This is a genomic window from Pseudonocardia yunnanensis (assembly GCF_039534065.1).
GTDB lineage: Bacteria > Actinomycetota > Actinomycetes > Mycobacteriales > Pseudonocardiaceae > Pseudonocardia > Pseudonocardia yunnanensis.
The window spans coordinates 1-56,589 of record NZ_BAAAUS010000049.1; the positions used below are offsets into that span (position 1 = coordinate 1).

At 68.7% G+C, this 56,589-nt stretch carries 51 protein-coding genes, 1 pseudogene and 1 riboswitch; of the genes and pseudogenes, 24 read left to right on the plus strand and 28 right to left on the minus strand.

All coding sequences use genetic code 11. The annotated features are described in order from the left end of the window. Window positions 1-156: 156 nt before the first annotated feature. Together ABD743_RS37010 and ABD743_RS37015 are read right to left on the minus strand one after the other, a co-directional pair. Window positions 157-1,824, minus strand: coding sequence for a DUF6282 family protein (locus ABD743_RS37010; RefSeq protein WP_344728104.1), 1,668 nt, complete (start codon window positions 1,822-1,824; stop codon window positions 157-159). A 178-nt stretch (window positions 1,825-2,002) separates the two neighbouring features. Then, on the minus strand, window positions 2,003-2,260 hold the full coding sequence (locus ABD743_RS37015) for a ferredoxin (protein WP_344728105.1): 258 nt from the start codon (window positions 2,258-2,260) through the stop codon (window positions 2,003-2,005). A gap of 111 nt (window positions 2,261-2,371) precedes the next feature. Here ABD743_RS37015 and ABD743_RS37020 point away from each other — a divergent pair, with 111 nt between their 5' ends. The 8 genes from ABD743_RS37020 to ABD743_RS37055 all read left to right on the plus strand — a co-directional run bounded on the left by ABD743_RS37020 (window position 2,372) and on the right by ABD743_RS37055 (window position 11,367). Continuing rightward, window positions 2,372-2,521 carry a hypothetical protein gene (locus tag ABD743_RS37020; protein WP_344728107.1) on the plus strand — a complete coding sequence of 50 codons (150 nt, stop codon included), beginning with the start codon at window positions 2,372-2,374 and terminating at the stop codon, window positions 2,519-2,521. 1,363 nt (window positions 2,522-3,884) lie between these two features. Beyond that, on the plus strand, window positions 3,885-5,261 hold the full coding sequence (locus ABD743_RS37025) for an ABC transporter substrate-binding protein (RefSeq protein WP_344728108.1): 1,377 nt from the start codon (window positions 3,885-3,887) through the stop codon (window positions 5,259-5,261). After that, complete coding sequence (locus tag ABD743_RS37030) at window positions 5,258-6,352, plus strand: ABC transporter permease (RefSeq protein WP_344728109.1); 1,095 nt, start codon at window positions 5,258-5,260, stop codon at window positions 6,350-6,352. The genes ABD743_RS37025 and ABD743_RS37030 overlap by 4 nt, the downstream gene beginning before the upstream one ends. Then, window positions 6,333-7,229: an ABC transporter permease gene (locus ABD743_RS37035; RefSeq protein ID WP_344728111.1), complete on the plus strand. Its 897-nt coding sequence runs from the start codon at window positions 6,333-6,335 to the stop codon at window positions 7,227-7,229. Before ABD743_RS37030 ends, ABD743_RS37035 begins: the two co-directional genes overlap by 20 nt. Next, window positions 7,226-8,260 (plus strand): ABC transporter ATP-binding protein, encoded by a 1,035-nt coding sequence (locus ABD743_RS37040; RefSeq protein WP_344728113.1) that lies wholly within the window; start codon window positions 7,226-7,228, stop codon window positions 8,258-8,260. The genes ABD743_RS37035 and ABD743_RS37040 overlap by 4 nt, the downstream gene beginning before the upstream one ends. Window positions 8,261-8,356: 96 nt before the next feature. Further along, complete coding sequence (locus ABD743_RS37045; protein WP_344728114.1) at window positions 8,357-8,710, plus strand: hypothetical protein; 354 nt, start codon at window positions 8,357-8,359, stop codon at window positions 8,708-8,710. 49 nt (window positions 8,711-8,759) lie between these two features. After that, window positions 8,760-10,085, plus strand: a complete 1,326-nt coding sequence (locus ABD743_RS37050; RefSeq protein ID WP_344728116.1) for a Rieske 2Fe-2S domain-containing protein — start codon at window positions 8,760-8,762, stop codon at window positions 10,083-10,085. A 292-nt stretch (window positions 10,086-10,377) separates the two neighbouring features. Beyond that, window positions 10,378-11,367, plus strand: a complete 990-nt coding sequence (locus ABD743_RS37055; protein WP_344728118.1) for a DODA-type extradiol aromatic ring-opening family dioxygenase — start codon at window positions 10,378-10,380, stop codon at window positions 11,365-11,367. Between the two features lie 51 nt (window positions 11,368-11,418). On the opposite strand, the gene ABD743_RS37060 is transcribed toward ABD743_RS37055, so the two are convergent. The 5 genes and pseudogenes from ABD743_RS37060 to ABD743_RS37080 all read right to left on the minus strand — a co-directional run bounded on the left by ABD743_RS37060 (window position 11,419) and on the right by ABD743_RS37080 (window position 18,508). Continuing rightward, window positions 11,419-12,774 (minus strand): MFS transporter, encoded by a 1,356-nt coding sequence (locus tag ABD743_RS37060; protein WP_344728120.1) that lies wholly within the window; start codon window positions 12,772-12,774, stop codon window positions 11,419-11,421. A 328-nt stretch (window positions 12,775-13,102) separates the two neighbouring features. Further along, a pseudogene (asnB, locus tag ABD743_RS37065) lies at window positions 13,103-15,059 on the minus strand (asparagine synthase (glutamine-hydrolyzing)). A gap of 106 nt (window positions 15,060-15,165) precedes the next feature. Continuing rightward, the gene (locus tag ABD743_RS37070; protein WP_344728122.1) at window positions 15,166-15,825 is read right to left on the minus strand and encodes a helix-turn-helix transcriptional regulator; all 660 of its coding nucleotides are present in this window, start codon (window positions 15,823-15,825) and stop codon (window positions 15,166-15,168) included. After that, a complete protein-coding gene (locus tag ABD743_RS37075; protein ID WP_344728124.1) occupies window positions 15,822-18,002 on the minus strand; it encodes an ATP-binding protein in 2,181 nt (726 codons plus the stop codon). Before ABD743_RS37075 ends, ABD743_RS37070 begins: the two co-directional genes overlap by 4 nt. A 269-nt stretch (window positions 18,003-18,271) precedes the next feature. Further along, window positions 18,272-18,508 carry a hypothetical protein gene (locus tag ABD743_RS37080; RefSeq protein ID WP_344728125.1) on the minus strand — a complete coding sequence of 79 codons (237 nt, stop codon included), beginning with the start codon at window positions 18,506-18,508 and terminating at the stop codon, window positions 18,272-18,274. A gap of 75 nt (window positions 18,509-18,583) precedes the next feature. Between ABD743_RS37080 and ABD743_RS37085 the strand changes: the two genes are divergently transcribed. From ABD743_RS37085 to ABD743_RS37105, 5 genes are all read left to right on the plus strand, one after another. Beyond that, complete coding sequence (locus ABD743_RS37085; protein WP_344728126.1) at window positions 18,584-18,913, plus strand: hypothetical protein; 330 nt, start codon at window positions 18,584-18,586, stop codon at window positions 18,911-18,913. Beyond that, window positions 18,880-19,278, plus strand: coding sequence for a hypothetical protein (locus tag ABD743_RS37090; protein WP_344728128.1), 399 nt, complete (start codon window positions 18,880-18,882; stop codon window positions 19,276-19,278). Before ABD743_RS37085 ends, ABD743_RS37090 begins: the two co-directional genes overlap by 34 nt. Before the next feature lie 75 nt (window positions 19,279-19,353). Beyond that, complete coding sequence (locus ABD743_RS37095) at window positions 19,354-19,728, plus strand: LysE family translocator (protein WP_344728129.1); 375 nt, start codon at window positions 19,354-19,356, stop codon at window positions 19,726-19,728. A gap of 64 nt (window positions 19,729-19,792) precedes the next feature. Then, on the plus strand, window positions 19,793-20,668 hold the full coding sequence (locus ABD743_RS37100; protein WP_344728130.1) for an alpha/beta fold hydrolase: 876 nt from the start codon (window positions 19,793-19,795) through the stop codon (window positions 20,666-20,668). Between the two features lie 318 nt (window positions 20,669-20,986). Continuing rightward, window positions 20,987-22,111 (plus strand): baeRF11 domain-containing protein, encoded by a 1,125-nt coding sequence (locus ABD743_RS37105; protein ID WP_344728132.1) that lies wholly within the window; start codon window positions 20,987-20,989, stop codon window positions 22,109-22,111. Between the two features lie 321 nt (window positions 22,112-22,432). On the opposite strand, the gene ABD743_RS37110 is transcribed toward ABD743_RS37105, so the two are convergent. Next, window positions 22,433-22,645: a hypothetical protein gene (locus tag ABD743_RS37110; RefSeq protein WP_344728134.1), complete on the minus strand. Its 213-nt coding sequence runs from the start codon at window positions 22,643-22,645 to the stop codon at window positions 22,433-22,435. 679 nt (window positions 22,646-23,324) lie between these two features. Between ABD743_RS37110 and ABD743_RS37115 the strand changes: the two genes are divergently transcribed. Together ABD743_RS37115 and ABD743_RS37120 are read left to right on the plus strand one after the other, a co-directional pair. After that, complete coding sequence (locus ABD743_RS37115) at window positions 23,325-23,726, plus strand: hypothetical protein (RefSeq protein WP_344728136.1); 402 nt, start codon at window positions 23,325-23,327, stop codon at window positions 23,724-23,726. 252 nt (window positions 23,727-23,978) lie between these two features. Next, window positions 23,979-24,239, plus strand: coding sequence for a PqqD family protein (locus ABD743_RS37120; RefSeq protein WP_344728138.1), 261 nt, complete (start codon window positions 23,979-23,981; stop codon window positions 24,237-24,239). 231 nt (window positions 24,240-24,470) lie between these two features. Here ABD743_RS37120 and ABD743_RS37125 read toward each other — a convergent pair whose 3' ends face one another. Then, window positions 24,471-25,442: a glycosyltransferase gene (locus ABD743_RS37125; RefSeq protein WP_344728140.1), complete on the minus strand. Its 972-nt coding sequence runs from the start codon at window positions 25,440-25,442 to the stop codon at window positions 24,471-24,473. A 604-nt stretch (window positions 25,443-26,046) separates the two neighbouring features. Here ABD743_RS37125 and ABD743_RS37130 point away from each other — a divergent pair. Both ABD743_RS37130 and ABD743_RS37135 read left to right on the plus strand, forming a co-directional pair. Next, entirely contained in the window at window positions 26,047-26,499 is a 453-nt protein-coding gene (locus ABD743_RS37130) for a hypothetical protein (protein ID WP_344728141.1), read from the plus strand. Window positions 26,500-26,547: 48 nt separating this feature from the next. Then, window positions 26,548-27,672, plus strand: a complete 1,125-nt coding sequence (locus tag ABD743_RS37135) for a glycosyltransferase (protein ID WP_344728143.1) — start codon at window positions 26,548-26,550, stop codon at window positions 27,670-27,672. A gap of 220 nt (window positions 27,673-27,892) precedes the next feature. On the opposite strand, the gene ABD743_RS37140 is transcribed toward ABD743_RS37135, so the two are convergent. After that, a complete protein-coding gene (locus ABD743_RS37140; RefSeq protein ID WP_344728145.1) occupies window positions 27,893-29,059 on the minus strand; it encodes an MFS transporter in 1,167 nt (388 codons plus the stop codon). Between the two features lie 26 nt (window positions 29,060-29,085). Here ABD743_RS37140 and ABD743_RS37145 point away from each other — a divergent pair, with 26 nt between their 5' ends. Continuing rightward, window positions 29,086-29,562: an RrF2 family transcriptional regulator gene (locus ABD743_RS37145; protein WP_344728222.1), complete on the plus strand. Its 477-nt coding sequence runs from the start codon at window positions 29,086-29,088 to the stop codon at window positions 29,560-29,562. A 219-nt stretch (window positions 29,563-29,781) separates the two neighbouring features. Here ABD743_RS37145 and ABD743_RS37150 read toward each other — a convergent pair whose 3' ends face one another. The 6 genes from ABD743_RS37150 to ABD743_RS37175 all read right to left on the minus strand — a co-directional run bounded on the left by ABD743_RS37150 (window position 29,782) and on the right by ABD743_RS37175 (window position 37,099). Continuing rightward, window positions 29,782-30,426: a DNA alkylation repair protein gene (locus ABD743_RS37150; protein WP_344728224.1), complete on the minus strand. Its 645-nt coding sequence runs from the start codon at window positions 30,424-30,426 to the stop codon at window positions 29,782-29,784. A 120-nt stretch (window positions 30,427-30,546) separates the two neighbouring features. Further along, window positions 30,547-31,932 (minus strand): LLM class flavin-dependent oxidoreductase, encoded by a 1,386-nt coding sequence (locus ABD743_RS37155; protein WP_344728146.1) that lies wholly within the window; start codon window positions 31,930-31,932, stop codon window positions 30,547-30,549. After that, window positions 31,925-33,580: a dipeptide ABC transporter ATP-binding protein gene (locus ABD743_RS37160; protein ID WP_344728148.1), complete on the minus strand. Its 1,656-nt coding sequence runs from the start codon at window positions 33,578-33,580 to the stop codon at window positions 31,925-31,927. Before ABD743_RS37160 ends, ABD743_RS37155 begins: the two co-directional genes overlap by 8 nt. Then, entirely contained in the window at window positions 33,577-34,443 is an 867-nt protein-coding gene (locus ABD743_RS37165) for an ABC transporter permease (protein ID WP_344728150.1), read from the minus strand. Before ABD743_RS37165 ends, ABD743_RS37160 begins: the two co-directional genes overlap by 4 nt. Further along, complete coding sequence (locus ABD743_RS37170; protein ID WP_344728151.1) at window positions 34,440-35,381, minus strand: ABC transporter permease; 942 nt, start codon at window positions 35,379-35,381, stop codon at window positions 34,440-34,442. The genes ABD743_RS37165 and ABD743_RS37170 overlap by 4 nt, the downstream gene beginning before the upstream one ends. Further along, window positions 35,381-37,099 carry an ABC transporter substrate-binding protein gene (locus ABD743_RS37175; protein WP_344728153.1) on the minus strand — a complete coding sequence of 573 codons (1,719 nt, stop codon included), beginning with the start codon at window positions 37,097-37,099 and terminating at the stop codon, window positions 35,381-35,383. Before ABD743_RS37175 ends, ABD743_RS37170 begins: the two co-directional genes overlap by 1 nt. 619 nt (window positions 37,100-37,718) lie before the next feature. Here ABD743_RS37175 and ABD743_RS37180 point away from each other — a divergent pair. Further along, on the plus strand, window positions 37,719-37,952 hold the full coding sequence (locus ABD743_RS37180; RefSeq protein WP_344728154.1) for a hypothetical protein: 234 nt from the start codon (window positions 37,719-37,721) through the stop codon (window positions 37,950-37,952). Between the two features lie 64 nt (window positions 37,953-38,016). Here ABD743_RS37180 and ABD743_RS37185 read toward each other — a convergent pair whose 3' ends face one another. From ABD743_RS37185 to ABD743_RS37220, 8 genes are all read right to left on the minus strand, one after another. Next, complete coding sequence (locus ABD743_RS37185; RefSeq protein ID WP_344728156.1) at window positions 38,017-39,336, minus strand: LLM class flavin-dependent oxidoreductase; 1,320 nt, start codon at window positions 39,334-39,336, stop codon at window positions 38,017-38,019. 13 nt (window positions 39,337-39,349) lie between these two features. Further along, the gene (locus tag ABD743_RS37190; protein ID WP_344728158.1) at window positions 39,350-39,676 is read right to left on the minus strand and encodes a hypothetical protein; all 327 of its coding nucleotides are present in this window, start codon (window positions 39,674-39,676) and stop codon (window positions 39,350-39,352) included. Window positions 39,677-39,695: 19 nt separating this feature from the next. Continuing rightward, window positions 39,696-41,204: a sodium:solute symporter family protein gene (locus ABD743_RS37195; protein ID WP_344728159.1), complete on the minus strand. Its 1,509-nt coding sequence runs from the start codon at window positions 41,202-41,204 to the stop codon at window positions 39,696-39,698. 453 nt (window positions 41,205-41,657) lie between these two features. Beyond that, window positions 41,658-41,891 carry a hypothetical protein gene (locus ABD743_RS37200; protein WP_344728161.1) on the minus strand — a complete coding sequence of 78 codons (234 nt, stop codon included), beginning with the start codon at window positions 41,889-41,891 and terminating at the stop codon, window positions 41,658-41,660. Continuing rightward, window positions 41,888-42,187, minus strand: a complete 300-nt coding sequence (locus tag ABD743_RS37205) for a hypothetical protein (protein WP_344728162.1) — start codon at window positions 42,185-42,187, stop codon at window positions 41,888-41,890. The genes ABD743_RS37200 and ABD743_RS37205 overlap by 4 nt, the downstream gene beginning before the upstream one ends. A gap of 63 nt (window positions 42,188-42,250) precedes the next feature. Continuing rightward, the gene (locus ABD743_RS37210; RefSeq protein ID WP_344728164.1) at window positions 42,251-42,403 is read right to left on the minus strand and encodes a hypothetical protein; all 153 of its coding nucleotides are present in this window, start codon (window positions 42,401-42,403) and stop codon (window positions 42,251-42,253) included. Continuing rightward, a complete protein-coding gene (locus ABD743_RS37215; RefSeq protein WP_344728166.1) occupies window positions 42,400-43,452 on the minus strand; it encodes an aldo/keto reductase in 1,053 nt (350 codons plus the stop codon). The genes ABD743_RS37210 and ABD743_RS37215 overlap by 4 nt, the downstream gene beginning before the upstream one ends. 218 nt (window positions 43,453-43,670) lie before the next feature. Further along, window positions 43,671-44,471: a TauD/TfdA dioxygenase family protein gene (locus ABD743_RS37220; protein WP_344728168.1), complete on the minus strand. Its 801-nt coding sequence runs from the start codon at window positions 44,469-44,471 to the stop codon at window positions 43,671-43,673. A 566-nt stretch (window positions 44,472-45,037) separates the two neighbouring features. Between ABD743_RS37220 and ABD743_RS37225 the strand changes: the two genes are divergently transcribed. The 5 genes from ABD743_RS37225 (at window position 45,038) to ABD743_RS37245 (ending at window position 52,004) form a co-directional block, all read left to right on the plus strand. Next, window positions 45,038-46,162 carry an LLM class flavin-dependent oxidoreductase gene (locus tag ABD743_RS37225; protein WP_344728170.1) on the plus strand — a complete coding sequence of 375 codons (1,125 nt, stop codon included), beginning with the start codon at window positions 45,038-45,040 and terminating at the stop codon, window positions 46,160-46,162. A gap of 7 nt (window positions 46,163-46,169) precedes the next feature. Then, on the plus strand, window positions 46,170-47,672 hold the full coding sequence (locus tag ABD743_RS37230; protein ID WP_344728172.1) for an MFS transporter: 1,503 nt from the start codon (window positions 46,170-46,172) through the stop codon (window positions 47,670-47,672). Between the two features lie 488 nt (window positions 47,673-48,160). After that, the gene (locus tag ABD743_RS37235; RefSeq protein ID WP_344728174.1) at window positions 48,161-49,474 is read left to right on the plus strand and encodes an NtaA/DmoA family FMN-dependent monooxygenase; all 1,314 of its coding nucleotides are present in this window, start codon (window positions 48,161-48,163) and stop codon (window positions 49,472-49,474) included. A gap of 30 nt (window positions 49,475-49,504) precedes the next feature. Further along, window positions 49,505-50,605: an LLM class flavin-dependent oxidoreductase gene (locus ABD743_RS37240; RefSeq protein WP_344728176.1), complete on the plus strand. Its 1,101-nt coding sequence runs from the start codon at window positions 49,505-49,507 to the stop codon at window positions 50,603-50,605. Between the two features lie 10 nt (window positions 50,606-50,615). After that, window positions 50,616-52,004, plus strand: coding sequence for an NtaA/DmoA family FMN-dependent monooxygenase (locus ABD743_RS37245; RefSeq protein WP_344728178.1), 1,389 nt, complete (start codon window positions 50,616-50,618; stop codon window positions 52,002-52,004). Window positions 52,005-52,020: 16 nt separating this feature from the next. On the opposite strand, the gene ABD743_RS37250 is transcribed toward ABD743_RS37245, so the two are convergent. The 4 genes from ABD743_RS37250 to ABD743_RS44640 form a co-directional block, all read right to left on the minus strand. Continuing rightward, window positions 52,021-52,965, minus strand: a complete 945-nt coding sequence (locus ABD743_RS37250; protein ID WP_344728180.1) for an NADP-dependent oxidoreductase — start codon at window positions 52,963-52,965, stop codon at window positions 52,021-52,023. 104 nt (window positions 52,966-53,069) lie between these two features. Next, window positions 53,070-54,452, minus strand: coding sequence for an NtaA/DmoA family FMN-dependent monooxygenase (locus tag ABD743_RS37255; RefSeq protein ID WP_344728182.1), 1,383 nt, complete (start codon window positions 54,450-54,452; stop codon window positions 53,070-53,072). After that, window positions 54,449-55,678, minus strand: coding sequence for an LLM class flavin-dependent oxidoreductase (locus ABD743_RS37260; RefSeq protein ID WP_344728184.1), 1,230 nt, complete (start codon window positions 55,676-55,678; stop codon window positions 54,449-54,451). Before ABD743_RS37260 ends, ABD743_RS37255 begins: the two co-directional genes overlap by 4 nt. A gap of 82 nt (window positions 55,679-55,760) precedes the next feature. Beyond that, the gene (locus ABD743_RS44640; RefSeq protein ID WP_379659343.1) at window positions 55,761-55,898 is read right to left on the minus strand and encodes a putative leader peptide; all 138 of its coding nucleotides are present in this window, start codon (window positions 55,896-55,898) and stop codon (window positions 55,761-55,763) included. A 319-nt stretch (window positions 55,899-56,217) separates the two neighbouring features. Beyond that, a riboswitch (SAM riboswitch) is annotated at window positions 56,218-56,311 on the plus strand. Window positions 56,312-56,589: the final 278 nt, after the last annotated feature.

Consider the following 56,589-nt stretch of genomic DNA (forward strand, 5'->3'; position numbering starts at 1 on the left):
CCTGTCCGGTGGGCGCGACGACCGCGCCGTTGCTGTCGGGATGATCGACATAGCGCAGGCCCGTACCCGCGACATGCGCCCCGGGATAGATCGGCCGCAACCGCGGCTCCAACAAACCCGTACGCCCCTGCGCCTCATGAATCGTTCCCCGCCGGCTCATGAGCGTCTCTCGGCGGCCGCGAGATCGCTGCCCACGCGCCGGTCGTCGGCGCCGGCCAGCCAGCGGCTGTTGTGCACCGCCATCAGTCGTACCTCGTCCTCCGTGAACCCCGCGGCGAGCAGCTGGTCGGCCAGCAGGGCCAGCCCGTCCTCCACAGGGGGATTGAACGGCTGACCGAGGTCACTGGAGAGCACCGAGTGCTCCGCGCCCACCGCCCTGATGTTCTCCAACCAGAGCTCCCACGAGACCTTTCCGGTGTACGGAGTGGTGAAGCAGCGCTCCAGCAACGCGCCTTTCGCCGCAAGGCGCCGCTGCAGGTCCACCGCCACCCGCTGGGAGGTGAACTCGGGATGAGTGACAACGATGCGACGTATCCCCGCCACGACGGCGGCGTCTATCACGGCGTCGATCTCCGCGGCGCTGAGATGGCCGGTGGCCAGGGTCATGTCGTGCTTGGCGATGACCCGCAGCACCTGCTGGGTGGCCTCGAGCACTTGCCCGTCGGCACCGACTACCTCGACGGGATCGGCGGCCATGCCCTCGGCCCGCAGCTCGTCCTGCAGCTGCGCCCACATCGGCGGCCGCGCCCCCTCGGGATCGAGCGCGGTGCACTCGCGCTGATTGGAGCTGTCGACTGTGGGCAGCCAGACGACCTGGGCGCCGCTTCGGGCGGCGAGCTCCACGGCGATGGGGTTCATTCCGCCCACCGAGGCGTTCAGGGTGATGGCGCCGACCGCACCGAACCCGGGTACCGCGGCGCGCACCACGGCAGCGCGCTCCCCGGTCGGAAGGTAGTGCGACTTCAGCACGAACCCGGCCAACCCCACCTCTGTGAACTTCGGCGCGAGCGTGAGGTCGTCGATGCGGCGGCGCATCACGTCCGGCGCAACATGAATGTGCACGTCGTAGGCGCCTCTGACGAGTTCGCGAGCCCGTTCGGAAGGCGTCGGATGGTCAGCCATACCAGCCTCTATCTTTGTAGTCGTGATCTTTTTGAGCGCTTCAATCACGCTCGTCAGGTGGCGCCGTGTCGCGGCTTCCGCCGCTTCGGGATCGCGGGCGCAGATGGCGTCGATGATTGCCTGATGCTCGGGGAGCGAGACCGCGGGTCGCTCTGGCTGCATAGCCAGCCTGAACTGGTGGCGGACGCTCTGCGCACGGAACTGTTCCAGCACCCTCGCGGCGGTGGCCTGGCCACTGAGCTCGCGAACCCGCTGGTGCAAGAGGCGGTTGGCCTCTGAGTAGCCGAGTACGTTGCCCGCCGCCACGGCATCGGCCATCCGGATGCCGATCCCGCGCAGTTCGAGTGCCTCGGCCTCGTTCACCCGTCGTGCGGCCTTGGCTGCACACAGGCCCTCGACTGCCATACGGACCTCGGTGATCTCGATCGCCTCGTCCAACGACACTGCGCGCACCCGGGCGCCCCGGTGCGGAATGCGTTCCACGAGTCCCTCGTTGGTCAGCTGCAGCAGAGCGAAACGCACCGCGCTGCGGCTGGCCGAGAAGCGCTCCGAAAGATCGGCCTCGACCAGGCGCTGGTCCGGTACGAACTCACCTCGCATGATCGCTTCGCGGATCGTTTCCAGGACGGTCGGACGCTCCGGGCCCGGTTCATTCGGCTCTGCGCCGTTGATCAGCTGGGCGTCCTGGAAAGATCTCGACACGCTTCTTCTCCTGTGGGGTGTGGCGCCGGGGCTTCTCATGTGAAGCCCCGGCTTGTCGCCCTTGCCGCGGCGACGTACGGCCAGCCCTTGTCGCTCGCGGACCGAGCACCCCGACGCTGGTGTGGAAGCAGGAACACGTGCGGCTGACCATCTCGCCGGGGGCGCTACGCCCGGCCACTCACTCGGAATCGATGCGAATGCAGCGTCCGGGACATGCCTGGCTGGCCTCCAGCACCTGGCGCTCGTTCTCCGGCGATACGGTCACCGTGCCCGCGGGACCAGCCGGGAGTACGGAGTCCCCGTCGTGCACCACGGCCAACCCGTCCTCGCCGATGGTGAAAACGATCGGTTCGAGCAGCTCGCACAGGCCGGCGCCGGTGCACCTGTCCTGATCGATCCAGACCTTCATGTCTTCCTCCCTCTCGCCATGGCCCATCACCCCGTCGTGACGGCAGTTCCGTTCGCGATGAGCGCGCGGTACGGCCCGAGATCCTGCGGACGGTTGACGGCCAGGGCACCCTCGATTCGGCCGCGAATTTCATATGTCATGACGAAGGACCGTGGCTGGGCCGACGGACCGTCGAAGGAGGGCAGGCTCACCGCCGTCCTGGGCGACCACCTGGTGTCCGAGGTCCAGCCCGACCGCGCGGCGGCTTGCGAGCGTCTCGATCCCGAGGGACCCGTCGGGCGGCGGTAGGTACCCGTCGGGCGGCGCTCAGGTCGGGTCGAGAAGGAACTGTTCGGACAGCGGCGGCCGGCTGTGGGGTGGGCTTTCCTCCCCTCCGACGAGCAGTATCTCGCCAGAGAATCCTCGGCGCCGGAATGAACGAGCCGCGCTGAGTCCGGCGACCGAAGCGCCGACGACGACCAGCCGATTCGCCGGACGGCGAGGATTCTGGGCACGCCAGTCTCCCGCGCGGGGACGGCAGTCGGCCTGAATGTCGACTCGACCGTCACCGAGTTGGCTGGGTGGCAGCGCGCGGAATCTCCGCGGTCAGTCGCCTGCTGTGTCGCGCACATTCTGCGCACCGCGACGCGACGTCGCAAATACGAATGTTGCATGCGCGAGCGCGACATCTGTCGCGGTGAGGGGACCGATCCGACCGGCCATGGATGGTCGGTGGCCTCTTCGGTCAGCAAGTCGTCCCCCGTTCTGATCTGCCCATATGCCCCCAGGGCAGCCGTCACCGACTGTGACGAGCTGCGTCAGGGACCGCCGCCGTACAGGGTCGCGGAAGGAACGCGGCCTCAATGCGCGGATGGTGACGATCCAGGGGCCGGCGCCGACGTATGGCGCCGTTGTCTACAAGAATGTCGCCAATGTTGTCCGGTCGGAAGGATCTCAATGTCGCACCTTCGCTTCGAGTCCGTCAAGGGCTGCGCGGTCGTGGGTGTGCCGTCAAGTTCTTGCCGCGGTCGGTACGACGTCGCTGGTCGAGGGGCCTGTCCGTGCCGGCCGCCGAGGCTTGACGTCGTCACCGGAGATCATGTACAGCCGACGTAATGTCAGGACTAGTTAGCATCGCGAAGATCATTTTCGATCGAAACTGGGCGTTGACACGGCTGGTGTTTTCAACGATTCTCGTGACAAGATTGCTAACAATCCCGTCGTAGCGCAGTGCAGCGCACCTCGTCGTGAGCCGTCAGCGGCCTTGGGGTGAGCGCAAGCCACGCCGACACGACGGGGGAGGGTTGTTGCCGTGGGTGACCAGGTCAGTAGCCGCACTGAAGCCCCATCGTCGAACGCCGCCGAACAACCACCGGTGGCAACCGCAAATGTCAAGCACTCTTCCTCTTCGCGGGCAACTCTTCCGCGAGCCGGAATCGCCAGAGCTGGAGCGAGATCCATGGCGCGTCCACGAAAATGGTTCGTGCTGGGCATCGCCGTCGTGTCGATTCTTGCGGCGGCATGCTCCCCACGCGCGACGACGAGCAGCAATGACGCTTCTGCCGGTCCCCCACAACGCGGCGGCACTCTCACTTACCTGGCCAACGGAGTGACGTCCACCTGGCCTCGAGGGCTCGATCCGGCCTCCGCCGGAGCAGCACCATCACTCTTTTTGACCGCCATTTTCGGCGGATTGTTCAAGCTGGCCGACGGCGGGAAGATCGAGCCTGATCTCGCATCCGGATACCAGGTCTCCGACGACGGGAAGAGCCTCACGATCTCCTTGCGGCCGGGCGTGATGTTCCAGGACGGCACCCCGCTCAACGCCGAGGCCGTCGCATGGAACATCGACCGCGACCTCAAGACGGCCTGCGTCTGCAGCCCCTCCGCGTCGTGGCCGCCGCTCGCCGAGGGAGGCATCACGACGCCGGACGATCACACGGTCGTCCTGAACTTCAGCCGCCCGTACGCGGCCCTCATGAACGTCTTCGTCAGCACGAGCGTCAACCGCATCGCTTCCCCCACCGCGGTGCAGAAGATGGGACAGCAGGAGTTCAGCCTGAAGCCGGTGGGTGCCGGTCCGTTCGAGGTCGTGAGCAACGTCGTCAGTTCCGAGATCGTGCTCAAGCGCTACGAGGGCTACTGGAAGCAAGGCCAGCCCTACCTCGACGGACTCGTGTTCAAGGCGATCGTGGGCGACCAGCCGACCTATCAAGCGATCCAGGCCGGCCAGGCGCAGGCGAGCACGCTCACCACTCCCTCCATCGTCCAACAGGCGAGCCAGAACGCGAACCTGACGGTCAACCAGCAGGACGGCACGTCGCCGTGGTTGATCCAGCTCAACACGGCGGTTCCACCGTTCGACAACAAGCTCGCCCGTGAGGCGATCTACTACGCCACCGACACGGAGGCGATCCGCACTCACCTGCTCGACGGCCTGTACCCGGCGACGCAGTCGTTCACCGGGCCGGGAGGCCTCTTCTACCAGCCCGAGGTCCCCGGCTATCGCACCTTCGACGTGGACAAGGCGAAGCAGCTCGTCGCACAGCTCGGGGGGTTGAAGGTCGACCTCTTCGGCGGCACGGACAAAGTAGCCAGTGAGACCGTGCAGGTTCTGCAGAGCCAGTGGCAACAGGCGGGAATCGAGACCACCATCCATTCCTACGAGCTGCCCAGAACCATCCAGGAGCTCGAGGGCAAGAAATGGCAGGCGGCTCTGCAGAGCAACGGAGCTTTCGACCCTGGAGTGAGCTCCGGAGTACCGTTCCGGTTCCTCTCCAGCGCGCCGTACAGCGGGGTCCAGGACCCGAACCTCGACACCATGATCGACCAGGCGGCGGCGACCCTCGACCAGACCGAGCGAGGCCGGCTCTACGGGGACATCGCCAAGTACATCAGCGACGAGGCGTACGCGCCGTTCATGATCGCCGTCGCGCCCGCTGCGGTGGCCCGCAAGGACGTCCATGGCCCGGGGGTGTCGACGAAGATCCCGATGGCGAGCGTGTCGCTCCTCCCGGTCTGGGATGAGGTCTGGATCGAGAACCCATGACCATCCGCACCCCGGAGCCCGCTTCCGGGACCGCCGTGGACACCGCCACTCAGACGGGTCCCCGGCCCGTTCACGACACCGACCAGCATCTCGGCCAGATAGCCGGGCGCGCGATGGCCGTCGTGCAGTCGCCGAGCCTCCGGCTCGCCCTGCGCAGGCTCGCCACCGCGATTCCGGTGCTGTGGGGCGTCACCGCCCTGACCTTCGTGGTGCTGAACGTCCTGCCGGGCAACGCCGCACAGCAGCTTCTTGGTGCGGAGGCGACGCCGGAGCAGGTCCGGCAGCTCACGGTCGAGCTCGGCCTCGACAGGCCGCTCGTGACGCGGTACTGGGACTGGCTCAGCGGAGTGCTCACCGGCGACCTCGGTCGGTCACTGGCGAGCGGGCAGCCCGTGACCGAGATCTTCGCCGAGCGCCTGCCCGTGACGCTGGAGCTCGCCGTGTACGCGCTCGGCATCTCGCTGATCCTGACCATGCCGGTGGCGCTGCTGGCGACTCGCCGACCCGGAGGGCTCGTGGACCGGGTGAGCATGGCGGTCAGCATGGCGGGCCTGTCCATCGCGAACTACGTGCTCGCGCTCCTGCTCGTCATCGTGTTCGCGGTGTACATCCCCCTCTTTCCGGCGATCGGCTACGTGCCGTTGGAGGAGAACATCCTGGAGAACATCTGGTCGCTCACGCTTCCCGCGGTCGCGATCGGCTTCCCACTGTTCTGCTTCTACACCCGGCTGCTACGCGGCGACATCCTCGACCAGATGCAGGAGGACTACGTCGTCACGGCACGTGCCAAGGGGATCAGCCCCTTCCAGGTACTGACCCGCCACGCCCTGCGCAACTCCCTGTTCGGCCTGCTCACGATCGTCGGCCTCAATCTGGGGAACCTGCTCGGGGGCACGGTGATCAGCGAACAGATCTTCGCCCTCCCCGGCATCGGTCAGGAGCTGATCCAGTCCATCAACAACCGCGACGTCATCGTCGTGCAGGCGATCGTGCTCTTCATGGCCACCGCGACGGTTCTCGTGAACCTCCTCACCGACATCCTGTACGCCATCCTGGACCCGAGGATTCGCTATGGTCAGCGCATCGCCTGACGCCCTCCTCCCATCGGGCGGCCCGCAACTGGACAGCACGGGCGCCACGGGGAGACGAGCCCGCAGAGGGTGGGTACGTCGGCTGGAGTTCGCTATCCCGGTCGCATTGTTGGTCGTCATCTTCGGCGCCTGCTTCCTGGTGCCGGCCGTCCTTCCGGTTCCGGATCCGATCGGCGGCAACATCATCGACTCGGACCTGCCGCCGTTGTCGCCCGGGCATCTCCTCGGCACCGATTCGGTGGGCAACGACGTGTTCTCCCGTCTCCTGTACGGCGGCCGCGTCTCGCTCGCCATCGCCGTGGCGGTGAACGTGATCGGCCTCGTACTCGGCGGGCTGCTCGGGGCCTTCGCCGCCTATCGCGGTGGTGTCATCGACGCGGTGATCATGCGGGTGCTCGACGTCCTGATCGCGTTTCCGTCACTGGTGCTCACCCTGGCGATCGCCCAGAGTCTGGGCCCGAGCGTCAGCCACACGATCTTCGCGCTCTCGTTCTTCAGCGTGCCGGCGTTCGCCCGCACCGCACGGGCAGCCACGCTTCGCCTGCGCGAGCAGACGTTCGTGACGGCGGCCAGGTTGAGCGGCACGGGAACCGGCCGCGTCCTCTTCCGCCACATCACCCCCAACATCCTTCCGCAGTTGATCACCTTCGCCCTGCTCGGAATGGGGATCATCATCGTCGTCGAAGGCGCGTTGAGCTTCCTCCAGCTCGGTGTGCCACTGCCCAGCCCCAGCTGGGGGAACATGATCTACCAGGGTCAGCAGAGCATTTCGACCGAACCGTTGCTCGTCCTGTTCCCGAGCATTTTCCTGTTCGTCTCCACTCTGGCTTTCAACCTCCTCGGAGACGCGATGCGAGCCCGCTGGAACGTCAGATGAGCGTGCTCGTCCCCCCGCTCTCGACCGCAGCACCGGACGACCGTCGTGCGGCAGAGGTCGCGTTGCTGGAGGTGCGGGACCTTCAGGTGCGGTTCCGCCGCCACGGCCGCGTCGCGCACGTGGTGAACGGTCTCGATTTCTCGGTGTCACGGGGCCGGACCCTGGCGATCATCGGGGAGTCGGGCTCGGGGAAGACGGTGAGTTGCCGCGCGATCATGGGGCTGTTGCCGGGCTTCGCGTCGGTTGCCGGCAGCGTCATGTTCGCGGGTGAACAGCTGCTGGGCCTGCCGGAGCATGAGATCCGCCGGTATCGGGGCGCCGATATCGCGATGGTGTTCCAGGATCCGGCGCGGTCGCTCAACCCCACCATGCAGGTGGGAAAACAGATCATGGAGGCGATCCGGGAGCATCTGCCGCTCTCCTCTGCTCTCGCGCGACAGCGGGCGGTCGAGCTGCTCGAACTGGTACGGATACCGTCACCCGCCCGGCGCTTCCACGAGTACCCGCACCAGCTGTCAGGGGGAATGCGGCAGCGGGTGATGATCGCGATCGCATTGGCGTGTCACCCCAAGTTGCTGATCGCCGACGAGGCGACGACGGCCCTGGATGTGACGACCCAGGCCCAGATCATGGAGCTGCTCCTGGATCTCCAGCGCGCACTGGATATGGCCTTGATCTTCATCAGCCACGACCTCGGCCTGGCCGCGTCCTATTCCGACGAAGTGATCGTGATGTACGCCGGGCGGGCCGTCGAGCGCGCACCAACCCGCCGACTGTTCGAACACGTCCGGATGCCGTACACGAAGGCGCTGCTGGAGGCGATCCCGCGCCTCGACCGGCCTGCCCACCTCCAGCTGCCGGTCGTGCCGGGCCGGCCACCAGACCCCTCATCGCTGGGAAGCGGCTGTTCGTTCGGCCCCCGCTGCCCGCGGGTGGCGGACATCTGCTGGGACAGCGCCCCGGCCTTGACGGAACACGACTCGGAGCACTGGTGGGCCTGCTTCCGCCCGTATGGGTCCGGAGCCCGATGAACATCGCCGGCCCCCAAGTGCTCAACCTCCTCGAGCGGCTTCGTGCCTGCCACTACCCATTCACCGACGCCGACCTACCGGAACAGAGAAAAATCAATGAGTGAGCCGACGAAGTCCGAGACGACTGGAATGGTGTCTCAGAAAGGTCTCATGGTGGTTCAGGAAGGCATGCTCTCGGCGAATGGGCGAGACGGTGTCGTCGAGAAGAGATCGCCCCTGCCGGCCCTGTGGATGGCGCTGGTCGTCGAACGGGCTTGTACCGAGATCTGGAGGGCGTGGGAAGAGAAGAACGATGTCACCGAGCTGCACGTGAACCCGGCGGTTTACGAGGCTGTGGCACTGGCGAGACCAGGCGAAGTCGGCCGCGGCTATCCGCTGATGCTTCTCGGCTTGGAGCTGATCCCAGATAAATCCGTGCAGGTCTACGAACCGGTCGTAATCAGAAGCTGAGGGCAACTATGTCAATCACCAGCGCAGACAACGCAACCGAGGAGGACGCATGCTGACGCCGGAAGAGAACGAGGCACTATGCCGCGTCGGGCCGGGCACGCCGATGGGTACACTGCTCCGCAGGTACTGGGTGCCGGCCTTCCAACTCGCCGACCTGCCCGAACCGGACTGTGCTCCGATCAAGGTAACGATACTCGGAGAGAACTTCGTCGCGTTCCGGGATACCCAGGGGAGAATCGGTTTCCTGGACGAGCTGTGCCCCCACAGGGGCGCATCGCTCGTGCTCGGTCGCGTCGAGGACTGCGGTATTCGGTGCCTTTACCACGGCTGGAAATATGCCGTGGACGGGACGATCATGGAGACGCCCAACCTGACCGGCTCCCGCTTCACGGAGCGTGTGAAGCACGGGAGCTACCCGGTCAAGGAAAGCGGTGGGCTCGGCTGGGTCTATCTCGGCCCTCCGGACACTGCACCACCCTTCCCGATCTTCCGCTGGGACGGGGCGCCGGCTGATGAGGTCGCGGTGACCGAGATGATCATGGACTGCAACTGGATGCAGGTGCTGGAGGGGTCGATCGACTCCTCACACGTCGGCGTGCTCCACCTCGACACGTTGGCCGTGATGGGAGCGGGGCCGCGCAACGTCGGCTCGTTCGAGTTCGCCGGCGACCCGTGGGACCACGACATGCCGACGCCCCCGCGAGGTGACAACCCGTGGCCGAGTCACGACAACGCACCGGTGATCGAAGTCGAGGACACCCCGTTCGGGTTCCACTACGCCGCTCTCCGGGAAGCCGCTGACGGCTCGGGGAGCAAGTACGTCAGGATCACCGCCTTCGTCATGCCGTACACCGCCTTCGTCGGAGGGAGCAACGGCGCGGTGATCGTCGTTCCGAGGGACGATCACACCTGCTCGTCCTTCGGCATCTTCATGGTGCCGAAGGGCAGGGGAGGCTCCGCAGCGGCGAATCGCGCGGGTATCGATCGCAGTATCTGGGGGCCGGAGCCGGGCAATCGGCGCATGCGCATTCCTCCCCAGGACCGCGAGGCCATGGCGAATGGACAGAGCTTCGCCGGATTCCGCGGGGGCAACCGGGTCCAGGACGGCGCGGTGCAGATGTCGTCCGGCCCGCTCTACGATCGCGCGAAGGAACATCTGGTTCCGGCTGACCTCGCGATCATCAGGCTGCGACGCGTGCTGGCCGACTCGATCCGGCTCGTGGACGAGGGGAAGCCGCCGCTCGGTCTGGGGGTCGGGTACGACTTCGCGCGCGTCACCGCCGCCTCGGCGACCATCGACGCGGAGACCCCTTGGCAGGATCTGGTTTCGGGCAACCTCGGTACCCGAGAGGGGACAGCGCGGATCGGTACCTGACGTCTCTGTAAGTCGTGCGGCGCCCTGGGCGCGGACACGTAGCCGGATTGGTGTCGGCCAGGATCGGTCGGATTCTCGCCACCCGAACATGGGGTTGACCGGCTCGCCGCCTGGTGTGATCAGGCGAAACGGACGTCTTCATTGAGGAGGCCGCGGAACCGATCGGGTGCCGGCTCTGGATGAGTCCGTACCCGATCGGGGACGTGGCCCGAGCGGACTTGCCGGCTCGGACCTTCGCGTTGATGGGCGGTGGAGGTCCGGCTTGGCGACAGTTGAAGGGTAGGCGGCGGTCATGGCGGAGATCGTGCTGGGTGTGGCTAGTTCGCACACGCCTCAGCTCAGCTCGGGAGTTGAATTCTGGGAAGACCACGGGAGGCGGGATCGGGGATATTCATTACTGGGTCAGGATGCCGAATATCATGCCTATGATGAGATTTTGGCGAATGCTGACCCACGAATAGAGGATGAGCTCGATCCGTTGGTCTGGGCGGCCAAGTATCAGCGCTGTGAGAAGTCTCTACAGGAGCTTTCTCGCCGGCTCTCGGAGGCCCAGGTGGACGTCGCTGTCGTCATCGGTGATGACCAGCAGGAGATGTTCCAGAGCGATGGGACGCCGACCTTCGCCTGTTTTCTCGGAACAGAGTTGACCGATATACCGCCCGCTGCAGAACGGCTCGAGCGAATGCCTGTGGGCCTTCGTGCGGCTTCCTGGGCCGCCCACTCCGACCGGCCTGAACGTCATAAGGTCTGCTCCGAGCTGAGTCGCCTCGTCATAGAGTCTCTTGTTGTCGCCGATTTCGACCCGTTGAGTTTTACCGAACAGCCCGCCGGACGGACCCTGGGCCACGCCTTCACCTTCCCGCGGTACCGGCTCGGCCTGGCACCGGAGACGCCGATCACGCCGATCTTCATCAACACCTACTTCCCTCCGAATGTCCCTTCGGCGCGGCGTTGCTACCAACTCGGACGGGTGGTGCGGAACGCCGTGGCGTCGTGGAGCAGCGACGCACGGGTAGCGATCATCGCGTCCGGCGGGTTGAGTCACTTTGTGGTTGACGAAGAGCTCGATCACCGGTTCTTGTCCGCTCTGGAGCGGAGTGACTCCGAGGCTCTCGGCGCCTTGGAGCGCAAACAGCTCAGGTCGGGAAATTCGGAGCTTCTGAATTGGGTTGCGGCGGCTGGTGCCTTGGAGGGAAAAAATTTCACGTTGGTTGACTACGTTGCCGGCTACCGAACCCCGGCCGGCACGGGCACGGGGATGGCCTTCGCCTACTGGGAATGACGAGCTCCGGCCCGCTGGAGCTGGTTGATCGTGGTGGTGGGCTTCCCGATGTCATCCGTGCGCCTCGGGTGTTGCACCCGCAGCCGAGGTGGCCTCGTCCGAGGCCCGTTCGGGTCGCAGCAGTAGGGCAATCACCGCGGCCAGCGTCATGAACGCGGCCACCACGAGCATGCCTGCTCGGAAGCTCCCGGTGAGGTCCTGCAGCCAGCCGGTGAGGTACGGCCCGAGGAAGCCGCTGAGGTTGCCGAACGAGTTGATCAGCGCGATCCCCGCCGCCGCCCCGACGCCGGTGAGGAACTGGCTCGGCAGCTGCCAGATCACGGGGGTCACCGCGAAGACGCCCACGGCGCAGAGTGTCATTGCGGCCATGACGAGGTAGGGCGAGTTGAGGTAGAGCGCGACCGCGACGCTCACCGCCCCGACGAGCGCCGGCACAGCGATGTGCAGTCGCCGTTCGCCGGTGTGGTCGGAGTGCCGGGCGTTCAGCACCATCACCGCCGACGCGACGACGTACGGCACGGCGGTGATCAGCCCGATCTCGACGAGCGAGAACCGGACGCCGAACTGTTCCTGCAGGTCCGACACCACCTGTGGAAGGAAGAACGCGAGCACGTAGAGCCCGAACACGACCCCGAAGTAGACGACCGAGAGTGCGACGACCCGCCGGTCCCGCAGGCCGGCGAGCAGCCCCGTCTCCTGCGGCACCTGGGCGGCGTCCTCGTCGACGATCCGCTGTTCGAGGGCTCGCCGCTGGGGCTCGGTGAGCCAGTGCGCGCGGCCCGGCCGCTCCGGCAGCAGCAGCAGGACCAGCGCGCCCACGAGAACGACCGGAATGCCCTCGACGAAGAACATGAACCGCCAGCCCGCGTCGAACCCGAGCGCCCCGTCACCGTTCTGGATGAGCAGCGTGGAGATCGGCGCCCCGAGCACCGACGACAGCGGCACCGCCAGGAAGAACAGCGCCACGACCTTCGCCCGCCGCTCCCGCGGGAACCAATAGGTCAGATAGAGGATGACACCCGGGAAGAAGCCGGCCTCCGCGACGCCGAGCAGGAATCGCACGATGTAGAAGCTGATCTCGCCCTGCACGAACGCCGTGGCGGACGCGACCACGCCCCACGTGATCATGATTCGGGCGATCCAGATGCGGGCGCCGACGCGGTGCAGGATGACGTTGCTGGGCACCTCGAAGAAGAAGTAGCCGATGAAGAACAGCCCGGCGCCGAGGCCGTACGCGGCCGCGGAGAGTCCCAGGTCGGGGTTCATCTTCAGCGCGGCGAACCCGACGTTCACGCGGTCCACGTAGTTCAGCAGGTAGCACAGGCCGAGGAACGGCAGCAGCCGCCACATGGCCGTGCGCACCGCCGTCTCGACCGCTCGGTCCGTTGTCGCGTCCGCCGCAGCCATGGCTCTCTTTCTCGTGAGCTGGTGATGGTCAACCAGCGGTCTGTGTTGCACTGCTAGCTATTGGGCTCGACATTGACCTGTGCAGCGGGCCTGTCGGGTGCAATTCGGCTGCGTCGGTGTCCAGCAGTCGCGTCAGTGCCGAGTATCGGTCGGCCCGTTCATACTCGACGAGCTCTCGATTCCGCAAGTAGACCATGTCATTTCCCCTTGGCGGGCTTCCTCGAAGGCGTGGGCGTTGCGGCAGAGCGTCGATTCCCGCCCTTTGGCCCGGTTCGTGGTATTCGCGACACAGGCACCATTGAGATTATCGGTCCACAGCGTTGCCCATTCAGACGGAGATGCTCACGCCGTAGTTGGTCAGGAAGGCGTCGAGGGTGAGGATCTGCTCGAGCGCCCATCGGCCGCCGAGTACCCCGCCGTTGGTGGCCTCGGGTGTGGTGAGCGCTGATTCGGCTGCGTCGGTGTCCAACAGCGGCGTCAGTGCTGAGTCGCGGTTGTTCAGCAGTTCGGTGAATTCGGTGTGCAGCATCCGGTCGTAGTCGGGGTCCTGCGTGTTCGGGTAGGGGCTCTTGACGCGCTGCACGACCGACTGGGGCAGCACATCGGCGGTGGCCGCCCGCAGCAGGCTCTTCTCCCGCCCGTCGAAGGTCTTGTGGGCCCACGGCGTGCCGAACACGTACTCGACGAGTCGGTGATCGCAGAAGGGCACCCGCACCTCCAGCCCCACGGCCATGCTCATGCGGTCCTTGCGGTCGAGCAGGTTGGGCAGGAAGCGGGTCAGGAGCAGGTAGCAGATCTCCCGCATCCGCCGCTCGTGCGGATCATCGGCGGTCGGACCGGTCAGCTCGGGTACCTCGGCGAGCGCGATGCGGTACTGGTCGTCGAGGTAGCCGGCGAGATCGAGCTTCCCGACCAGTCCGGGGTCGAGGACCCGTTCGGTCATCTCGATGCGCGGACCGCGGAGCCAGGGGAAGGTGTCGGCATACACGAACGCGGGGTCGTGGAACCACCGGTAGCCGCCGAAGACCTCGTCGGCCGGACAGTCCCACCGTCGAGCGCTCTCGGATCGCCCGGAACAGCAGATACAGCGAGGTGTCGACCTCGCCGAAGCTCATCGGCAGGTCACAGGCGCGGCGGACGGCTTCCCGCACGCCCGGGTCCAGCAGCTCGCTGGTGGACAAGGTGATGTCGGTGTGGTCGGTGCCGACGAACGTCGCCACCTCCTGCACGTAGGGCGCGTCAGGGGTCGCGCGCATCGCATCCGGTGTGAAGTTGTCGGTGTAGCCGACGAAATCCACGGCGAAGGAGCGAACGCGATCCTGGCTGAAGCGCGCCGCCAGCGCGGTGAGGGCCGAGGAGTCCAGCCCGCCCGACAGGAGCGTGCACAGCGGAACGTCGGAGATCAGCTGCCGCGCGATGGTGTCGTCGAGCAGTTCGCGCACGTGCCGCACGGTGGTGGGCACGTCGGCGGTGTGCCCGGTGTCCTCGAGCTGCCAGTAGCGCAGCTCCTGGAATCCGTCGCGGCTCACCCGCACGACACACCCTGGCGGCACCTCGTGCATCCCGCGGAACACCGCGTTGTGCGGGTCGGCCACGAACCCGAGTGTGCGCCGCAACCCGTCGAGATCCATCACGCGCTCGGCGGTGCTGTTGGCCAGGATCGCCTTCGGCTCCGAGCCGAACAGCACCCCGTGCTCGGTGGGGTAGTAGTACAGCGGTTTGATCCCCAACCGGTCGCGCACCAGGATCAGCTCCCGCGCCGCGGCGTCCCAGAGCGCGTAGGCGAACATCCCGTTCAGCTCCCGTACCGCATCACGCGGGTCGCGTCGGCCCCACTCCCGATGCGCCTGCACCACCACCTCGGTGTCACTGCTGGTGGAAAACCGCCGGCCCGCCCCGGCCAGCCGCTCCCGCAGCTCCCGGTAGTTGTAGGCCTCACCGCTGAAGACCAGCGCCAGCGTGGTGCCAACTGCCTCCGTCAAGGTCATCGGCTGACGCCCGCCCTCGATGTCGATGACCGCCAGCCTGCGGTGGCCCAGCGCCGCCGGTCCGTCGACCCACGTGTCCTCGTCATCCGGGCCCCGGCAGGCCATCGTCGTGGTCATCCCGGCCAGCTCACGACGCGCATCCGGCTCGCCCAGATCGCGGTCGAACGACACCCATCCACATATTCCACACATGCTCGATACCCCCCGATCAAACGAACAAATGGCGACGACATGCAGGAAACACGCCCTACCAAACCCCCCGGGGAAATGGTGTCTCGCCGCACCTCGTGAGCGCATCGCATGGATGCAGGTGGTGAACAGTGCCCGCGTCCGGGCGGCAGGTGACGCCTAAAGGCGGCCGCGGCGTAGGCAGCGTCGGACGTCCGATCCTTACGGCGCGGCTTCAGAGCACATCCGGGTCCGAGCGGCCCGGTGAGTCGGCCCGATTCGCTCCGTCCTGCTCCGCGACCACCCGGGCGAGCTCGACACGCGACCGGATTCGCAGCTTGGTGAACGCGTGCCGCAGATGGGAGCTCACCGTGTGGGGCGACAGGAAGAGCTCGTCGGCCGCCTCGCGGTTGGTCGCACCCGCCGCGACCACCCGGACGACCTTGAGCTCCGACGACGTCAGTCCCAACCAACCCCGTCCCGGCGGGCTGGTACGCCGACGACGAACTCCGAGGTCTCCCAGCGCTTTCCGGGTCCGGGCGGCGTCGTGCTCCGCGCCTGCCGCGGAATAGGCGGAGAGTGCACGTTCCAGATACTCGACGGCGTCGGCCCGGTGCGTGGACCCGACCATGCGCGCGGCGTCGGCGTACGCGTCCGCCTGCGGCAGGACGTAGGGAGTGCCCTCGTAGCGCGCCAGTGCGTCGCGCATGCCGGTGACGTCACCCTCCAGGAGAGCGCAGGAGTGCCGCGCGGCCGCGGCGAGGTACGGGAAGTCCGGGTCCTCCGCCGCGTGCTGTGCCATCCGGTCGATGACCGACTCGGCGGCCTCCGGGCAACCGCGGGCCACGGCGAGCCGAGCGAACGCCACGACGTCGTCGTGCTGCCGCGCGCTCACGAGCTGCGGCCGGTCGCTCCCGAACGGCGCGAAGGCCTCCGCCGCGAGCTCGACCGCCGGCGCATCGGCCGAATCCGCCGAATTCGCGTCGGTGACCAGGGCTGAGAGCCAGAGCCCGTGCTGGCGCAGAAGCCCCGACTTCTCCGAGGCATCCGGCGGGCCTCACGTGCCGCCCTCGACAGTAGGACCCGATCACCGGTGCGCAGCCCGATGCGTCCGAGCAGGTAGTGGGCGATCTCGGTGACGTACCCGCCGGGCCCCAGGTCGTCGGTCATCTCGAGGACCGCCTCGGCCTCGGCCTGGGACTCGTCGAGCCTGCCGGCTGCCCACAGGTACCGGGCGCGGCACATCATCCAAACCCGCACGTTGGCGGCGGGTCCCTCGCGCCGTGATTCGCTCAACCCCGCGTCCGACAGCTCGATCGCCTCGTCGAGCCGCGCGAGGCACGCCAGTAGCAGCGAGCGCCAGCAGTCCGGCACCCACACATCCCGTGCGGAGCGCTGGAGCGGCCGGAGCGCAACGGCCTCCTGGCTGAGCCGCAGCCCGTCCACCCGGCGGCCGCGCACCAGCGCGTCGCCCGTAGCAGCGGTCAGCGCAGCGACCCGGCTGTCGGGGTCACGGAAACGTGCCGACTCGCGCAGTGCCCGCTCGGCCGGATCGCTGCCCTTTCGCGGATCCCCGCTCATGGCGTACCCGTGGGACTGCAGTGCCGAGAGCTCGATGCTCAGCGCAGCGGGGAGCTCCGGCAGGGTGAGCGCGCGCCTGGTCTGCTCGACGACGTCGGGGCCGGAGTACTGCAGCGACAGCCACGCGAGCTTGAGGCGTGCACCGGCCTCGTCGACAGGCCCGACGACGCCGTTCAGCGCCGTATCGGCGAGGTGTCGCGCTTCCTGCACCGCTCCGGCCGCCGCGAAGAGCGACATCGCGGAGACGATTCTCGCGGGCCGTTCCGGTCTGCCGTAGGGCGTGAGCTCCAGTGCTCGGCCCACCAGCTGAGCCGCGTCGGCCGGAGCGGCGTGCGCGAGCTCCACCGACGCCCGGGCGAGCAGGTCGGCTGACGCCAGGTCGCCCGTGCGGGAAATCATGAGGACCAGCGCCGCTACCTCCGCCGGAGGCGCCCCGTGCGCGAGCATCACCTCGACCGCGCGGCGGCGCAGCGCGTCCCCGAGCGCGGTCGGGAGGTTCGCCTCGACCGCCTCCCGGATGAGATCGTGCCGGAACCGGAGCGTCGAACCGGCCTCGACCAGCAGCTCTGCCCGCAACACTTCGCGGAGCGGCGCAACGAGCTCGGGGACGGAGATCTGCAGGAGTTCGGCGAGCTGCTCGACGGAGAAGCTGCGGCCCAGCACCGATGCCATCTCCACGAGGTTCCGTGCCGGGTCACTCAGGCGGTCGAGCTGAGCGGTGATCGAGTCACGAAACCGCTGCGGCAGCCCCGGACTGTTCAGCCTCAACGTGCCGTTGTCGCAGCTCACGAGGCCTTCGTCCACCAACCCGCGCAGCAGCTCCACCAGGAGGAACGGCTGGCCGTGGGCGCGCCGGACGACGTGCAGGACATCCTCCCCGGGCGTGGCGGCCAGCACGTCCCGCGTGACCTCCACGACCGCCGCGTCGTCGAGCGCGCTGAGCACCAGATGTTCGGCCCCCGCCCCGCAGAGCCTGTCGACGGTGCGGCGGGTGATGGGCGAGGTGTTGGCGTACCGCACGGTGAACACCCAGAGGATGGCGTGGGCGGCGAGCCGGGGCGGAAGCACGCCGACCGCGGCGAGCGTCGCCGGGTCGGCCCACTGCAGATCGTCGATCGCGACGATCAGCGGACCCGACATCGCTGCCGTCTCCAGCCGGTCCTGCAGCTCCTGCAGCAGCCAGAACCGCTGGTCGGGCAGCTGCGACAACCTACGGACCTCGCCTGCGTCGAGCGGCGAACGGGGATGGTGCAGTAGCGCGCCGAGCAAGGGGTCGAGCGGAATGATCTGCGCCGCGGGGTCCGCAACCCCGCTGTACACCTCGGCACCCATCAGCCCGGCCCGTCGCAGCACCTCGTCGAGGAGGGTGGACTTGCCGGCTCCTGTCGCGCCGGCGAGGACGATGATCCCGCCGGTGCCGTCCCGCACAGCCCGCAACCGGGCATCGATCGCGTCGAGCTCTGCGTCCCGCCCGCGAATGCGTGGCGTCATGGGATCACCGATCCGGCTGGCGACGGGCCCTGCTGGAGGACAGGGCGAGCCGACATCAGATCGCCAACGTGGCGCCGCTCGCCGGCTGGGACGGCCGAGAATACCGGCGGCGCGGAAAGTGGAACAAGAGATGGTGAGTGGGATGGGCCCCACTCGACGTTCCGGCCTCCTGTAAGCGATCAAATTTTCACGGTGATGTAGCGCACTTCGCGGACGATCAGAAAACGACTACGGCAATCGATACGCTTGACTGACGAACACGACAAATGTCACGGTTGCGCTTCGCCATCCTCGCCCACGACCGCGGGCTCGAAATGGTCGTGGATCGACTCCTGCGCCCACTGCGGCCGATTGGCCGGGACGAAGTGATGTAGGACCACGGCGGCCGCGCCGGCCTCGCGCGCGACCCGGCCGGCCTGCGCGATCGAGCGGTGGGCACGCATGTGGTCGTCGCGCTTCGTCCGGTGGCGGGGGATTTGGCGTCGCTGTAGTTCTCCTCGATCCACGAGTCGTCGATGACCTCGTGCGCCAGGACGTCGGTGCCTGCCGCCGGCCGGACCAGGTCCGCTCAGGGAGCCGTGTTGCCGGAGATCGTGACCGATCCGGCGGTCAGCGGCACCACCTTCGTCTCGGAAGCAGCGCGTTCGATCGCGGACCACTATCCGCTATCTGCGGGGGTCGCGGCCCCGCTAGTGGTGGACGGGTCGCCCTGGATCTTCGCTGCCCTTTCGGTGGCCTCCGACATGGTATTCGATGACGCGCAGGCGGTACCGATCGAAAGATTCGATGACGGCGCGGTAATACTTTCACGGCCGATTGTTCGCTCGTCGCGACGATTGGGTGAAATTGGCGCTGAAAAACGTGGTAGGACTGCATCGTGGACAACGAGGAGGCCGAGCATGCTCGACTGATCTCCCGTGAGCTGTTCCGGCTCCGTACCGCAGGGATCACCGAATGCTGTGCGCGCAACATCGACCCGGTAGCGCCGGGGATACAGATGCTGTTCGGCTACCTCGATCGGCTGTTCGGTGTAGCCGACCGTCTTACGGCGGCGCAGCGGGGCGACGCCGGGCGAGCGGCGATCAATCTGTTCGCGATGGCGATGCGGGACGTCACACCCGCCGTGCCGGGAGGGGACGGTTCTGCGTGCGTAGTGCTCGACATGATGCGGACGCACCGCAATCATCTGGCCGATCCGCGGCTGCGGGTCGACGAGCCGGCGCGGCGGCATCATGTGTCGGTTCGCCGTGCGTACACCCCGTTCGAGACGTCATGACCACGGTGAGTTCTGTGCCGGTCAGCGGCCTGAGCTGGAGCTCCTACAGCGGGTTTCTCGTGATGGGCTGCCTACATGATCTATCTCGGGGCGCAGGCGCTGCTGGCGGCGCAGCGCGGTGGGTACCAGCCGATGGGCTCAGCCGGATCCGCCGCCGTCAACCGGTTCCGGCACTTCCGCCAGGGCCTGCTGTCGAACATCACCAACCCCAAGGCGCTCGTGCTGTACCTGTCCGCGCTGCCGCAATACCTGCGACCCGGGCTCGACGTCGGGTCCACGCTGCTTCTCGCGTCCACTCTGGGTGTCTTGGGCGCCTGCTGGCAGCTCTGGCTGTTGATCGCGGCGCATCGCGTGCGTGGATGGCTGAGCACCCGGAGGATCCGGCGGACGCTCGACGGGGTGCTCGGGTGCGTGTTGATCGCGTTCGGCGTTGGCCTGGCCGCCGAGTGACGCCGGCTGAAACCTCTGAAATCTCTGGTCAGAGATCCTCGTAGCTCATCCGATGGGACGTGACATGTCCAGCAGTCGATCCTTCGGCCTGGTACCCGGCTGGTACGAATTCGAATCCGAAGGTGTTCGCCAGGCGTACGAGATCGTCGGTAGTGGCCCGGTATGTGTCGTTCACTCGGGTGGGCCAGGTATCAACTCCGACTATCTGCGGATGCCGCTGCTCGAGCAGCATCTGACAATGGTGTACCTCGATCCGATCGGCACCGGACGCAGTGATCTGCTCCCCGGTGGCGACTACAGCGTGTCCACCTACGCCCGCTTCGCCCGGGCGGTGATCGATCATCTCGGCGCCGAGCAGCCCTATTTCCTCGGGCACTCCCACGGCGGCTTCGTCGGTCTGGAGTTGGCGATCCGGAACCCCGGTCTACTCGCCGGGCTGATCGCCTACAGCACGAGTCCCGTCTACTCCGCCGAGCTGTGGGAGGAGGCGACGCGCCAGATGGAGGCGTTCGTCGCGCGCTGGCCGGACCAGCCTGACGCCCAGAAGGCCGGCCTCGCGTGGCGGTCTGCTTCGCAGGCGCGCAACACACTGCTCGGCGATCGGGAGTCACGTGTGGACTGGCTGCGGGCGATCCTGCCGGCCTACTTCGCGAACTACTGGAAGACCGTCGACCAGACGGGTCCGGCCGCCTTGGACGTCACCTGGGATCCGGGGCGGAAAGACAGCGACTGGGATGCACGCCGCACGCTTGACCGTATCGACGTGCCGACCCTGGTGATCTCAGGTCTCTACGACGTCATCTGCCCACGGCGGTGGTCGGAGGAGATTCACGAGGGAGTGCCGAACGCACGGAAGCTCGAGCTGAACCAGAGTGGCCACTTCGGCTACCTGGAGCAGCAGGACGAATTCGTGCAAGCCCTGGTGGAGTTCATACGATGATTCTGCCGGGCATCTCACCCACTCCGGGTGAAGCTCGTCATCCGGCGGCGAGCGACCGTTAGGCGGCAGGGCTGCAGCAGGGCACAAGGTCGGGTCCAACGGGATTACCTGCCGTGGGGAGAGTCCGATGACGACAGTGGACGTCAAGGGGGGCGTCTTCGCGCTGCCGCGCAACGTCACACAGGCCAACCGGCTTCGTTGGCGCGTTGATCGCGTGGGTGATCGCCGGCACCGGCAGGCTGATGTTCACCTTCGTCTTCCAGAACCCTGCCAACGCGAAGTCCGGGACGGGGAGTTCCCCGGCCCGACGGTGGCGCCGTGACCCTGCATACCGACATCCCACCGCGATCCGAGGTCGAGCGCCTGCTCACCGTGCGCGAGCCCGGCTGCGTCTCGATCTACCTCCCGACGAGCGTGATCACGCAGGACGCCCAAGCCAGCCGGATCGAACTGAAGAACCTGGCGGCGACGGCCATCGAGCAGATGCAGGCTTCCGGGATCGTGCCGACCGTGATCGCGAGCATGCGTGACGGGCTCGGCGATCTCGTCGACGACGACGACTTCTGGGCCGTGCAGGCGCGCAGCCTCGCCGTCTTCGCCTCGGCCGACCGGATGCGGACGTTCCGCCTCCCCAACCGGTTGTCGAGCGTCGTCGAGGTGGCGGATCGCTTCTACGTCAAACCGCTGCTACGGGCCGTCACGTTCCCGCAGACAACGTTCGTGCTGGCCCTCGCGGCCGGCTCGGTCAGACTGGTCGAGGTGGTTCCCGAGGGACCGCCCTTCACCGTCGATGTCCCCGGACTGCCCACGGATGCGGCGAGCGCGGCGGGCAAGGCGTCGATAGCCGATCGTTCTCCGGTCCGGCGGATCCAGGGCTCGGAAGGGCAGAAGATCAGGCTGCGCCAATTCGCCCGGAAGGTCGACCATGCCCTGCGCGGTGTCCTGTCGGGGCTCGAACTGCCGCTCATCCTCGCCTCGACCGAGCCGCTCGACTCGATCTACCGATCGATCAACAGCTACCCACACCTCGTCGAACCGAGCATTCGGGGAAATCCCGACGCTGTGCCGGACCAGCATCTCGCCGAAGCAGCGCGACCGCTGTTGGACGAGGTGTACGCAGGCGAACTGTCCGCGGTCAGAAACCTGTTCGACCTGCGCTTCCAACAGGGTCGCGCGTCGACCGACGTAGCCACGCTGGCCCGGGCGGCAACCCGCGGTGCGATCGACACGCTGCTCGCTGACATCGACGTCAAGCTGCCCGGCACCGTTGACGACGACACAGGCGCGATCACGTTCGCCGAGGACGACGACGCCGTCAGCTACGGAATCGTCGACGAGATCGCTCGGCGTGTGCTGCTCGGCGGGGGCCGCGTGCTCGCGGTGCGCGCCGCGGACATCCCCAACGGGGAGCCGGTCGCGGCGATCCTGCGCTATGCCTTGTGACCTGACGTCCGGTCGGATCATGCACGTGCGCTGCTCAGGACGCTGCGGGCTGGACGACCGCCTGGAAAGACCTCAGCTCTTCCGCGGTGTCCGCCCGTGCCACTCCGCCGGTGACGCCCTGGGCGCCGAGGCGGGTCACGCAGCCCGGACCCCGACCGTGCTCATGGCGACGAGGACCTGACCCGTCCGGCGGCCAGGGCCCGCTCGACCCGTCGCCGTTGATTCCTGAAGCCGGCGGTGGTGGACGGCGAGGGCGCGGTACTCGTCAGAGCGCCGACCTCGAACCTGGCCGCCCGCCGTCGCTGTCCTGGTATCGGGTGATTATGCGGCGCGGTCGGCAGCCGGGGTCGTGTGCTCCGCCGGCTGCCCCTCTGAGGTCGAGATCGCCGGATTGAGCGTGATGGGCGTGGTGCCGGTGTCGATTCCGTGCTGGTTGGTGCCGTTGTCGAACGATGGGTTGAGCGTGGTGGCCCTGGTGTTGCTTCCGTGCTGGTTGGCGCGGTTGTCGAACGATGGGTTGAGTGTGGTGCTCATGGTGCGACTGCTCCTTCCCAACTGAATATCGCGGCCGACAAACGACGCGGCGCCCACACTTGCGCGTGGCACCTTCGATCCGCATGCGTCCCCTGGCCGTTGTGTCCGGCTCGTCGGTGGCTGGTTCCCGCCTCTTGACTTGAGCGTCGCCACGAGGTCCGGTCGACGCATCACGGCCACCCACCGTCATGCACTGGTGCTGACCGAACTGCGCAGCCCCCTGCTGATGGGTATGCCCGCCGTCGGCCTGGCACCGGGGGAGGACCCGCGTGGTGATCGGCACCTTAGGGTGCGCCGTGGCCAAGAAGCGGGCGATCGACATCGAGTTGGTGACGGACCGGCAGGTCTATCTGCCGGGCGAAGCCGTGACGGCGTTCGTGCGGTTGGTCCCGGGCGAGGATCTCGAGGCGGTCGAGTGCTCGGTGGCGCTCGTGCACATCGACCGGTATCCCGTCGGTGACGGCAGCTCCACCGACGATCGTGCGGTCGCCGGCGAGTACGTCCTGAATGAGGACGATCTCTCCGCCGGTGTGGCTCGTGAGTTCACGGTCGTGCTGCCCGTGCCGCGGCGGATCGTGCCGCCGGAGACCCCGGAGGATTGCGCGGACGAGCGGTTCCCGCCTTCAGGGGACGAGGCCGATCCGGAAAGCTACGACCTCTGGATCGAGCCCGAGGAGCGGTGGGGGCCGCCGACGAGTGTGGGGCCCGGGGGTCGTCGCTGTGGCTGGTGCGCTGCAAGGTCACGGGCGGTTCACCCGATCCCGTGGAGGCACCGGTGGTCGTGCTCGCCCCGGAGGTTCGGATGCCTACGGAGTCGCCGGTGCGACAAGGCGGTGGTACGCCGCTCTGCACGGTCTCGTTCTACGGGCTCCCGCGTACCAGCGTGGCGCCCGGCGCGACACTGCGTGCGACGGTGCGGCTGACCGCGAACGACGACCTGAAGGCCCGGGGTGTGCGGGTCGAGCTGGTGCGATTGACGACGGTCACCTCCGGGCGTGGGCAGGCCGTGATCCGCCGGTCGGTGGGGGAGGTGGCGGTGAGCGGGCCGCTGGAGCAGACGATCGCGGTACACACGGCCTGACCCTAGGCCAGGGTCGGACCGGTACTCGGGGATTCGAGGTCGAACGCGCGCAGCACTTCTGCGCTCTGGGACGGACGAGGTGGCCGGAGTTCAGGATAGGCCAGGTAAATCGGGTGCATGGCCGCACGACTCGACGGCAAGGTAATGCATTAGGTGGAACAGGATCGGTTGTAGCGCCACGCCGACAAGGGAATGCGTTATATTCGGCGCCCGTCCGAGCCAGTTCTCCGGCTGAAGCCGTCAGGAGTGATCATGCTTTCAGTCCAGCCCAAGATCGTCGAAGGGCTTGACCTCAACGAACTCGATGACGGGATGGTTGTCTTCTCCGAGTCCACGGACACGGTCCATCATCTCAACCACACCGCCGCGGTAGTTCTCCAGTTCTGCGACGGCACACACGACGCGGACGCGATCGCCGGGTTCGTGGCGGCCGCCTTCGGGCTGGCCGACCCGCCGGTCGGAGCCACGAAGGACTGCTTGGAGGCGCTCAACCGGCAGGGTCTGGTGAGCTGACACTAAGGCTGGTGACTCCTGGCTTCCAGGTGCGGCGGACCCGATCTGTGGGGCGAGGACCGCCGCGAGGTCCTGCCCGCTGGTCAACATCGGGGCCATTGCGCGTTGATGGCCCACTGTATGTATCAACAACACCGTGAGTCGCCGGCAGATTAGGTCGAGTCCGCGCTTGTGCCCTGCTTCGGATCTGAGTAGCCGGCTCGCCCCTAAGCGTTAACGGTTTACGACGGATCAGCCAGCTGCGTCGGGCTCGGCGTTGGCCATGCGGCCGGCCGGAATGCTCCCTGCGGTCGGTTGGTCGCCAACGGAGTGTGCGTTTTCTGCCGCGTCATCCAGCAGGCTCTTCACCCGCGCGGCGACGACGGGTGGGGAGTGGTTGATCTCGACGTAACGCCGAGCCTCGTCGGCCAGTCGGGCGCCCGCTCGGGGGTCGGCCAGCAGCGTGGCGACATGCGAGGCAAGCTCCGCGACAGTCCGACCCACCAACAGGTGGGTGCCGTGCTGGACCGAGAGTCCGGCGGCGGCTGCGGGCGTGGCCACCACCGGAACCTTGTGCGCGAAGGCTTCGAGGAGCTTGATCCGGGTGCCCGCGGCATCCGTCAAAGGAGCCACGACGATGCTCGCTCGCGCATACGACTCCGTCAGATCACCCACGAATCCTCGAACCATCACCCCAGGTCTCCGACCCAGCGACAGCACTCGTGGGTCGCCGCCGTGGTGCCCGACCAACGAAACGGCGATCGGCAGTCCGGTGCGTTCTCGGACGCTGGGCTGGACCTGCTCCACCAGGGCCGCCGCGGCGTCGACGTTCGGCCGGTATGACAGGTTTCCCACGAACAGCAGCTCTGGTGGACCGGACGGCATACGCCGCGGGCTCGCCGGGATGCGGACCGAATTGGGCAGGACCGCCGTCGGGACCCCGTGCCGGGCTGCCACTGCCGCTGCCTCCTGCGGGGCCGCGAGCCAGATCCCGGAGAAGCATCCAGCGAAGGCGGACACCAACCTCCGGTGAGCGTCGGCCTCCGCGTTCTCGCCGAGGCTTCGAAGCAGCGTCTCGTCGTCGTCATCCAGGTCCAACGTCGCGAAAGGTGCCTTGATCAACTCGGCCAGCGCGACCCCGAGTGGCGCCAGGCCGGCCCGGGCGACGTGCACGGCCCACCCGCTGGGTCGGCCGAGCGCCGAGAAGATGTCATCGGCAAGCATTGGGGGTGCAGCGCGCGCTGCCTGAGGCAGAATGCCCGACACCTGCAGCCGATCGCGCCATACCGGTTGAGCAAGCATCCTGATCAAAGCAGGTCGTCGGTTGGCCCCGGCCCCGGGCGGAATTCGGACCACTCGCTGCACCCCGGGAATCGTCGCAGTACCAAGCGGTTCGCCTGCCACCGGAACGACGACGACCACCACCTCGCGGTTCCCGGCGGCGGACTCGACCGTACGGGCAACACGCATCGCCAACCCATTGCCCGTGGGCTGAGGCGTGATCGGAGTCAGGACCACTACAGGTGGTCGGCGCGTAGTTTCCAACAAGTGGCGAAGTATGATCTGCGCGCCATCCGAGCACAACCCTGTCCCTTTCCTCGTTCGGGTGAGACTAGAGGGATCGCCTCGCGCTAGATCAGGATCCGCGCCGCGCGATCTTCTCGAGCCGGTTTCGCGGAATCGGAGTGCCTGCATCAAGATTGCTGCCATCGCCGTCTGATCGGCGATCAAGGCTGATCAATTCCTCGACCCCTACCGAGTGACCGATATGGACGTTCGCTCTGCCTGGGCGAAAAACTACGCCGTCCGGTGTGGATGATGACTCGACATGGAGGATCTCGTGAAAGATCAGGACCCGCTTCGCTCTGACTTTCTCGATTCGGCTTCACAGGGCCGGCGCGCCTTCATCAAGAAGATGGCCGCTGTCGCCTTCATGGTGCCGGCGGTCGGCGCGTTCAGCATGAACTCCGTTGCGCTCGCCGAGCCGCGGCAGACCTGCCCGAATCAGGCCTTCCCGAATCAGGCGTTCCCCAACCAGACCTTTCCGAACCAGACCTTCCCCAACCAGGCGTTTCCGAACCAGACCTTCCCGAACCAGACGTTCCCCAACCAGACGCGGCCGGCCCGTCACGACAAGGGCGCCAAGGAGGCCGACCTCAAGAAGGTCGACCACAAGGAGGCCGACCTCAAGAAGGTCGACCTCAAGAAGGTCGACCACAAGGAGGCCGACCTCAAGAAGGTCGACCACAAGAAGGCCGACCACGAGCGGTGCGGCGACTAGCGGGGGCAGGAAATCGCTGTGGTGGCTCAACCCTTGCTCAGTGCGGCAATGATCGTCCGCAACGAGGCGAAGTTCCTCGGTGATTGCTTGCGGTCGCTGCAGTCGGTCGTCGATGAGGTGATCGTCGTCGACACCGGATCTACCGATGGGACGCCGGAGATCGCAGCAGCTCATGGCGCCATCGTTCACCACTTCCGGTGGTGCGATGACTTCGCTGCTGCGCGCAATACCGCGCTCGCCGCAGCGAAGGGCGAATGGATCCTCTACATCGACGCCGATGAACAGCTGCAACCGGTCGAGCGCTCAGCTGTAGAGGCCCTGTTGCGCCGGACGGACGCGCTGGCGTTCCGGCTGTTGCTGCGTCCTTCGCCTCGAGCGACTCCGTATCGGGAGTACCGGCTCTGGCGCAATGATCCACGGATCCGGTTCGACGGCGTGATCCACGAGAAAGTGGTGCCGGCGATCCATGCGGTCGCTGACTCGGATGGCAGCGAGATCTTGCCGTGCGACCTGGAACTTGTCCATTTCGGTTACGAGGGTGACCAGACTCATAAGCACCTGCGGAACCTGCCGCTGCTGCGCCGCCAGTTGGAGGTGGATCCCGACAACCTGTTCGTGTGGCATCACCTGGCGCGGGTCCTGGAAGGCCTCGGCGACGCGAGTGGGGCCGAACGCGTGTTGGAGGGCGGGCTGCAGGTTGCTCGTGCCAAGACATGGCGGGATCCCCTGGGTGTTCTGCTCTATGCCGATCTCGTGCGGATGCGCGAGCCCTACGGTGACCACGGGGAAGCGCTGCTCGCCGAGGGTCTCGAACTCTACGGCGACAACTGCGTGCTGCTGTGGCTGCACAGCCGCGCCCTGATCCGTCAAGGCGCGTACGAAGATGCTCTTGTGCCGCTGGACAGGATCGTCGGGGTCGACCCGGCCCAACTTCCCGACCTCGGCCCCTCCTACGACGAGCAGTTGATTCACGAATTCTCGCATGACGCCCGCGGCCTTTGCCTGTTTCGCCTCGGCCGCTACACCGAGGCTGCGCAGGAATATTCAGCCGCGGCGCGGTGGGCGCCCGGTAATCCTGCCTACAGCGCAAAGGTTGCCATTGCGACCGCTCGCGCGGCTCGCGCGGTCGCGGACGATGATGATTGCGTCCCGAGCATGGTGCTCGGCGCGTAACACAGCGCTCAGACAGCCGACAGCCGACAGCTGCCAGCACGGGCCGGTCGAAGCATCTGGCCGGCCCGTGCTGCCCTGTCGATCGTTCTCGCGATCGGAGAATTGATGCGGCGGCGGGGAATCCGCCACTGCCATGCTCATCGCCGGCGCGCTCCGATCGATCCGCGCCCAGCACTCATGTCGGCCGAGCCGATTCATCCCGTCCAGTCGCGGGTGCCATTCAGCTCGGCGTGGTGATGCTGCTGGTAGCGACGAACGCGGCGAGGAGGGCGACGCCGGCGGCGGCGAAGGCCAGAAGCGCGGGCCCGGAGTAGGTCAGTGCTGTCCCCCCGAGCGCGGAACCAATCAATATCCCGGCGTACATGGCGGTGTTGTTCCAGGCGATCAGCGAGCTGCTGGCGGCGGGGTAGCGCGCGATGAGACGAGCCTGCTGAGCGGAGAAGAACGGGTAGGCCACAAGTGCCATCCCGGCGAGCGACGCGAGTAGCAGCACGGGCCCGGCGTGCAGGGCGAGGCCGAACAATGTCTCCGCACCGGCGAGCAGGACCAGGGTGATCACGCTCGTCTGCCGCCCCCCGAACCGATCGGCGAGGCGCCCGCCGGAGAGATTGCCGATAACCGCGCCGGCTCCGAAGCAGACGAGCGCGCCGGCTGCGACACTCGGCGGGAAGCCGAGGTGCTCTCGCAGAATGGTCCCCAGGTAGGTGTAGAGGCCGTAGACCGCAAGAGCCCACAAGGCGGTCACCGACACCGCTCGCACTTTCGTCACCACGGCAGGCGCAGGCTCCAACCGGTGTTGATCGCTCGTGCCGGCGGTGGTTGTGGCGCCGGCCGTAGGCGCCGGCGCCGCGCGTCGGGTCCAGGCCACAGTGCTCGCCAGGATGAGCGCGGCCGCCACGGCCAGCACGAGGAACACGCCCTGCCAGCCCACAGCTGACGCCAACAACGAGCCTGCCGGAGCGCCGATGGTCAGGGCGATCAGCAGTCCGGACGTCACGATCGACAACCACGTGGCTCGGGCCCCGGGCGGCGCCGCCGCGCTGACCAGCGCGTACACCGAAGGTGTGATGCCTGATGCGGCCAGCCCGGCCATGGCGCGCGCCCCCAGCAGCACCGCGAAGCTCGGCGCCAGTGCCGTGGCCAGATTGGCCACAGCGAACACCGCCAGCGCCGCGATCAGAACGCCGCGACGGCCGGCGCGATCGGCGAGCGCCGCGAGAGAGGGACCGCCTACCAGGTAGGCGACGGCGAACACGCTCACCGCCCAGCCCCCTGCAGAAATGCCGACGGCGAACCCACGACTGATCTCCGGCAGCAGCGGCGACATCACGAACAGGTCAGTGCCGACCAGGAACAACGTCAACCAGCCCAGAGTCCGCGACAACATGGAGCTACGATATCCACGTGTTGGAGATGCCCGACAGCGTCGAGTCAGCACTGCACTGCACGTGGCTTCTCGCCCAACAGCCGGCCACGGCGCTGCCTGCACGTCGGCTAGCCGAGTTTCACGGCTTGCCGCAGGCCTACCTGTCGAAGATCCTCAAGCTGCTCACCCGGGCCGATGTCCTGCGCGCCGTCCCCGGCACGGGTGGGGGGTACCGCTTGGCTCGCGATCCCGAACAGATCACGGTGCTCGACATCCTGACGGCAGTACAAGGCGACGGCCCGATGTTTCGATGTCGCGAGTTGCGTCAGCGGGGCCCGGTGCCGCTGCCGGTCGAAGCCTGCCGCCGCCCATGCGGGATCGCTGCGGTGATGCACCGCGCTGAACAGGCCTGGCGCCAGGAGCTCGCCGCGACGACGCTCGCCGATCTCCACGGTCACGCCGCCACCGCGTCCATCGGGCGTGCCCGCCGCTGGCTCGAAGCGCTCCCCACGGCCAACGGCTGAGTCGTTCGGGCCCGGTTCAGGCCCGGTCTGGGTTGCGATGCTGACAACTCGTCGTCAACGAACCGCTCCCGGCTCGCCATCATTCCTGTGAAATTCGCCGCGTTCGAGCAGCCGGAAATCTTCGTGCGGGAGGTGCGGGACGGCATCCGCGCGCTGCGGTGATCTCCTTCATGCAGACCGACCTTGTCGGGGCTGGAGCGGGAGCACCTCAGCGGCACGTCACTCATCATTCTGGCGGCGCACCATCTCGGCGATCCAGATCGGCGCGAACGGCGACGTGCAGTTCGGGGGCGTCGGGTAGTCCTTGAGCACCTGCAGACGGTCACCGATGTCGATCGCGCGGGCGCGGTACTCGGTGTGCTCGATCCCGATCTGAGCCAGGCAATGATTCATCGCCCACTGCAGACGATCCGGAGCATCCTTCATCTCCGTCTCGATGACGTCGAGCAGCCCTGTGAGGTCGAGGCCCTCGGGCTTCTTCGCCACCCGCTCGGTGGTCAACGCCCAGCCCGCACTCGCGACCACGGGATCCGGGTCCGTGAACCAGGCCAGGCACAGCTCTTCGGCGTGCGGGTTCTTCTTCACCACGTAGTTCACCAGCCAGTCGTGCACTTTGGGGGCGCGCGCCTGGCGCAGCATGGTGTCCAACTCGTCGCGCTCGAACGCCTTCGGGCGGCAGATCAAGATCGCCAAGAGCCTCGCCGTGGTGTCATCGGTCGCCCAGAGCTGTCGTGCGAGTTCCTGCTGCGTCTTCAGCTGCTTGGCGAGCGCGCGTAGCTTGCTGAGGTTCACACCATGATCGTCGCCGCGCTTCTCATTCACCGCGCGGGCCTTCGGGTCCTGGAGAGCGGCCAGCTCGGCCATCACGCCAGTCACCGTCACGTCAGTCACCGTCGTCTCGGCCACCTCGGCCCCCCGCCCCGTCGCGTGTGGGATTCAGCGTACGACGATGGTTCGGTCGAACCAGGGGGCGCTCGACGGTCGTCAGAGGCGGCGGTGCCGGGTGCCGGGATGGTCGGTGAGCAGACGGGCGTTGCCCTCGCCGAACAGTCGCTCGCGCAGGGTCTCGCCGTCCTCATAGGACTCCCGGTAGCGGCCTCTGCGGCGGAGTTCGGGCACCACGAGCTCGATGAAGTCCTCGGCGGTGCCCGGGGTCAGGAACTGGCGCAGGTTGATCCCGTCTATGCCACCGTCGTCGAGCCACGTCTCGATCGCGTCGGCCACGACTTTCGGGGTGCCGGCAACGAAGAAGGGGCCGCGGTCGAAGGTTCCCACGCGGCCGAGGACGTCCCCGACGGTCTGCTCCGGGGTGTACAGCCGGATGAGCCGCTGGTAGCCGGGGTCCTTGCGAGCGATGATCTCGCCGACGCGGGTGTCGGACGAGTAGCGGGTCCAGTCCAGGCCTGCGCCGGAGTGGGCGAGGTAGCCGTCGACGCTGCGCAGCGCGTTGAACTCGTCGACCTTGCGGGCGACCTCGTCGTCGGTCCGTCCGACGATGACAGCCGCGCCTGCCATGAACTTGAGGTGGCTGGGGTCGCGGCCGTTGGCCGCTGCCTGGTCGCGGTAGCTGTCGATCGACGCCCGGGTGCTCTCCAACGAGCTCCCGCCGATGAACACGGCTTCGGCGTGCCGGCCGCCGAACGCGCGTCCCGCGTCGGAACTGCCGGCCTGGTAGAGCACCGGGGTGCGCTGCCGGGAGGGCTGGGAGAGGTGGGGCCCTGCGACCCGGTAGTGCTCGCCGACGTGGTTGATGTAGTGGACCTTCTTGGGGTCGGTGTAGACGCGGTTCTCCCGGTCCTGGATGACCGCGTCGTCGTCCCACGAGCCTTCCCACAGCTTGTAGAGGACATCGAGGTACTCGTCGGCGATCCGGTAGCGCTGGTCGTGGTCGATCTCGTCGGGCAGCCCGAAGTTGCGGGCCGCATTGGGCAGGTAGGAGGTCACGATGTTCCACGCCACGCGGCCCTTGGTGAGGTGGTCGAGGGTGCTCATCCGGCGGGCGAAGGCGAACGGTGGTTCGTAGGTGGTGGAGAAGGTCGCCGCGAATCCGAGACCCTTGGTCACCGCGGCCATCGCCGGGATCACGAGCAGCGGGTCGTTGTTGGGGATCTGGACGGCTTCGGTGATCGCGGTCTCCGGCCCGCCCCGGAAACCGTCGTAGGTGCCGATCACGTCGGCGAGGAACACCGCGTCGAAGGTGCCGTACTCCAGCAGCTGGGCGAGCTCCAGCCAGAACTCGATGTCGTTGAAACGGTGGCGGTTGTTGTCCGGGTGGACCCACAGCCCGTGCGAGATGTGCCCCACGCAGTTCATCTCGAACAGGTTGACGTGCAGTTTCTTGGGGCCAGTCACGTTCTCGGACTCAGTCATCGTGCGCTCCAACGATCGCCAGCCGTGGTACGGCATTGAGAAGTGCCTTCGTGTACGGGTCGGTGGGGTGGGCGAAGACCTCGTCGGCCGGCCCGGACTCGACCACCGCGCCGTCCTTCATCACCAGGACCCGGTCGCTGAGATGGTGGATCACCCCGAGGTCGTGGGAGATGAAGAGGTAGGCGAGGCCCAGCTCCCGCTGCAGGTCGGCCAGCAGGTCGAGGATCCTGGCCTGCACCGACACATCCAGCGCCGAGACGGGCTCGTCGCAGACGATGACCTCGGGGTCGGGGGCCAGCGCACGAGCGATCGCCACCCGCTGCCGCTGGCCGCCGGACAGCTCGATCGGGCGGCGGTCGAACAGGTCGGTCGGGAGCTGTACCAGCTCTAACAGCTCGCGCAGGCGGGCCTGAAGCTGCGGGCCGCGGTCGACTCCCGCCACCCGCAGGGCCTCGACGAGCACCCGCCGCACGGTGTAGCGAGGATCGAACGAACCGAGCGGGTCCTGGTAGATCACCTGCAGGTGCCGGCGTTCCGCGCGGCGCTGTGCCGAGGTCAGGTCCGCCCAGGCACGGTCGCGCAGCCGCACCGTCCCGCTGTCCGGTGTTTCCAGGCCGAGCACGATCCGGGCGGTGGTGGTCTTGCCCGATCCGGACTCACCCACGATTCCCAGGGTCTCGCCCGCCGCGAGGGTGAACGACACATCGTCGACCGCGGCGCGGGTGTTGCCGTCGCGCCCCGTGAACGACTTGCGGAGGTTCTCGGCCTCGATCAGCACAGTGCCGGCCGCGGGGCGCTCCCGGGATCGGACGGCCGCGCGATCGCGCACGATGAGCGGGGGTCCGGAGCTGAGCCGCGAGTGCCGGGTGGCCGCCGAGGGCACGGCGGCCAGCAGCTCGCGCGTGTAGTGGTGCTGCGGGTCGCGCAGCACCTGCGCGGTGCTGCCCTCCTCGACGATCCTGCCGTCCCGCATGACCGCGACCCGGTCGGCGAGCGTGGACACGACCGCCAGATCGTGGCTGATCATCAGCAGCCCTCGGTTGCTGGTCCTGAGCTGGCCGAGCAGGGCGATCACCTGAGCGGCCACGGTGGCGTCCAGCGCCGTGGTCGGTTCGTCGGCGATCACCAGATCCGGATCGCACGCGATCGCGGAGGCGATCAGCGCCCGCTGCCGCAGGCCGCCGGAGAGTTCGTGGGGGTACTGGCCTGCCCGGAACTCCGGCTCCGGCACCCCCACCGAGTCGAGCAGCTCGAGCACCCGCTGCTCACGCTGGGCCCTGGTGAGTGGCTCGTGCAGGCGCAGCGGCTCGGCGATCTCACGTCCGACGGGCCGCAGCGAGTCCAATGAGGACAGGGCGTCCTGCATCACGAAGCCGATCCGGTTGCCGCGGACCCGCCGCCACGCGCGTTCGGAGAACCGGGCGGAGTCCTCGCCGTCGAACCGCAGCCGGTCGTGCTCCAGGAGCGATCCCGCGCCGGTGAGACCGACGAGCGTCCGCGCGGTGACGCTCTTGCCCGACCCGGATTCACCGACGAGCGCGAGGCACTCGCCGCGGGCGAGGGTGAAGGAGATCCCGTCGACCACCGGAACGGCCGTGCGCGCGCCGAACCGCACCCGCAGGTTCTCGACCTCCAGGAGCGGGGTCATCCGGCCGCCTTCCCCTCGGCCCGACGCCGCAGATCGCGGCCGAGCACCGTCACCGACAGCACGGTCAGTGTGATCGTCACGCCCGGGATCGCGACCAGCATCCAGTCGATGGAGATGTACTGGACGCCGGCGGCGAGCATGCTTCCCCACTCCGGTGCGGGCGGCTGTGCGCCGAGCCCCAGGAAGCCGAGGGAGGCTCCCACCGCGATCGCCGTGCCGACGCCGATGGTCGCCAGCACCAGCACGGGTTTGATCGCGTTCGGCAACACATGCCGCCAGATCACCGCCGCCCGGTGGATGCCGAGGCCGGTGGCCGCCTCGACGTATCCGGAGCGGCGCACCACGTGGGTCTGCGCGCGCACCATCCGCGCGTAGTAGGGGATCGTCGCCACCCCGACAGCGAGCAGGGCGTGCTCGGTGCCGGTGCCGAGCAGGGCGATCACGATCAGCGCGAGCAGCAGCTCGGGGATGGCCAGCACGATGTCGAGCACGCGCATCACCACGGTCTCGGTGGCCCGGCTGCCCAGGCCGGCGAGCAGGCCGAGGACGGCGCCGCCGACCAGTGCGATGCCGGTGGCCCCGAGGCCCATCACGAGTGATGGCGCGGTGCCGTGCACGAGGCGGCTGAACACGTCCCGCCCCGCATGGTCGGTGCCGAGCAGGTGGGCGGTGGAGGCGAACGGCGGGAGGAAACCGGGGTCCGCGCCGACCGCGAGCGGGTCCTGGTCCGCGATCAGCCCGGGCGCGACCGCGGCGACGGCTGCGACCAGCAGAAACACCGCAGAGAGCACGACGCCGGGCCGCGGCAGCCTGCCGCGCAGCCACACGCTTCGCGGCGCCGGGAGATGGGCGGTCGTGGTCATCGGGTCACCACCCGGGGATCGATGATCGTGTACAAGATGTCGACGACGAGGTTGACGACGACGTAGACGAGCGCGCAGAAGATGACCACCCCGACCACCAGCGGAATGTCCTTGTTGGTGGTGGCGACGAGCATCAGCTGACCGATGCCCTGCCGGTTGAACAGCGACTCGGTGATCACGGTGCCGCCGAGCAGCCCGCCGATGACGACACCGGACATGGTCACCAGCTGGATCGCGGCGTGTCGCAACGCGTGCCGGAACCGGACCGCCACGTCCCGCATGCCGCGGGCGCGCGCGGTCAGGATGAACGGCTGCTCCAGCACGTCCTCCAGCTCGGAGCGCAGCACCTGCGACAGGACCGCGGTGACGGGCAACGCCAGGGTGAACGTTGGTAGCACCAGTGACCGGAGCCCGTCCTGTCCGGAGACCGGGAACAGGTGAAGCCCGATGGAGAAGATGATCAGCAGGACCAGGCCGATCACGAACGTCGGGGTCGAGGCGAGCAGGAGCTCCACCCCGGTCGTGGTGGACCGGACCCAGCGGCGGCGCTTCGCCGTCAGGACTCCGACCAGGACGGCGAGTACCAGCGCGATGACGATCGCCCCGGCGGCAAGCTGCACCGTCTGGCCCAGCTGCGCCTCGATCGCGCCGGCGACCGGGAGCCGCTGTTGGTACGACTCGCCGAGATCGCCGTGCAGCAGCTCACCGAGGTAGTCGACATACTGCCGCCACAGCGGCTGGTCCAGGCCGTAGTCGCGGCGGACCTGCTCGAGTACCGCCTGCGTCGGATCGGCACCCTGGCCTGCGACGGTCGAGAGCGCGGCGTCGCCCGCCGTCAGGTGGAGGGTGAAGAAGGCCGCCGTGGCGGCGCCCCACAGCACGCCGACGCCGGCGAGCAGCCGCCAGCCGATCCGCCGGGCGAGAAGCTTCGCCCTCATCAGGGAGCCAGCCACGCGTAGGTGAGCAGCGGGGTGCCGTGTGAGGTGTTCACGATGACGTTGTGCAGCTTCTTGTCGAACGCCCACAGCACCGTGTTCTGGTACACGGGCAGGCCGGGCACGGCCGCGACGAGCTGCTTCTGAGCCTGCGAGTACAGCGACGCCAGCTCGGTCCGGTCCGTGGTCTCGCGGGTCCGTTCGAGGAGGCTGTCGAGAGTTGGGTCCGACAGGCGTGCCAGGTTCTGGCCCAGGTGCTCGCTGTCGGGGATCTGGCTGGACGCGTACTTGATGTAGAGCACGTCCGGCGTGTTGGTGTGCCACACGCCGGAGAGCAGGTCGTAGTCACCGGCGTAGCGGCGGGTGGTCACCTGGGTCTGCGGCTGCACCTCGACCTGCAGGTTGATGCCGAGCGTCTTGAGCTGGGCCTGGAGGAGGTCGTACACCGGGCTGACGGTCGTCGCATTGGACACCGGGAGCTTCAGGGCGAGCTCCTGGCCGTTCTTCGTGCGGAAGCCGGCGGCGTTGCGGCTCGCCCAGCCTGCGCCGTCCAGCAGGGCGTTGGCGTTCTGCACGTTGTAGGCGGGGAGCTGCACCGATGGGTCGTAGAACTCGGTGACCGAGTCGAGGTAGCTGCGCGCCACACCACGCTGGCCGAACTGCGACGTCTGCACGATCGCGTCGACGTTCACCCCCTCGACGATCGCCTTGCGCACGTTGATGTCGTCGAGCGGTGCGCGCGAGGTGTTGAAGTCGAAGGTGAAGGGCCAGCCGATGCGGTTGACGTCCTCGAGCTGGAACTGCGGGTTGGCCGCCACGGCGGCGGCGTTCTGCGGCGGGACGTACCCGGTGAGCTGGTACTGCCCGCTGATCAGCGAGTTGTAGCGGACCGGGTCCTGGCCGATCCAGGACAGGTCGACGCCGTCGAGGTTGGGGGCGCCGGTCCGGCCGAGCGCAGGCGGGCCCCAGTCGTAGTCGGCGCGCCGGGCGTAGCTGGCCCCGACGTTGGGGGTGTAGCTGGTCAGGGTGAACGGCCCCGAGCCGACCGGATGGGCGCACAGCTGTGCCGGGGTGCTCTCCCGGATCGCCTTCGGCGACTGCATGCCGAGCCAGCCTTGCGCCAGCACGTCGAGGAACGGGCTGTAGGCGGACTTGAGGTTGACCTGCAGCGTGTAGTCGTCGATCACGGTGCTGCCGGCGTAGGGCGCGATGTAGGGGCCTGCCAGCGGTGAGCGGGTGTTCGGGTCGAGCATGTGCTCGAAGTTGGCCACCACGGCCTGGGCGTTGAACGGGGTGCCGTCGGCGAAGGTCACGCCCTGCTTGAGAGTGAACACGTAGGTCCGGCCGTCCGGCGAGATGGTCCACGACGTCGCCAGCCACGGACCCGGGGAGCCGTCCGGGTTGAGGAAGGTGAGATTGTCGAACTGGAGGTGGCCGAGGATCTGCTCGGTGTCGGCGGAGATCGAGTGCGGGTCGAGGCACAGCGGATCGGCGGCCATGGAGAGCTTCAGCGTCCCGCCCTTGACGGGGGTGCCCTCGCTGTTGAGGACCTCGCCGGGCGCCGCCGTGTTCTGATCGGCGTCGCCGCGCGGCGGCGCGGGCTGCGACAGGCCTGACGCGCTGCAGGCGACGAGCACCGTCGCGACGGCGCCGAGCGACACCCCTCGGGTCAGTAGGTGCGGCCAGGACCGCGGTCTGGACAGGGATCCGGGCAGGGGCATTCGAGGACTCCACGGAAAGGGCTGCGATGGCCACGGCTGAGGACGGGAGCGGGGCCAAGACGAGTGGTGAGAAAGTCGGGAGGAAAAGGGGACGTCAAGCAGGGGGGAGCGACGTCCCGAGGCAGTTCAGTGACAGAACTCGTCGTACGCGTAACCCCGCCGGGACGGCCAGAAGCGCTCAAGCGTTATTCGCAGCGCGGCCATGCACGTATCGTGACGGGCGTCTCGGTCCGGATGCAAGACAAGAGGGCGTCGATCACAACTGTGCCTTTACCGGAGGTCGTCGCCGAGCCTGGGTCGTGTCCGTCGTTGACCGGTCAATGCAGCGGCCCGCCGCCCACATCACGGAATCCGCCGAAATTGTTCGGACCAATGCAAACACGCGTCGTCGTCGTGCCGCTGACCAGAGGGCCTTTCACGGGGACCTATTCGCAAGCGCCGGCGTTGACTCCGTTGCTGAGGCTGCGTCACCATGGGTCCATGGCTGCGCTCCGCTCTCCACTAGAGCGGTTCTGGCCGTCCCGGCGTGAGAGCGCCTTCGACGAGTTCTGTCGCTGAACCGGCCACCGGCCGCTTCGCCACTCGTCCCGTTCTCCCGTCACCCCCCGGAGCAGTGCTCATGTCCGTCTTGTCCTTTTCCCGGCCGCTCGACGTCAGCCCCACTCGCTCGGAGCGCCGCGCCGCCAGCGCCGACCGCTTCCTCGACGCGCTCGAGGAGATCGTCCGCAAGCACCGAGCCCAGGGCGCCGATTCCCGGCTCGACCTCGACGCCGAACTCATCACGGGCGAGGTCGCCCACGAGCTCGCGCAGGCCCGCGCCGCACTGCAGCGCGTGCCGCACGTTTCTCGCTAGCCCACGAGTACGGCCCGCCGGGCCTGGCCGGGTGCCCCTCGGCCAGGCCCGCAGGCGCCTGTTGTCAGTACTCCTGCAGGCTCTCTCGCAGCGTGGTGCCGGGGTAGCGCAGCCGGTACCGGCCGCGTCGCTGCAGCTCGGGGACAACGAGCTCGGCGATGTCGACGAAGCAGCCGGGCACGTTCGTGGCGAGCAGCATGAAACCGTCGCATCCGCCCTCGTCGAGGTAGTGCTCCATCTCGTCGGCGACGTCGGCGGGCGTGCCGACGGCGGTCGGTGCACCCATCGCCATGCCGTAGAGCTCCGCGGCCTCCCGCACGGTGACGGGCTTGCCGTCGTTCTTCTGCAGAATTGCGTCGAACAGCCCGCGGATGCCCTGTGCGTCGACGTCAGCGACGTTGTCGTCGAGGTCGAGTCGGGAGAAGTCGACGCCGGTGTGCCCGGACATGATTGCCAACGCGCTCTCGATCCGGATCAGCGAGCGGAACTCCTCGTACTTCTCCACCGCGCGGTCGTGGCTGCGGTCGAGCACCGTCTGCAGCCCGAAGATCAGCTTGAGCTGCGACGGGTCGCGACCGGCGCGGTCGGCGCGGGCGCGGATGTCGTCGGCGTAGGCGCGCATGGTCGTGACGGTGGGAAAGATGCCGAAGACCGACTCGGCGTGTTCGGCGGCGAAGTTGCGGCCCTGCTCGGAGGAGCCCGCCTGCCAGAGCACAGGGCGCCGCTGCGGAGAGGGCATGACGAACGAGCGGCCGCGGGAGCGGAAGTACTGGCCCTGGAAGTCGACCTCGCGCACCTTCGACGGTTCGGCGAAAACACCGGTCGAGCGGTCGTAGCTGATTGCGTCGTCGTCCCAGGAGTCCCACAGCTGGTAGCACAGCTGCATGTACTCCTCGACGACCTCGTAGCGCTTGTCGCGCGGGGTGAGGTTCTCCAGGCCCATCGCCTGGAACTCGCTCTTCGAGTAGGACGTGACGATGTTCCACCCGACCCGGCCGCCCGTCAGGTGGTCCAATGTGGACAGTTGACGGACCATCTGATACGGCCGGATGAACGAGGTGGACAGGGTGATGCCGATGCCGAGGTGCTTGGTGAACGCCCCGACGATCGGTACGACAGCGGCAGGGTCGTGCACCGGGAACTGCGCCGCATATCTCACGACGGCGTCGCTGGAGCCTTCGTAGGTGGTGTAGGGAGCGAGCTCGTCCGCGATGAACATCGCGTCGAACAGCCCGCGTTCCATGATGCGGCCGAGGTCGCGCCAGTACTCGGGTCGTGCGAACGAGTAGCCGACCTTGTCCTGGGGGTGTGCCCACATCGTCGAGGCGTGGTTCATCACGCCGTGCTGCACGAAGCCGAGCAGGTGGGCCTTCTTCTTTTTCATGGCGCCCTCTCTGTCAGGAACCGTCGGTCGAGCTCGGTCGGTCGAGGAGGAACGCGACGATCACCGTGATCGATGTGCCGATGGCGAGGAACGGCAGCAGGTACCAGGTCCACCCAGCCGTGCTGACCAGCGCCAGCAGCAATGTCGATGCGATCACGCCGCCGACGGCCTTCCAGCCGAAGTTGCGGCCCTGCCGCCGGTAGTCGGCGGTGTCGGTGTCAGGCGAGTCGCCGCCGGCGAGGATCTCGCTGCGGATCCGCAGGAATGCCCGCCCGGCGACGGCCACGTACACGATCGCGGTGAGCAGGCCGGCCGCAAGTCCGACGGCGAAGATGGTCATGATCGCTCCGTTCGCTAGGTCAGCTGGTCGGCTCGGCGACGACGGGGCGTCCGGCGGCCCCGGTCGCGGGCTCGGTCCCGAGCTCGCCGTCGGAGCGGTCGAGGGAGGCGTAGTCGAAGCGTTCGCGGCGCAGCAGGCTCACACCCAGAGCCACGACGAGCGAGACGGCCTCGAGTGCGACGATCCCGGCGAGATCGTGGCCGAGCTGGCGCAGCGGCAGCCCGACGGCGATGCTCAGCACGAGGCTGGAGACGAAGGCGGGGGCGGTCATCCGCGGCCAGAAGATGGCCAGCGCCAACGGGAAGATCAGCGCGGCCTTCACGAAGAAGACGAGGTTGACCAGCTCGACGTAGTCGACCCCGGAGCTGACGATCACGCCTCCGACGACGCCGGCGACCAGGATCGACAGCTTCGTCCACCGGATCAGCCGCTTGTCGGGGATGTCCGGGTGGATCCGCTTGACGATGTCGACGGCGACGAGCGAGGACAGGGCGGAGAACGCACCGTCCATCGACGAGTAGCAGGCGTTGCAGATGATCAGCACGTACAGCGCGATGAGCACCAGTGGCAGGCCCAGATGCGCCACGACATACGGGCCGATTGCGCCGGCACCGAAGTCGCCGAGCGCGTCGAGCGGGACGCCCATCGACGTGCCGACGAGCCCGAGCAGGCCCAGCGTCAGCGGGATCGGGTAGAACCACAGGCCCGCCCACAGGAACGTGCGGTTGAGGTTCGCGGGCTTCATCGCCCAGACCTTCTGCCAGAACGTCTGGTCAGCCATCGTCGAGGCAAGCAGCCCGAGTGCCAGCGAGATGCCGAAGCCGGCCGCCGCGGCCGGGTCGAACACGTTCAGTCGGGTCGGGTCGGCCTCGCCGACCTTGGCGAACACGAGGTCGGCGCCGCCGGCTTTGGCCAGTACGTACAGCACGACGATCGCCGCGGGAACGGTGATGAGCAAGGTGTTGAAGGTGGCTGTGATGGCCGACGTCCAGAGACCGCCGAAATAGGAATAGACCATGACGATCGCGAGCGTCACGAGCAGCACGGTCGTCGTGTTGAGACCGGACACCACGCCCATCACGAGAACGACCCCGTACAGGTTGATGAAGATCTCGGCGAGTAGTCCCAGGAGCATCGCGAGGAGGATGACGGTACTCGCCGTCCGGCTCGCGAAACGGACGCGGACAAACTCGACGATCGTGTATCCGCGAGGCATTTGACGGCGCAGTCGCAGTGTGAAGGGAACCATTGCGACGACAGCGAGCCCGTTGGGCACGATGAACCACAGCAGGCCGGATGTGCCCCATGTGTAGGCCTGGGCCGACGACATCATCACGGCCATCGACCACGTCCAGACGGCAATGACCGAGCCGACCCCGAAGCCGAGCCCGATCCGCCGACCTGCGATGACGAAGTCGTGCGTGCTGCGTGCCATCCGGCGCACCGCGAACGCGATGGTCAGCATGAACAGGCCCAGCCCGGCCATGAGCGCAAGACCGAGCGCCGGCGGTACAGCGGTGGGAGACAAGGCATTCCTCCAGGGACATGGCTGGGACGCGGCATCGGAGGATGATCGCCGATATACCGGAAACGAGAAGAGAGTCGCCGAAAATATGCGACAACGGTGATGAATCTGGCCGTCAGCCCTGGCAACAGTGGCGGTCGTCGACGCACAGCTGGTTCGCGGCGAGCAGGGCGAGCTCCAGCCGATCAGCCGTGGTGCAAAGGCAACCGTGCATGTTCACCGTTGTATGTGAATAGCAAGATCAGAACAAGATATCGGCCGCCGGTATGGCCACGCCCACATCTGATTCCTGAAGGATGAGAATTGTCTGCAGCGGTGTGAGCGGATTGGCTGGACATTTAGGTCTGATTCCCGCGGCGGTGAAGCTCGCGAGGGGTCGGTGCCCGGGAGCCCGCCACGACCCGCCGAAGACCCTGGCGTTGAGGATGTTGGGGCCCAGGTGCACGTGCCGGTTCGTCACTGCTGCTGCAGGAGCGACGGCGCGGTGCCGACCGACGGGGTGAACTCGGGCACGGTCCCGTCCAGCACGTACTCGCCGACGATGCGCTGCTTGTAGATCACGGTGTGCACGGCGATCGTGCGCGCGTTGCGCCAGTGCCGGTCGAGCCCGAGCCGTTCGTCCACGGTGGACGCTCCGCCCACCTCGAACAACTCCGAGGTGGCCCGCAGCACCAGGTCCGTGACCGTCACCTGGGCGCGGTAGACGTCGAGCTCGCCGGTCGCGTCCTCGCCGTGCGGCCCCGCCCGTTCCAGCGCGACCGCCGCCGCGAGACGCCCGATCCGCCCAGCTCGATCGGCACCCGCAGGGCGCCGAACCCGGCGGCGCGCAGCCACTCGACCTCCTCGTACGGCAGCCGGCGCTGCGCCTCGCGCTCGACCGCGCGCTCGGCGATCCGGTCGAAGACCGGCCGGAAGCGTTCGGCGAGCTCCTCGTCCGTCGGGGCCTGACGGGCTCCGGCTCGGGGCTCGGCATGCGTGCTCGTCACGGTTCCTCCTGGTGGTGGCGGTGGCAGCTCGAGCCGCGCCGGCAGCCGCGATGCGGGCGAGCGTCAGCCGACGAGAGCCGGATCGACGGGGTCGGAGGTACCGGCGTAGCGGCTGCGTGGGCGGGGAGCCCGTAGTGAGCTGTCCGGGTGCCGCCACGCGGCCTCGTGGTGCCCGCCGGGGTAGATGAACAGGTTGAGGTGTAGCTGCCGGGTCATCGCTTCGCCTCGCGCGGGAGCGGGCGCCGACGGGTGGACGGGTCGGTGAGCGAGGGTGGCTGGTAGCCCTCGTCGGCCGGGCTGATGGTCACGCCCGGCGGGACGATCTCGTCGATGCGGTCCAGCACGTCGTCGGAGAGCCGGACGTCGGCCGCGCCGAGCAGCTGGTCGAGGTGATCCTGGGTGCGTGGGCCGATGATCACCGAGCTGACGGCGGGATGTTCGAGGACGAAGGCGATCGCGAGATGCGCAACGGTGAGCCCTGCCTCGTCGGCGAGCTTCGCCAGCTGCTCCGCCGCTTCACGTTTGCGCTGGTTGGCAGCCAGCTCGGGGTCGTGGCGGTGCGGTTGGCGGTCCAGCCGGGTCGACCTGGGGGCGTCGCCCGCGCCCGGCCGGTAGCGACCCGAGAGCCAGCCGCCGGCGAGCGGGCTCCACGGCAGCACCCCGAGCCCGTACTCCTGGGCGACCGGCAGCACCGCGCGTTCGGCGGCCCTGGCGAGGATCGAGTAGGGCGGCTGCTCGGTGACCGGGCGCACGTGGCCGCCGCGCTGCGCCACCCACTGGGCCTGCACGAGCTGGTGCGCCTCGAACGTCGTGGTGCCGAAGTAGCGGATCTTGCCCTGGCGGACCAGGTCGGACAGCGCCCCGATCGTCTCGTCCAGGTCGACGTCCGGGTCCGGCCGGTGCACCTGGTAGAGGTCGATGTGGTCGGTGCGCAGCCGCGTCAGGCTCTCCTCGACCGCGCGGGAGATCCAGCGGCGCGAGTTGCCGCGGCGGTTGGGATCCGAGCCACGGGCCCCGTGGAACTTCGTGGCCAGCACGACGTCGTCGCGGCGGCCCTGCAGCGCGCGGCCGACGATCTCCTCGTTCTCCCCGTCGGAGTACACGTCGGCCGTGTCGACCACGTTGACGCCCGAGCCGAGCGCCGCGTGGATGATCCGCACGGCGTCCTCGTGGTCGCGGTTGGCCCAGGCCCCGAAGTTCATGGCACCGAGGGTCAACCGGCTGACCTTGACGCCGGTGCGCCCGAGGCGGGCTGTGTCGGACATGGTTCGCCTGCTCCTTCGTCGGGGATCCGCGCCGCGTCGGGCGCGTGATCAGTCTCTGCGTGGGCGGCTGAGGGAACAAGCGTGTCCGGCTGCGAGAACCATGCAGCCACGCATGCCGGTCGCCCGGCTGTCGCCCGTGTCCGCCGCGGACACGGCTCGCGGACCCCGCCGGCCGCCTCCGCCCATGTTGTCGGGGCGGAGGCCGGGCGGGCGACGTCTCAGATCGCCGGGTCCGCTGCGATCACCTTCTGGTAAGCGCGCGGTCCGTCGCCGTAGTCGTCGACCGCGTAGTGCCAGGTCGCGAGGTTGTCCCAGAGCACGAAGTCGCCGGGCTTCCAGCTGTAGCGGACGGTGTAGTTCGGTGAGGAGGCGTGGCGGAACAGGTAGGGCAGCAGTGCGTCGGACTCCGCCTGGGTGACGCCGGTGAGGCGCAGGGCGCCGTGGGAGAGGAACAGGCCCTTGCGGCCGGTGTCCGGGTGGGTCAGCACGACCGGGTGCTCGACCGTGGTCGTGACCGCGCCTTTCTCGCTGCCCTGGGCATAGTGCGCGGGGTCGGCGTCGTAGAGCGCGCCGAGTGCGCCGGTCAGCACCTTGAGCGGTTCCGACAGGTCGTCGTAGGCGCCTTGCAGGTCGGCCCAGAGGGTGTCGCCCCCGACGTCGGCCACCTCCTGGTAGGTGAGGGACTCGATCCGGAACGGTGGGGTGCGCCACGTGCCGCCGACGTGCCAGTGGCTGGCCTTGCCGGTCTGCTCGACCCGGTAGGGGTACACGAGCGGGTTGTCCGGGTGGCGCACAGCGGTCGGGTGATCGAACGGCTCACCGAAGATCCGGACGGCCTCGACGTGCCGGTCGGGAGAGAGGTGCTGGTCGCGGAACACGAGCACCTTGTGCTCGCGGAAGGCGGTGCGCAGCTGCTCGGCCGTCGCCGGATCGATGTCGTGCTTCAGATCGAGGCCGACGATTTCCGCGCCGATGCGCGGGCTGGTGCGCTGCACCTCGAAATAGACGGACGTGGTCATCGTGAATTGCGCTCCTCAGTGTTTCGGGCACGCCGAAAGGCACCCGGATCGGGTGGGAAATGGGGAACGCCGCGAACTCGTGCGGCGGCGTCAGCGGGATGAGCGCGGACAGCGCGCGGCATGGACCAGCATGAGGTCCACGAACAGCCTGCTCGTCAGGCGAGTGGCAGATGACACGCCCGTCACGTTGGTGACGCTAAGCGGGTGGCTGAAACCTCACAACCTGCTGTGATCGGTATCACTACACGCGCGAATATGCCCGGACATTGTGTTCGGGCGTGCTCGCGGCTCCCTCGGCATTCGCAGCTCCTGTTCTCTAGCGGTGCGACCCTTCGACCCGTCCCTGTGCGTGCACGGCGGCCACTTGTCTGCACGGCTGTCCCGGACGACGATGATGGTCATGGAACCAGGGTGTTTCCTGGAGGGGTTCTGGCCGTCCCGGCGCGGTCTCGCGTTCGACGAGTTCTGTCGCTGACCCGGATTTCTCGTCGGTCCCTTCCCGGGCTGCCCCACCGTGAGTGACGTGCAGGCGCTCGGGCCGTGCCTCACACCCTGGAGTTCTCCCGATGACCGTGCCGGTCACGCCTCTGTCCGTTCTCGACCTATCACCCATCTCCTCCGGTTCGACGGTCGCGGAGGCGCAGCACACCGTCGACCTCGCACGGCATGCCGAGCGTCTGGGCTACCGGCGCTTCTGGCTCGCCGAGCACCACCTCAACCCGGGGGTGGCAGGGTCGGTTCCTGCTCTGCTCATCTCGGCCGTCGCGCGTGAGACCCACCGCATCAGGGTCGGCTCGGGAGCGGTCCAGACCGGCCATCGCACCCCCCTCTCGGTGGTCGAGGAGTTCGGCACCCTCGACGCGCTGTACCCGGGCAGGATCGACCTGGGTCTCGGCCGCTCGGGTGGGCCGCGCACCCCACCTCCGGCCCCGGTCGAGAACGTCGCCTCCGGCCCGCGAACGGTCGGCGGGGTGGTCATTCCGTCGCGGTTCTCCGTCGCGGGCCTGCTCGCCTCGCCGCGGTTCCGGGCACAGGCCGCTCTGATCCGCCAGCCCGACGCGAGGACGCCGCCGTACCCCGAGGTCGTCGACCAGGTACTGGCCCTCGTTGAAGGCAGCTACCGCACCCCTGATGGGGTGGCGGTGCAGGCCGTGCCGGGCAGCAACGCCGGCGTCGAGCCGTGGATCCTCGGCAGCAGCGGAGGGGAGAGCGCCGAGGTCGCCGGTGCGCGCGGTCTGCCGTTCGCGGCGAACTACCACGTGAGTCCCAGCTCCGTGCTCGAGGCCGTGGAGGGGTACCGGGCCGCGTTCCGGCCGTCAGCCCGCCTGGCCGCCCCGCACGTGATGGTCTCGGCCGACGTGGTCGTCGGGCCCGACGACGAGACGGCTCACGAGCTCGCCGCCGGCTACGCCCCGTGGGTGCGCAGCATCCGCACCGGCGCGGGAGCGATCCCGTTCCCCACCCCTGCCGAGGCCGCGGCGCTGACCTGGACCGACGAGGAGCGCAAGCTCGTGGCGGACCGGGTGGCCACCCAGTTCGTGGGCTCGGCGGGCGCCGTCGTCGACCGGCTGCGGGCGCTGCGTGATGTCACCGCGGCCGACGAGCTGCTGATCACCACGATCACGCACGGCCACGCCGACCGGGTGCGGTCCTACGAACTGCTGGCCGCGGCATGGGCGGAGCAGTCGTAACCGATCGATGCGCGACACCTCGTCCCACGATCTCCACTCCGCACCCGCCTCACCGGTCACCGCCCACGAGCGGGCCCGGCAGAAGATGGTCCTGGCCATCTGCCTCGCCACCGGCTTCGCGACCCTCCTCGACCAGTCGGTCCTCAACGTCGCGGTCCCGGCGCTGCGCGCGGAGCTGGGGGCGGGCCGCGCCGACGTGCAGTGGATCCTCGCCGGGTACTCGCTCACGTTCGGCCTCGCACTGGTACCCGCAGGCAGGCTCGGCGATGCCTGGGGTCGGCGCGGCCTGCTGATCGCCGGCCTCGGCCTGTTCGGTGTGGCGAGCGTGATCGGGGTCCTGGCCGCCGACCCGTGGATGCTGGTGCTCGCGCGGCTGCTGCAGGGCGTCGGGGCCGGCACCGCCAACCCACAGGTCATCGGCCTGATCCAGGACACCTTCACGGGAGCGGCCCGCGTCCGTGCCCTCGGTGCGTACGCCGCTGTGGGATCACTGTCCGCGATCCTGGGACCGGTCGTGGGCGGGACGGTGCTCGGGCTCGCCGGCCCGGCCCTCGGCTGGCGGCTCGCCGTTGCACTCAGCATCCCGTTCGGTCTGATCACCTGCCTGCTGGCGGCCCGGTACCTGCCGCGTTCCGACCGGCCGTCGCGGCGCGTCCACCTCGACGTCGGCGGCATCGCCCTGCTGGGGCTGGTCACCGTCTGCGTGTTGCTGCCGGTGATCGGCGTCGGTGGCGCCGGACCGGTGATCGTCGCCGCCTGGCTCGTCGCTGCAGTCTTGGCCGGGGCGGCGCTCGTCGGGTGGGAGCGGCGCACCGCGCGCCGCGGCGGGACGCCGATCCTGCTCCCGGCGCTCTTCGCGTCGCGCGGGTTCGTGCTCGGCACCGTGGTGGCGATGTGCTGGTTCGGCTCGGCCCTCGGGCTGGGGCTCGTCGTGACGCTGTTCCTCCAGGAAGGTCTGGGTCTGAGCCCGCTCGTCGCCGGGCTGTGCACACTGCCCGCGGCCGTCGCGATGGGGATCAGCTCCACGCTGGGCTGGCGCGTGGTCGGCCGGTACGGGCGGCGTTCGGTCACCTGGATGCTCGGGCTGCTCGTGGCGACCCTGGCGGCCATGCTGCTGCTCGTCGGGGTGCTCCCCGCGGGAGCGCTGCTCGCCGCGGTGGTGCTGTCACAGCTGCTCACCGGGGCCGCCGGAGGGTTGATCACCTCGCCGAACCAGGCGCTCACGCTCGCCCACGCCCCGCCCGGAGCCAACGGTCTCGCGGCCGGCTTCTTCCAGGTCTCCCAGCGCATCGCCTCGACGCTGTGCCTTGCCGCCGCGGGCGGCGTGTTCGTCGCCGTCGCGGTGCCCGGGGACCTCGCCACCTACCGTCTCGGCTTCTCTGTGGGGATCCTGCTCTCCGCGGTGCTGGCGCTCGTCGCGCTCGTGGCATCCCTGTTCGACCGGTCCGGGACGGCGCCCCGCCTCGATCCCGCTCAGGGGCGCGGTGCTCCGGAGGGGACGGTGCGGTGATCGGCGGCGAGGTGGCCGAGCAGCTGCAGGGTCCGCTGCCTCTCCGCGGGTTCGCCGACGGGGCTGATCAGTGCATCGGTAACGCCGAGGTCGGCGTAACGGGAGAGCCCCGCGGCGAATCACCACCGGCAGCGGCGTCGGACGCACGTGGCCGGGCTGTGAGGCTGGTCATGGCCTCTACCGGCGATCGACATCGTTCTTGACAAGTCAGGCTGTCCGCTACGTACATTTCTCGACGACGGTGAAGAGCGGCCGTCGTAGCCACGGCAACGACGCGTCCTCGAGGCGCAGCAGCTGACGCCAGGATCGTGGGGAGACAACGTGCGGGCATCGCACGGCACATGCGGGGCGCTGTCGCCCGTCTGGTCGAAGCGACGGCATGTCGATCTCTGCCGCACGCAGACCGCGCTCTGTCGCTGATCGTTCGATCGGCCCTTGTCCGTCGAGGGCCACGTCCGGATCAGCCGACGAGCGAAGGATGACCGACAGTGAGCACGAAACGGCCCAGGATGCTGAAGACCGTGACCGGGGCCGGGGGGTCGCCCGGCACCTACGACCTGGCGATCGACCCGACACGATCCACGCTCGACACCGCGGTGAAGGTGGCGAAGCTGGCCGAGGCGGCCCGGATCGATGCGCTGTTCACCGCCGACCTGCTGACCTTCAACGCCCAGGGTGCGATCGGCTCCCAGGAGCCGCTGATCTTCGTCGCGGCGCTGAGCCAGGTGACGTCGCACGTCGGCCTGATCGCCACGGTCTCGACCACGTTCCACCACCCGTTCAACCTGGCCCGGCTGTTCGGGACCCTCGACCATGTGAGCAACGGCCGGGCCGCGTGGAACCTCGTGACCTCCTCGATCGGTGAGGAGAACTACGGCGCGGACGACCTGCCCAGCCCCGAGGACCGCTACGCGCGGGCAGCGGAGACGCTCGAGGTGGTCAACGCGCTGTGGGACAGCTGGGAACCCAGCGCGCTGTCCCTCGGTGCGAACGGCAACGCCGTGCTCGACCCGAGCAAGGTGCACCGGATCAACCACGCGGGACGGTTCTTCACCGTGGCCGGGCCGCTGAACATCCCGCCGCTTCCCCAAGGCCGTCCGGTGCAGATCCAGGCGGGGCAGTCCGAGGCAGGGATGGCGCTCGGCGCGCGTTTCGCCGAGATCGTCTTCACCTCCCTGCCGACACTGGACATCGCGCTCGACTTCACCCGGAGGATCCGGAGCCAGGCCGCGCGCCTCGGGCGCGCCGACGGGCTGCCGCTGATCTTCAGCTCGTTCCACGCCACGTACGGCGCCACCGAGGAGGAAGCGCGCCGGCTGGTCCGGGAGAAGCAGGAGGCGATCGACTTCGAACGTGGCCGGGCCCAGGTGGCGGACATGCTCGGTGGGGGAGTCGACCTGTCCGAGGTGGCGCTGGACTCGACGGTGCCGGAGAGCCTGCTGCCCGAGGTCTCTTCGGTGAACCGGCGCCGGGGCCGGGTCGAGATCTTCTCCGGCCACGCGCGCGAGGGGTACACCCTGCGTGAGCTGATCATCGCCGCTCAGGACACCGGGCACTGGACCGTCTCGGGCACCCCGGAGCAGCTCGCCGACGCGGTAGAGGAGCGTTTCCGCGCGGGCGTCCTGGACGTGCTGACCCTCGGCGGTCTGGCCGATCCGCGCCAGCACGACTTCGTCGTCAACGGCCTGCTGCACGAGCTGCGCAAGCGGAAGATCGTCGCCGACGACTACACCGGCTCCACCTTCCGGGAGAACCTCGGGCTGGAGTTTCCGGCGCGCTCCGGCGTGCCCACCGCCGTCTGACTGCTCGAGATCCCACCGGAGATGAGTTCCATGAGTGAACGTGCCGGCCTGTTCCTCGCGCTCGACGCCGACGGCGACGGCGCCCATCCCGCAGCCTGGCGGTTCTCCGGGCGCCCACCGGCGGCGGTGTTCGGCGGACGGGCCGTTCGCGAGGTCGCGGCCACCGCCGAGGGCGCCGGCTTCACCCTCGTCACCTTCGCCGACTCGCCGGTCCCACCCAGCAGCGGTCTCGACGCGGCGGGCCGATTGGAGGCGGGCACGCGGGCCGCGTTCGTCTCCACGCTCACCGACCGCATCGGGCTGGCCCCGACACTGCACGTCACGAGCACCGAGCCGTTCCACCTCGCCACCCAGCTCGCAGGCCTCGACCACGCCAGCACGGGCCGGGCGGCCTGGGTCGTCGGTGCGGCGAACACGGCCGCCGAGCTCGCGACGATCGGGGCGCGGCCGCTTCGAGCCGACGCGCTGCGGCGCGAGGTCACCGACGTCATCGACGCCGCGCGTGCGCTGTGGGACTCGTGGGAGGACGACGCGGTCGTCAAGGACGTGGCGACGGGCCGCTACCTCGACCCCGGTAAGGTCCACCACGTCGACTTCGTCGGCGCGGCGTTCACGATCAAGGGCCCACTGATCACGCCCAGACCACCGCAGGGGCAGGTCGTCGTGCTGGCGTCCGACGAGCTGGACGTCGCCGACCGGGCCGACGTCGTGCTCGTGAGCGGGTCCGATGTCGCAGCGGTCGTGGCAGCGGCGACGCGCGCCCGTGCGGCCGGGGCGGGCATGGTGTTCGCCGAGGTCGAGGTGGTGCTCGACGCCGCCGAGCCCGCGACCTCGCGCCTCGCCCGGATGGCCGACGCAACGCCGTGGCCGTCAGCGGGGTGCCTGCGTCACGTCGGCTCGGCTGCCGCACTGGTCGAGCTCCTGCGCAGGCTTGCCGATGCCGTCGACGGCGTGCGGCTGCACCCGGCTGTGCTCGCCGTCGACCTGCCGGTGCTCGCCGAGCAGGTGCTGCCGGCGCTCGCCGCTGCCGGCCTGCATCGCGCGCCCCGTGCAGGCGACACGCTGCGCTCGACGTTGGGCCTGCCCCGCCCTGTCAACCGGTTCGCCGCCTCGGCGACCACGATCGCCTGAGGTGAGCAGAGTGACCACGGAGAGCCCGTCCGGCGCCGAGTACGACCCGAACGCCCAGGTGCATCTCGGCGTCTTCCAGACCGGCGTCGGGCCCCAGCTGATCTGGACCGACCCCTCCACAGCACCGCACATGGCGATCGAGACGTTCGTCGGCGTCGTGCAGCTACTGGAACGGGGCCTGTTCGATGCGTTCTTCCTGGGCGAGGGACTGCGGGTCCGGGAGAACCGGGGCCGGGTGTACGACCTCGACGTCGCCGGGCGTCCCGATGCCATCACCCAGCTGTCCGCGCTCGCCGCGGTCACCGAGCGGATCGGGCTGGTCGCCACCCAGAACACCACCTACAACTTCCCGGCCGATCTCGCCCGGCGCCTGGCGAGCCTCGACCTGCTGTCGGACGGCCGTGCCGGCTGGAACATCGTCACCACCGACAACGCGTGGACCGGTGCCAACTTCCGCCACGGCGGTTGGCTGGAGCACGAGCGGCGCTACGAGCGCGCCGGCCAGTTCGTCGAGGCGGCGAAGGCTCTGTGGGGATCGTGGGACGGCGGGATCGACGGGGTCGTCGCCGCGGCAGGTGACGCCAAGAGCTGGGCGCGGCCCGGGTCGATCACCCCGGTCGAGCGACACACCGACCTCGTCGAGCTGCGCGCGACCGCAACGCTCCCGGCGAGCAGGCAGGGCCGTCCGGTGCTGTTCCAGGCCGGTGACTCCGACGGTGGCCGCGACCTGGCCGCCCGGCACGCCGACGTCGTCTTCTCGGCCAACACCGAGTACGACAAGGCGCTCGCCTACGCCCGGGACGTGCGCGCCCGGCTGGCCCGCTACGGCCGTTCGCCCGATTCGCTGCGGATCCTTCCGGGTGCGGGTGTCGTGCTGGGCGACACCCCGGCCGAGGCGCAGGAGCGGGCGCGGTGGGTGCGGGGCGAGCAGATGTCGGGGCCGCGTGCTGTCGCGTTCTTCAAGCAGTACTGGGGAACGGACCTCTCGGCCTACGACCCGGACGGGCCGCTGCCCGACATCGAACCGACCGACGCCGAGCTCGACCCCTCCAGGGGGACGCTCCGGATCGACCAGCGGAGCGGGAAGATGGCAACCATCGCGCGGTGGCGGGAGCTCGCCGAGCAGCGGAACCTGTCGATGCGCGAGCTCGCGCTGGAGGTGGCTCCAGGGCACCCGCCCTTCGTCGGCACACCGGCGCAGGTCGCCGACGAATGGGCGCGCTACGTCCGCACCCGGGCCGTGGACGGGTTCAACCTCCTCCCGCACCTGATCCCGTCCTCTCTCGATGACATCGTCGAGAAGCTGGTGCCGGCGCTGCAGGAACGCGGCGTCTACCGCACCGGGTACACGGGCGCCACGCTGCGGGAGCACCTCGCGCTGCCGCCGCTGGACGCTTGATCGCCTACTCGCAGTTTCAGGGCAGGAGCACGACCTTTCCGCCCGCGTGTCCTTCCGCGACGAAGCGGACCGCGGCCGCGGCGTCGGTGAGCGGGTAGGTCCGGGCCACGACGACGTGCAGCGTGCCCGCTGCCGCCGCCGGGAGGAGCTGCCGCCAGGCGTTGCGGCGGATCTCAGTGCCGGGGTCGGCGCCCGGGGCACCGCCGATGAGTCGTATTCCGGTGTCGGCCCGCCCGAACGCTGCGATCGAGACGATGCGGTTGCGGTCGGCCACCAGCTCCAACGAGACGTCCACCGCTTCCGTGGTGCCGACGGTGTCGACCGCGGCGTCCACTCCGGACGGTGCCGCATCGCGCACCCGGTCGGCCAGCCCGGGCCCGTACCGGACCGGGATCGCGCCGTAGCCGCGCAACAGCTCGTCGTGCCGGGCGCCCGCGGTGGCGACGACGGTGGCGCCTGCCGCGACCGCGAGCTGCACGGCGAGCTGGCCGACGCCCCCGGACCCACCGTGGATCAGCACCGTGTCGCCTGCGGCCACCCCGACGACGGTCAGCGCGTGCACCGCCGTGGCTCCGGTGAGCATGATCGCCGACGCCTCGGCCCACGGCAGCTGCGCCGGCTTGTGCACCACGTTCGCCGCCGGGAGCGTCAGCGCGGCGGCATAAGCGCCCGGAGCCGGGTAGGCGATCACTTCGTCGCCGACCGCCAGTGCCCCGTCGCGCCCGGCGGCGCCCGGGCCGACCGCGGTGACCACGCCGGCGAGCTCGTTGCCCACGGCAAGGGGAAGGAGCGCGGGATCAGCACCCATCGTCCCGCTGAACCGCTTGTAGTCGACCGGGTTGATCCCCGCTGCCCTGACCTCGACGGTGACCTCACCCTCGCCGGGTGCAGGCACCTCGGTGTCGACTGCTGCGAGTACCTCAGGGCCGCCGAACGCCGTGGCCACGATCCTGGTCGTCATGACCGGGTCAACCGCCTCGTGACGAGGCTGATTCCGGAGCCCGGCGGCCTGGCCGGCGTGCGTTCCGCCGGCGTCGTCCGTCACGTAGCGCCCTGGGACCGCGGTCAGACCGCAGCCCCCGCGTCCTCTGTGCGTCGTTCGGAACGCCGCGGCAGCGGTGGGAGGCCGAGGTTGTCGCGCAGCGTGCTGCCGGTGTAGTCGGCGCGCAGCGAACCGCGCTCCTGCAGCAGGGGCACGACCTGGTCGACGAACTCGTCGAGCCCCCACGGCACCAGGTGGGATCCGATGATGAGCCCGTCGGACCCGTCGTTCTGCACGAAGTCGTCGATCTTCTCGGCGACCTGGGCCGGGGTGCCGACGAAGGGGCCGCGTTCGAATTGGTCGATCACGAGCTCGCGGAGGCTGAGCTTCTTCGCGTCGGCGATCTCGCGCCATCGCGCCACGGTGGCGAAGCGGTCCTGGTGGACGAACGCGCGGCCCTGGATGATCGGCGGTGCGTCGGGATCGGGGTCGACGTCGGGCAGTGGGCCGTCGGGGTCGTAGCCGGACAGGTCGCGGTTCCAGACCTGCTCGAGCAGGATCTGGGCCGTCTGCCCGGTGATCTGCTGCCCGCGCACCTCCTCGTAGCGCTCCTGCGCCTCGGCCTCGGTGTCGCCGAGCACGAAGCTCGCCGACGGGAGGATCTTGAGATCGTCCGGGTTGCGGCCCGCCCGTGCGGCGCGCGCCTTGACGTCCCGGTAGAACTCGGCGGCCGCCGGGAGCTTGCCGTAGGGGGAGAAGATCGCGTCGGCGCTACGCGCGGCGAAGTCGCGGCCCTCGGGCGACACTCCGGCCTGCAGGATCACCGGTCGCCCCTGCGGGCTGCGGGGCACGGTGAACCGTCCGTGGATGTCGAACTGGCCGCCGCGCACGCTGAACGAGCCGGCGTCGGCGCGGGCCAGGTAGCGCCCCGTGGCCTGGTCCACGACCAGGTCGTCGTCGTCCCACGAGTCCCAGAGGGTGCGCAGCGCGTCGATCATCTCGGCGGCCCGCTCGTAGCGCTTCGAGCGGTCGAGGAAGCCACCGCGGCGGAAGTTCTGGCCCGTGAAGGCGTCGAACGAGGTGACGACGTTCCACGCGGTGCGGCCGCCGGAGAGGTGGTCGAGGGTCGCGAACTGCCGGGCCAGCTCGTAGGGCTCGTTGAAGGTGGCGTTGATCGTGCCGGCGAGCCCGAGATGCGTGGTGACCGCGGCGAGCGAAGCCAGCACCGGCAGGGTGTCGGGGCGGCCGACGATGTCTTGGTCGAAGACCTGCCCCGCCCGCTCACGCAGGGCGAGGCCCTCGGCGAGGAAGAAGAAGTCGAACTTGCCCCGTTCGGCGGTGCGCGCGGTGTGCTCGAAGGTCGAGAAGTCGATCTGGCTCCCGGCCTCTGGGTGCCACCACGCGGTGTGGTGGTTCACGCCGCCCAGGTAGGCGCCGAGGATGATCTGCTTACGCGGTGCGCTCATCGTGATCGTCCTTTCAGGCCGGTTGCGCCGACGGCGTAGCGGTTGGGAACGGAGGTCGGCAGACTGAGCAGTCCGCGCAGCGTCGTGGCTTCGTACACCGTGCGGAACAGGCCTCGGCGCTGCAGTTCGGGGACGACGTCGGCGACGATCCGGTCGAGGTCCTCGGGCAGCACCGCGGGCCGCAGCCGTACTCCGCGGTACCCGATGGCCTGCCATGCGGCGACGAGGTCGGCGAGCTCCGCGGCGGAACCGGTGAACACCGTCGTGTCGGACGTGTACGGCTCGCCGGCGACGTCGTCGAGTCGGCGCAGGCGTGCCGCGCCGGGCTCGGTTGCGGTGTCGAGCACGACCACGAGGTCCGCGTAGACATGCAGGGGCTCACCGGTGCGCCCGACGTCGGCGGCGGCCTGCTCCACGTCGGCGAGCAGGGCGGCCGCGTCTCGCTGCTCTGTGGGGGTGACGAAGACGAGGTCGGCGCCCCGGGCGGCGAGCTCGTACGGCTCCCGCCGGTGTGCGAGCGCGACCACCACCGGCTGGCCCTGCGGGGGCCGCGGGGTGATCGACGGTCCCCGGACGCTGAAGAACCGGCCCTCGAAGTCGACGTGGTGGACCTTCGTGCGGTCGATGAACCGGCGCGTGGCGACGTCGCGGATCTCGGCGTCGTCCTCCCAGCTGTCCCACAGCTGCCGGACCACCCGGACGACGTCGGCCGCCTCGTCGAAGAGCGCGACGAGCGCTTCGGGGAGCCGCGGTGCGGTGAGCTCCTCGGCCGAGGGGCGGGTGATCTCCCGCCTTCCGATGTGCGCGGCGTCCTCGGCCCGGCCCGAGACCTTCACCTGCCAGCCCGCGCGGCCGTGCGAGTTGTGGTCGAGCGTGGCCACTGCCTTGGAGACGTGGAACGGCTCGGTATGGGTGGTGGTGACGGTCGGGACGAGCCCGACCCGGCTGGTCAGCGGTGCGAGGAAGGATGCGATGAGCAGCGCGTCGAGCCGGCCGCGGACCTCGTCGACGCGGTCGTCCGGTTGAAAGGGGCTGTGCGACTGCAGCCCGAGACTGTCTTCAATCGTCACGAGGTCCAGCAGCCCGGCTTCGGCGGTGCGGGCCAGATCGGTCCAGTACCGGGGGGTCAGCAGTTCGCGGGGGTGGGTGCCGGGCTCGCGCCAGGCGGCCGGGTGCCAGCCCGCGCCGTCGAGCGCGACGGCCAGGTGCAGGGGTTCGGATGCCACGGGTGCCTCCGGAGGGATCAGATGCCGACGGAAACTGAACCGCGACGTCGACGACGCGCGGTTGGGGCGGGCGGGCTACTGATCAGCGAGGACAGATCGCCGTGCTCGTGCGGCACAGATCGACGTGGTGCCGCCGGACGAGCGGGACGCGACGACGGCGCTCGGGCGCTGCGTCCACGTGATCCCCTCCCGGCCGCCGGGCGTGGGCCCGGATCGGCATCGTGATCGACGCTAGAGAGCCCGGCCCCCGCAATCAACGGGTCGTGCCCCACACCGCCGGCGACGACGCCGACGTTCTGGTGTACGAGCTGCGGGCGTGGCGGGAACCGTCCGTTCGGGCTGGGCGAGAGCCGATCGAACGCCGTTTCCGTTCGGTGCTCGAGGCGTCGTCCGCCGTAGCAGCGACCATAGATACTCGATACCGAAGGATCAACAGCCCGTCGGATCCGGCCATGGGCCGCGGGTCGTCACGCGTCCGATAGACCGTGTGTTCGTCACATCCTTGACAGATCCATCGGGTGGTCGCCTACATTCGATGCCGTCCATCCAGAGCGGCCGAGAGATCTGGCTCGTCGAAGCCGCAGCAACCATGTGCCTCATGGCGCCGGGTGCTAACGCCAGGATCGATGGGAGACATCGTGCGTCGATCGGACGCCCGGCCGGCGGCCACGCGGTCGTCGACGTGGTTGACGTCCATCTGGTCGAAGCGTCGGCACGTCGATCTGTGCCGCACGCAGGCCGCTCTTTGTCGCTGACCCATCCCGGCCTTCGAGCCACCCCGCTTCCCGTGCGCTGACGCGTACGGCTGGGCTCTGACGCGCCTCGGTCAGGTCTCTGCAGGACGGTGATTCCGGCGGTTCCGGAGCCGTCTTTGTCCACAGTGGATTGTTCCCCCGCGTCGGGGGTTCCTG

Excerpts from the sequence above, each read along its gene's own strand:
- ABD743_RS37240 (WP_344728176.1), top strand. The coding sequence starts at position 49,505 with ATGAGTGAACGTGCCGGCCTGTTCCTCGCGCTCGACGCCGACGGCGAC.
- ABD743_RS37225 (WP_344728170.1), top strand. The coding sequence starts at position 45,038 with ATGACCGTGCCGGTCACGCCTCTGTCCGTTCTCGACCTATCACCCATC.
- ABD743_RS44640 (WP_379659343.1), bottom strand. The coding sequence starts at position 55,898 with ATGCCGATCCGGGCCCACGCCCGGCGGCCGGGAGGGGATCACGTGGAC.
- ABD743_RS37230 (WP_344728172.1), top strand. The coding sequence starts at position 46,170 with ATGCGCGACACCTCGTCCCACGATCTCCACTCCGCACCCGCCTCACCG.
- ABD743_RS37125 (WP_344728140.1), bottom strand. The coding sequence starts at position 25,442 with ATGCTTGCCGATGACATCTTCTCGGCGCTCGGCCGACCCAGCGGGTGG.
- ABD743_RS37050 (WP_344728116.1), top strand. The coding sequence starts at position 8,760 with ATGCTGACGCCGGAAGAGAACGAGGCACTATGCCGCGTCGGGCCGGGC.
- ABD743_RS37095 (WP_344728129.1), top strand. The coding sequence starts at position 19,354 with ATGATCTATCTCGGGGCGCAGGCGCTGCTGGCGGCGCAGCGCGGTGGG.
- ABD743_RS37100 (WP_344728130.1), top strand. The coding sequence starts at position 19,793 with ATGTCCAGCAGTCGATCCTTCGGCCTGGTACCCGGCTGGTACGAATTC.
- ABD743_RS37170 (WP_344728151.1), bottom strand. The coding sequence starts at position 35,381 with ATGAGGGCGAAGCTTCTCGCCCGGCGGATCGGCTGGCGGCTGCTCGCC.
- ABD743_RS37165 (WP_344728150.1), bottom strand. The coding sequence starts at position 34,443 with ATGACCACGACCGCCCATCTCCCGGCGCCGCGAAGCGTGTGGCTGCGC.
- ABD743_RS37030 (WP_344728109.1), top strand. The coding sequence starts at position 5,258 with ATGACCATCCGCACCCCGGAGCCCGCTTCCGGGACCGCCGTGGACACC.
- ABD743_RS37040 (WP_344728113.1), top strand. The coding sequence starts at position 7,226 with ATGAGCGTGCTCGTCCCCCCGCTCTCGACCGCAGCACCGGACGACCGT.
- ABD743_RS37175 (WP_344728153.1), bottom strand. The coding sequence starts at position 37,099 with ATGCCCCTGCCCGGATCCCTGTCCAGACCGCGGTCCTGGCCGCACCTA.
- ABD743_RS37015 (WP_344728105.1), bottom strand. The coding sequence starts at position 2,260 with ATGGGCCATGGCGAGAGGGAGGAAGACATGAAGGTCTGGATCGATCAG.
- ABD743_RS37210 (WP_344728164.1), bottom strand. The coding sequence starts at position 42,403 with ATGACCCGGCAGCTACACCTCAACCTGTTCATCTACCCCGGCGGGCAC.
- ABD743_RS37075 (WP_344728124.1), bottom strand. The coding sequence starts at position 18,002 with ATGACGCCACGCATTCGCGGGCGGGACGCAGAGCTCGACGCGATCGAT.
- ABD743_RS37150 (WP_344728224.1), bottom strand. The coding sequence starts at position 30,426 with ATGGCCGAGCTGGCCGCTCTCCAGGACCCGAAGGCCCGCGCGGTGAAT.
- ABD743_RS37140 (WP_344728145.1), bottom strand. The coding sequence starts at position 29,059 with ATGTTGTCGCGGACTCTGGGCTGGTTGACGTTGTTCCTGGTCGGCACT.
- ABD743_RS37250 (WP_344728180.1), bottom strand. The coding sequence starts at position 52,965 with ATGACGACCAGGATCGTGGCCACGGCGTTCGGCGGCCCTGAGGTACTC.
- ABD743_RS37220 (WP_344728168.1), bottom strand. The coding sequence starts at position 44,471 with ATGACCACGTCCGTCTATTTCGAGGTGCAGCGCACCAGCCCGCGCATC.
- ABD743_RS37255 (WP_344728182.1), bottom strand. The coding sequence starts at position 54,452 with ATGAGCGCACCGCGTAAGCAGATCATCCTCGGCGCCTACCTGGGCGGC.
- ABD743_RS37145 (WP_344728222.1), top strand. The coding sequence starts at position 29,086 with ATGCCCGACAGCGTCGAGTCAGCACTGCACTGCACGTGGCTTCTCGCC.
- ABD743_RS37035 (WP_344728111.1), top strand. The coding sequence starts at position 6,333 with ATGGTCAGCGCATCGCCTGACGCCCTCCTCCCATCGGGCGGCCCGCAA.
- ABD743_RS37045 (WP_344728114.1), top strand. The coding sequence starts at position 8,357 with ATGAGTGAGCCGACGAAGTCCGAGACGACTGGAATGGTGTCTCAGAAA.
- ABD743_RS37180 (WP_344728154.1), top strand. The coding sequence starts at position 37,719 with ATGTCCGTCTTGTCCTTTTCCCGGCCGCTCGACGTCAGCCCCACTCGC.
- ABD743_RS37160 (WP_344728148.1), bottom strand. The coding sequence starts at position 33,580 with ATGACCCCGCTCCTGGAGGTCGAGAACCTGCGGGTGCGGTTCGGCGCG.
- ABD743_RS37190 (WP_344728158.1), bottom strand. The coding sequence starts at position 39,676 with ATGACCATCTTCGCCGTCGGACTTGCGGCCGGCCTGCTCACCGCGATC.
- ABD743_RS37155 (WP_344728146.1), bottom strand. The coding sequence starts at position 31,932 with ATGACTGAGTCCGAGAACGTGACTGGCCCCAAGAAACTGCACGTCAAC.
- ABD743_RS37060 (WP_344728120.1), bottom strand. The coding sequence starts at position 12,774 with ATGGCTGCGGCGGACGCGACAACGGACCGAGCGGTCGAGACGGCGGTG.
- ABD743_RS37185 (WP_344728156.1), bottom strand. The coding sequence starts at position 39,336 with ATGAAAAAGAAGAAGGCCCACCTGCTCGGCTTCGTGCAGCACGGCGTG.
- ABD743_RS37215 (WP_344728166.1), bottom strand. The coding sequence starts at position 43,452 with ATGTCCGACACAGCCCGCCTCGGGCGCACCGGCGTCAAGGTCAGCCGG.
- ABD743_RS37120 (WP_344728138.1), top strand. The coding sequence starts at position 23,979 with ATGCTTTCAGTCCAGCCCAAGATCGTCGAAGGGCTTGACCTCAACGAA.
- ABD743_RS37110 (WP_344728134.1), bottom strand. The coding sequence starts at position 22,645 with ATGAGCACCACACTCAACCCATCGTTCGACAACCGCGCCAACCAGCAC.
- ABD743_RS37130 (WP_344728141.1), top strand. The coding sequence starts at position 26,047 with ATGGAGGATCTCGTGAAAGATCAGGACCCGCTTCGCTCTGACTTTCTC.
- ABD743_RS37135 (WP_344728143.1), top strand. The coding sequence starts at position 26,548 with ATGATCGTCCGCAACGAGGCGAAGTTCCTCGGTGATTGCTTGCGGTCG.
- ABD743_RS37020 (WP_344728107.1), top strand. The coding sequence starts at position 2,372 with ATGACGAAGGACCGTGGCTGGGCCGACGGACCGTCGAAGGAGGGCAGG.
- ABD743_RS37055 (WP_344728118.1), top strand. The coding sequence starts at position 10,378 with ATGGCGGAGATCGTGCTGGGTGTGGCTAGTTCGCACACGCCTCAGCTC.